A 57,171-nucleotide genomic window follows, 5' to 3' on the forward strand; every position below is an offset into this window, starting at 1 on the left:
ACGGGCGGGCGTCCGCTCGCGCGTGGTCAGTGACAGAATCATCTCCGTGGCAGCGCTGATGTTCTGGACCGGCACGATGGACGCCGGCAAGTCGACCCTCGCGCTGCAGACCAACCACAACCACGCCGCCCGCGGTCGCGCCGGCATCATCTTCGTCAGCAACGACCGCACGGGCACGGCAGTGCTGACCAGCCGCCTCGGCCTGTCGCACAGCGCGGTCGAGGTCGACGACGACTTCAGCTTCTGGACGTACGTCGTCGACGCCCTCACGCGGGGCACCAAGGTCGACTACCTGATCTGCGACGAGGCCCAGTTCTACTCCCCCGCACAGGTGGAGCAGCTCGCGATGATCGTCGACGAGCTGCGCATCGACGTGTTCTGCTTCGGCATCCTCACCGACTTCCGCACCCGCCTGTTCCCCGGTGCCGCACGTCTGGTCGAGCTGGCCGACCGCACCGAGGTGCTGCAGGTGCAGGCGCTGTGCTGGTGCGGCCAGCGCGCCACGCACAACGCCCGCACCGAGAACGGCGTCATGGTGACCGAGGGCGAGGTCGTCGTGGTCGGCGACGTCGAGGAGGCCGACTCGGTCGACGAGCCGCCCGAGGTCGCGTACGAGGTGCTGTGCCGTCAGCACCACCGCCACGCGCTCACCGTGGCCCGGGCCCGCGCGACCGGTCGTCTGACCGAGCCCGAGCTGCTCCCCTTCGACTGACGCGTGCCCGCCGGGCCCGACGTCCCGGCAGACACGCGGCCGGCGTGTCGGCGAGGACGTCGGGCCCGGCGGCGTCGCTCAGTCCTCGCTGATCTGCTGGCGGAAGGTGTCGCGCTTGTCGTGCAGGTTCCACAGGTGCTCGGCCAGGACGTCGGGGCCCTTCTCGTCGTCGCCCTCGATGATCTGCCCGCCGATGATGAGCTGCGAGACGTGGATGCCCTCCTCGGCCAGCACCTCGTGCAGCAGCTCGACGTAGGCGGCCTGCCCCGCGAACGCGATCGACGTGCCCGTGACGTTGCGCCCCGGCTTGACCGCCGAGCCGCCGTTCACGAACAGGATCGTGCCCTTGTCCTCGCCGAGGAACCGCATGCCCGGCAGCACCTGGTGCACCGCGGCGACGGGACCGTAGACCGAGAACTCGATGGGCCCGACCAGGTCGGCGGGCGTCGTCTCGAGCACGGGACGCATGAAGTCCTTCTGCGGCAGCGGGCTGTACTGCAGCACCTCGATGGGGCCGAGCGTCTCGGTCACCTGCTCGAGGGCCGCGGCGATCGAGGCCGGGTCGCGGACGTCGGCCGCGAAGCCCTGTGCCTGGACGCCCTCGGCCGACAGCTCGGCGGCGAGCGCGTCGAGCCGTCCCTGGTGTCGTGAGATGAGTCCGACGGCGAATCCCTCTGCGCCGAATCGACGGGCGACAGCCGCGCCCAGTCCCTTGCCTGCTCCGATGATCGCGATGGTTGTCATGGGCGTGGAGTACCCGATCGGACGGCGGGCATGCACGCTCAGGAGCCGACGAGCACCGGGATGCGCAGCTCGGGCTCGGTGATCGAGCCGTGGAAGCCCGTCATCTTCAGCTCGATCGCGAACTCGCGCGACGAGAACACCGCGAAGTCACCGAGCGAGGCCACCACGACGTCGCCGATGCGTCCGCCGACCCGCGGCGAGATCGGGCCGAACCAGTCCTCGAGGCCGTCGCGCGTGCGCACCTCGACCCGGTCGCCCAGCATCGTCCGCCAGCGGTCGGCGACCTCGTCGGCGGCACCGGGACGGGTGTAGAGATGACGGAAGCGCGCCTCGCCGGCCAGCAGGTCGACGTCGTCGAGCAGGCGCGGCTCGGTGTCGACGTCGAAGCGGTTCTCGAACGGCAGGTCGATCATGCCGTGGTCGGCTGTGACGACGAGCACCGTGTCGCGCGGCAGCTCGTCGCGCAGCTCGGCGAGCTCGGTGTCGATCGTCGTCAGCATCTCGCGCCACTCGCGCGACGTGCAGCCCTTGCCGTGGCCCGTGTGGTCGAGGCGCGACTCGTAGGCGTACGTGACCGAGCGCGGTGCCGACTCGATGACGTCGACGACGACGTCGAGGCGCTCGTAGACCGAGTTGATGCCGTGGAACGGCACGCCGCGCTGGCTGCAGACCGTGAGCCCCGTGCCCTCGAACTTCGCGTCGTTGACCGACGATGCCGAGATGCCCGCCTGCTGCAGGCGCTGCAGGACCGTCGGGATCGGTTGCCAGACGGCGGGGTCGAGCGGCTGGTCCCACTTGAGGGAGTTGAGCCGTCGGCCCGTCTCGGGCACGCGCGACGTGTAGCCGACGACGCCGTGCTGTCCGCCGCGGACGCCGGTGCCGAGCGAGGTCAGGCTCGTGACGGTCGTCGACGGCACGCCGCACACGACGTCGTCGACGTTGTGCAGCGACGACAGGAACGGTGCGGCGTCGGCGTGCTCGCGCAGCAGGTCGAGCCCCAGCCCGTCGACCAGGAACACGACGTAGCGGGGCGCGTCGGGCAGGCCCAGCGTGTTGTCGAAGCCGGTGGCTCCGAGGGCCGCGCCGACCGACGGCATGATCTGGTCGATCGTGCGGCGTCCGGCGAGGCCGGGCCCCGTCACCCGATCCGTCCGCTCGTGGCCGCCGACAGGGTGCGGGCGAACGCGAGCAGACGCTCGACCGCGGTGCCGCCGTCGCCCGCGGCCGCCAGGCGCAGCGAGAAGTCGTCGCCCGTGACGCTGCCCGAGTAGCCGTGGTCGGCCTCGCACTCGGGGTCGGAGCAGCGGGCCGGCTCGAGCTCGACGCGCGACACGGCTCCCCAGCCGATCGTCAGGAGCGCCTCCTCGAGATTCTTCGACGTCGAGGTGACCATGCGCGTCACGACGACCGACCGCACCTGGCTGAGGGCGACGGCCTCGGACGTCGTCGACGTGTACGGCTTGGGCAGCAGGTCGTCGCCGGGGTGCTCGTCGGTGTGCACGAGGATCAGGCGGCTGGGCGTCAGGGCCAGCACCGTCATGTGCCGGCGGATCTCGTCGCGGTCGAACGTGGGCTCGTGGTGCAGCACGTACCCGTCGACGACCTCGTCGGCGAGCGCGTCGCGGAGGCCCGCCGCCACGATCTCGGGGTAGTAGCCGCTGCGGGAGACCTCGTCGAACAGCGAGGCCGTGTGGTCGGCAGTCATCACGCGAGCGTATCCCCCGTGGCCGCGGGCTGGCTGAGGCGGCGCACGTACCACTCGCCGCGACGGTCGGCCGAGGGGATGACCTTGGCCCGGGCGCTCAGCACCGTGAAGCCGTCGGCGTGCACCGTGACGGGCTCGAGGTCGAGCTCGGCGATCTCGGGCAGGTCGTCCTTCATGGCCGCGAGGCGCACGATGATGTCCTGCAGCGCGTCGACGTCGACGCGTTCGGAGCCGCGGTAGCCGTAGAGCAGCGGCGCCGAGCGCAGGTTCTTGATCATGGCCTCGGCGTCGAGGTCGGTCAGCGGCGGGATGCCGTAGGCGCGGTCGTCGAGCAGCTCGCTCGGGGCGCCCGCGAGGCCGAAGGAGACGAGCGGGCCGAACAGCGGGTCCTCGCTGACGCTGAACGATACCGCGACGCCCTCGGGGGCCACGCGCTGCACGAAGAACTTGGTGTCCTTGCGCATGCCCGTCCAGCCGGTCAGCTGGTCCCACGCGTCGCCCATCTCCTGGGCGTTCTGGATGCCGCGCCAGATGTGCGCGATGTCGGGCCGGCTGCGCAGGTGCTCGCTGCCGGCCTTCAGGACGACGTCCCAGCCGAGGGTCTCGCCGGCCGCGATCGCCTCGTCGCGGTCGTGCACGTTGATCCACGTCCAGATGTCGATGCCGTAGCAGGCCAGCAGGGCGTGCACCTGCTCGGTCGACAGGATCGCGCCGCGCGGCGCCTGGCGCAGCACGTCGCGCACCAGCGCGCGGGCGTCGCCCGTGCGGTGGTCGAGCGCGAGGTGGAACTCGCCGTGGTCGCGGGCGGCCCACTCGGAGTAGTTGACGACGCGGGCCAGCGCGCGGACGGCCGACTCGGGGGCGGCGTACGACGGCACCGAGCCGCGTCCGGCCGAGCCGCCGAGCAGGTCGGGCACCCGCAGCAGCACCGGCACGCCCTCGGTGCCGAGGAAGGTCGAGACGATCGGCTTGTCGGACTGCTCGCCGATCGCGGCGAGCACGTTGGCGACGTCCTCGCCGGACGTGTTGAGCGGCGGGATGTAGACCGCGACGAGCGCATCGGTGTCGGGGCGCGCGATCGCGGCCTCGATGGCCTCCTCGAAGTCGTCGGCGTTGGCGTTGGCGCCGAGCGAGACGGGCTCGGTGACCTGCAGGCCGGCGGCCGACGCGGCGTCGGCGACGATCAGCGCCACGGCGTCGGAGTTGCCGACGATCGCGATGCGGTTGCCGCGCGGCAGCGGCTGGTGGGCCAGCAGCTGCGCGACGTCGAACATCTCGTCGAGGGTGTCGACCTGGATCACCCCGGCCTGGCGGAACATCGCGTCGACCGCCGACTGGGGCGCCGAGGTGCGCGCGACGGTGTGCCCGACCGGGACGCCCTGCGTCGAGCGCCCCGACTTGACCGCGACGATCGGCTTGGTGGCGGACACGCGGCGCGCGATGCGCGAGAACTTGCGGGGGTTTCCGATCGACTCCAGGTACAGCAGGATGACCTCGGTCGAGTCGTCCTCCTGCCAGTACTGCAGCAGGTCGTTGCCCGACACGTCGGCGCGGTTGCCGGCCGACACGAACGTCGAGAGGCCCAGCCCGCGTCGCGACACCGACTCGAGGATCGCGGTGCCGAGCGCCCCGGACTGGCAGAAGAAGCCGACGCGACCCTGCGGGGGCATGCTCGGCGACAGCGAGGCGTTGAGCTGCAGGTCGGGCGCGGTGTTGATGATGCCGAGGCAGTTGGGGCCGATGAGGCGCAGGCCGTACGACCGGCTGAGCCCGAGCAGTGCGCGCTGCCGCTGGCGCCCCTCGGGGCCCTCCTCGGCGAAGCCCGCCGAGATCACGACGAGACCGTGGACGCCCTTGGCGGCGCAGTCGAGCACGACGTCGTTGACCGACTCGGCCGGCACGACGACGATCGCGACGTCGACCTCGCCGGGGATGTCCTGCACCCGTTTGTAGGCCGGGAGCCCCGAGACCGCCTCGGCGTTGGAGTTGACGGCGTAGACGCTGCCGCCGAAGTCGCCCAGCACGAGGTTGCGCACCATGGCCTGGCCGATCGAGTCCTGACGCCGGCTCGCGCCGATCACGGCGATGCTGCGGGCCTTGAAGATGCGCTCGATCGAGGCGGCCTCGGCACGCTGCTCGCGGGCCTGCATCACGCCGATCGCGACGTCGGTCGACTCGATCTGGAACGTCAGGCGCTGCACGCCGTCCTCGATCGCGCCCTCGATCTGGTAGCCCATCTCGCGGAACACCTGCTGCATGCGGGCGTTGGACGGCAGGACGTCGGCGACGAAACGCCGGATGCCGCGCTCGCGCCCGGCCTGGGCGAGGTGCTCGAGCAGCAGCTGGCCGACCCCGCGCCCCTGCTGCGCGTCCTCGACGAGGAAGGCGACCTCGGCCTCGTCGTCGCTGACGGCGTCGTAGCGCCCGACGCCGATGATCGTGGCGTGGAGCGTCACGACGAACGCGACGCGACGGTCGTGGTCGACCGTCGTGAACCGCTTGACGTCGCGGTCGGACAGCGTCGGGTACGGCGCGAAGAAGCGGAAGTACTTGGACTCGTCGGAGACGCGGGCGTAGAACTCGATGAACCGGTCGGCGTCGTCCTCGTGGATGGGCCGCAGCTGGGCGACCCGGCCGTCCTTGAGCAGGACGTCGGCCTCCCAGTGCTCGAACGAGCTCGCCTGACTGGTCACGTCCCCAACCTATCGGGTCCGGCCCCGGCGTGGCGGTGGTGCCCGGCGCGCGCCGACCCGTCAAAATGGGTCGGCGGCACCCGCACGCCCACGCCCCTGGCACGACTGGAGAGGACGGCATGGCCCGCAGCAGCAAGCCGGCACCCGAGGAGGACTTCGAGGAGCACATCCTCGACACCGACGTCGGCGACGAGATGCGATCGAGCTTCCTCGAGTACGCGTACTCCGTCATCTACTCGCGCGCCCTGCCCGACGCCCGCGACGGGCTCAAGCCCGTCCAGCGCCGCCTCCTGCACACCATGGACGACATGGGGCTGCGGTCCGACCGCGGGCACGTCAAGAGCGCCCGCCCCGTCGGCGAGACCATGGGCCGCTTCCACCCCCACGGCGACAGCTCGATCTACGACGCGCTCGTGCGGCTCGTCCAGCCCTGGTCGCTGCGCCTGCCGCTGGCCGACGGGCACGGCAACTTCGGCTCGCAGGACGACCCTCCCGCCGCGATGCGATACACCGAGATCCGCATGGACGCCGCCGCCGAGGCGATGACGGCCTCGATCACCGAGGACACCGTCGACTTCCGGCCCAACTACGACGGTCGCGAGCTCGAGCCCGTCGTGCTGCCGGCGGCGCTGCCGAACCTGCTGGTCAACGGGGCCAGCGGCATCGCGGTCGGCATGGCGACCAACATCGCGCCGCACAACCTCGTCGAGGTCGTGCAGGCCCTGCGTCACCTGATCGCGTTCCCGAAGGCCGATCTCGACGACCTGATGCGCTTCGTGCCGGGCCCCGACCTGCCGACCGGCGGCAAGATCGTGGGCCTCGACGGCATCCGCGACGCGTACGCGACCGGCAACGGCTCGTTCCGCATGCGCGCCTCGACCCGCATCGAGAACGTGACGCCCCGCAAGAAGGGCATCGTCGTCACCGAGCTGCCCTACAACGTCGGCCCCGAGAAGGTCATCGAGGCGATCAAGAAGCTCGTGCAGGCCAAGAAGCTGCAGGGCATCTCCGACATCACCAACCTGACCGACCGCCACAAGGGCCTGCACCTGGTCATCGAGGTCAAGAACGGCTTCATCCCCGAGACCGTCCTCGCGCAGCTGTTCAAGAGCACCCCGATGGAGAGCTCGTTCGGCATCAACGCCGTCGCGCTGGTCGACGGCCAGCCCCGCACCCTGGGCCTCAAGCAGATGCTCGAGGTCTACCTCGAGCACCGCATCGTGGTGGTCCGTCGACGCACGGCGTTCCGTCGCGGCAAGGCCGCCGACCGGCTGCACCTGCTCGACGGCCTGCTGCTCGCCCTGGTCGACATCGACGAGGTCATCCAGCTGATCCGCAGCAGCGACGACCGGGCCGCCGCGCAGGAGCGGCTGATGTCGGTGTTCGACCTCAGCGAGGCGCAGTCCGACTACATCCTCAACCGGACCCTCGGCAGCCTGACCCGGCTGTCGCGCATCGACATCGAGAAGGAGGCCGAGGACCTGCGCCGGACGATCGAGCAGCTCGACGCGATCCTCGGCGACGAGCAGGTGCTGCGCGGGGTCGTCGGCGACGAGCTCGGCGAGATGGCCCGGACGTTCGGCACGCCGCGGCGCACCGTGCTGCTGGAGTCGTCGGGGCAGACCGCGACGTCCGCAGCTCCCCTCGAGGTGCCCGACGACCCGTGCTGGGTGCTGATGTCGGCCACGGGCCTGCTGGCCCGCACCTCCGACGACTCGCCGATCGGCGCGGTCGACCGCCGCGTCAAGCACGACACGATCGTCTCGGCGGTCCGCAGCACGGCCCGCGGCGAGGTGGGCATCGTGACGGCCGACGGCAGCGTCCGCCGCATCAGCGTGCTGGAGCTGCCCGCGCTGCCGCCGGGGGCCCACTCGCCGCACCTGCAGGGCGGTCTGCCGATCACCGAGATCGTCCCGCTCGACTCCCCCGCCCTGGCGCTCATGACGTTCGACGAGGACGGCCCCGGCATCGCGCTGGGCACCCGGCAGGGCGTCGTCAAGCGGGTGCGGCCCGATCACCTCGGCCGCGACCGCTGGGAGCTGATCTCGCTCGCCGACGGCGACGCGCTGGTCGGCGCGGTTCCCCTGGCCACCGGCGACGAGCAGCTCGTCTTCGTCACGTCCGACGCCCAGCTGCTGTACTTCTCCGCCTCCCTCGTGCGGCCCCAGGGCCGCTCCGGCGGCGGCGTCGCGGGCATCAAGCTCGCGGCGGGCCAGTCCGCCGTGTTCTTCGGTGCCGTCGCCGACGTCGACGCCGCCCACGTCGTGACGGTCGCGGGCTCCAGCAGCGCGCTGCCCGGCACGCAGACGGGTGCCGTCAAGGTCAGCCCGATGTCGATCTACCCGCCCAAGGGTCGTGCCACGGGCGGCGTCCGCTGCCAGCGGCTGCTCAAGGGCGAGGACGGCCTGCTGCTGGCCTGGGTCGGCGACGGGGTCCCGATGGCGTCGGCCACCAGCGGCACCGCGGTCGACCTGCCCGCCGTCAGCGACCGACGCGACGGCTCGGGCGTCCCCGTGGCCCAGCCGATCGCCGCCGTCGCGGGCCCCCCGTCGGCCCATCTCGGAGTCGACGCCGCACCCGCCGACGTCGTGGGAGACTGAGCCCGTGCGCACCCGACACCTGCTCCCCGCCCTGCTCGCCGCCGGTCTGCTGCTCAGCGGCTGCACCGGCTCGTCCGACTCCTCGGACGGCTCCGACGGAGGCGGGGGCGGCGACCTCGCGACCCGCCTCGCCGACGCCAAGACGACGCTCGACACCGCCGAGACCATCGACATCTCGCTGTCGACCAAGAGCGTGCCCGACGGCGTCACGGGCCTGCTCTCGGCCACGGGCAAGGGCAACCACTCCCCCGCGTTCGAGGGCAAGGTCACGGTCGTGACGGGCGGCGCCAGCCTCGGCGCCGACGTCGTCGCGACGGGTGGCACGGTCTACGCCAAGACCGGCTTCACGCCCGACTTCGCGCCGATCGACCCGGCCGACCTTAAGGCGCCCGACCCGGCCGCGCTGCTGCAGGTCGACGGCGGCATCACCTCGATCCTCACGAGCACCGAGGACCTCGCCGAGGACGGCCAGTCCCGCGACGGCCAGGACGTGCTGACGTCGATCAAGGGCACCCTGCCCGGCAGCGTCGTCGCGACGATCATCCCGTCGGCCGCGGCCGACCAGGACTTCGCCGTGACGTACCGCCTCGACGACGACGACCAGCTGCGCGACGCGACGATCAGCGGACCGTTCTACCCCGGCGGCGACAAGGTCACCTACACCGTGTCGCTCGAGACGTCCGACACCCCCGTGACGATTACCGCTCCCTGACCGCGACATGACGACGTCCGGGCGCACCGTCACGCCGGCGTCCAGGACGCTCCTGGCGCTCGCGGCCGTCGCCATCTCGTTCGCCGCCGCCGACACGTACGTCGTGGTGCTGGCGCTGCCCGAGATGATGACGTCGGTCGGCCTCGGCACCGAGGAGCTGCAGCGGGCCGCCCCGATCGTCTCGGGCTTCCTGCTCGGCTACGTCGCGATCCTGCCGCTGATCGGCCGCATCTCCGACCTGCGCGGCCGCGTGCCGGTGCTGATCGGCTCGCTGGTGGTGTTCGCGGTCGGCTCGCTCGTGACGGCTGCGGCGTACGACCTCGAGACCGTCGTGGCGGGCCGGCTGATCCAGGGCATCGGCGGCGGCGGGCTCATCCCGCCCACCCTGGCGCTCGTCGCGGACCTCTGGCCGCCGCACCGTCGCGGCATGCCGCTGGGCGTGGTCGGGGCGGTGCAGGAGCTCGGCAGCGTGCTGGGGCCCCTCTACGGCGCGGTCGTCCTCGCGGTGGGCGACTGGCGGGCCATCTTCTGGCTCAACTGCGCGATCGGCCTCGTGCTGGTCGCCGCGATCCTGCCGCTGCGTCGCGCCTCCTCGATCGACGTCGCCGGCCGTCCCGACCCGTCGACGGGCCGCTTCGACTGGCCCGGGGCGACCCTCGCCGTCCTGGCCCTCGCGGGCGTCGCGCTCGTCATGGCCGCGCCGACCCGGCTCGTCCAGGATGTCGAGATCGGACGCGCCTACCTGCCGGTCACGGGTGACTCCCGGTGGCTGACGCCGCTCGCACTCGTCACGTTCGGCCTGGTCGTGCTGCTCGTGCTGCGGCTCGCGACGGCCCGCCGTCCACTGGTCGACTGGCGTGCCTGGCCGGCCCTGGCCCGCGAGACCGATTTGTGGGGAGCCGCGCTGCTGACGGTCGCCCTCGGCGCCGTGATCCTCACCTTCGCCTCGGCCGAGCCCGAGAGCGGCGCGGTCTCCCCCGACGCCCCGTGGCTCGTCCCGGTCGCGGTCGTGGCCGCAGCCGGCTTCGTGCTGCGCCAGCGCCGCGCGGCTCGTCCGCTCGTGCCGCGCGGCGCCCTGCGGGCACGTCCGGCGTGGGGGGCGATCGTCGTGTCGTTCTTCGTCGGCGCCGCGCTGATCGCCGCCCTGGTCGACATCCCGTTCTTCGCCCGCCTGACGGTGTACCGCGACTCGCAGCTCGACGCGGCGCTGGTGCTGGTGCGCTTCCTGGTGGCGCTGCCGGTCGGCGCCCTGCTCGGGGGGTGGCTGCTGCGCAAGGTGCCGGCGCACGTCCTGACCGCGGTCGCGATGGTGCTCAGCGCCATCGCGTTCTGGCACATGTCGACGTGGGACGCCACGTCGCTCGCGAGCCAGGTCGAGACCTGGTCGCTCGTGCTCGCGGGCCTCGGCTTCGGGCTCGCCATCGCACCCGTCAACGCGGTCCTGCTGGCCCACACGGCCGACGCCGTCCACGGCGTCTCGTCGGCCCTGCTGATCGTGGCCCGCATGGTCGGGATGCTGCTGGGCATCTCGGCCCTCACGACGATCGGCCTGCGCGCGTTCTACGACGCCTCGGACCGCATACCGTCGGTCGACCGGCTGTGCGGGGCGGGCGGCACCCTGTGCCAGGCCTACCGCGACGCGGTGCGCGACGCCGGCATCGCGCAGCTCCACGCCGTGTTCGTCGGAGCGGCCGCCTGCGCCGTCATCGCCGCGGTGCTGGCCCTCGTGCTGCTGCGACCGACGCACGACACGTCCCGGGCTGAGGCGTGACGACGCGGCGCCGCTGGTTACGCTGGTGCCATGGCTGACTTCGACGACCTGCTCGCCGCCAACCGGTCCTTCTCCGACTCGTTCTCGCTCGCCGGCTTCGACGGCATCGCCCGCGCGGGCGTCGCGATGGTCACGTGCATGGACTCGCGCATCGACCCGCTCAACATGATCGGCCTGAAGGCCGGCGACGCCAAGATCCTGCGCAACCCCGGCGGCCGCGTGACCGACCAGGCCCTCGTCGCACTGGTGCTGGGCGTCAACCTGCTCAACGTCGACCGCGTGCTCGTGGTCGAGCACACCCGCTGCGCCATGGCGTCGTCGTCCGAGGACGAGCTCAAGCAGCGGCTCACCGAGAGCGCGGGCCGCGACGCCGAGTGGATGACGCTGGGCGCGATCGACGACCAGCGCCGCACGATCGAGGCCGACGTGATCCGCGTCAAGACCCACCCGCTGATCGGTGACGCGGTGTCGGTCGGAGGCTTCCTGTACGACGTCGACAGCGGACTGCTCGAGCCCATCGTCTGATGCCGGTGACCCCCACGTCACCCGCGACGACCACGGGGCCGCCGGCTCGCACCCCGCGACCGCTGCGGCCCGAGATCCAGGCACTGCGCGCCGGCGCGGCGCTGCTGGTCGTCCTGTACCACCTGTGGCCCGGCCGCCTGCCCGGCGGCTTCATGGGCGTCGACGTCTTCTTCGTCATCTCGGGCTTCCTGATCACGTCGCACCTGGCCCGCGAGGCCGCGTCGACGGGTCGGGTCCGCCTCGGACGGTTCTGGGCCCGCCGCGCCCGCCGCCTGCTGCCCGCGGCGTACCTGGTGCTCGCGACGTCGGCGGTCGCGGTGTTCGTGTGGGTGCCGCAGCTCAACTGGGCGCAGAACTTCCGCGAGATCATGTCGTCCGCGTTGTACGTCCAGAACTGGCGGCTCGCCGCCGACGCGGTCGACTACCTCGCCGCCGAGAACGCGCCCAGCGTCGCCCAGCACTACTGGACCCTCTCGGTCGAGGAGCAGTTCTACGTCGCGTGGCCGCTGCTGGTGCTGGCGGCCGTCCTGCTCGCCGCCCGGCTGCGCCTGCGCCAGCTGCCGACCGTCACCGCCGTGGTCGCGGTCGCGACCGTCGCCAGCTTCGCGTACTCGTGGTGGCTGACGTACGAGAACGTCTCCTACGCCTACTTCTCGACCTTCACCCGCGCCTGGGAGTTCGGCGCCGGCGCCCTGCTGGCCCTGCTGACGCTGCGCGCGTCGGAGGGACGCCGGGCCTCGACCGCCCCCCTGCTGCCCGCGCCGGTCGCCGCCCTCGTGTCGTGGGCCGGCCTGCTCGTCCTGCTCGGTTGCGGACTGTTCCTGACGGGCTCGACCCCCTTCCCGGGGCTCGCGGCGCTGCTGCCGGTGCTCGCGACCGTCGCAGTCATCGTCGTGGGGATGCCCGCCTCGCGGTTCTCCCCTCGCCGTCTGATCGAGACCCGCTTCGTGCAGTGGACCGGCGACATCTCGTACCCCCTGTACCTGTGGCACTGGCCGCCGATCGTCCTGCTGCCGGTCGTGCTCGGGCACGACCTGGGATTCTGGCCGCGCGTCGCGATCCTGGTCGCGACCTTCGGCGCGGCGGCGCTGACGAAGCGGTTCGTCGAGGACCCGGTGCGCACCGGGCGACGTCTCGGCATCCAGCGCAGCACCGTCACGTTCGCGTTCACCGCGGTGGGCGCGGCGGCGATCGCCGCCGCCTGCCTGGGCGGCATCCGCAGCGCCGACGCCGCCGCCGACCGGGCCGAGCAGCTGACCGCCGAGGTCGCCTCCGACGCGCCCCGGTGCTTCGGTGCCGCGTCGATGGCGCCCGGCCCCGCCTGCGACAACCCCGCACTCGACGGGCTCCTGGTGCCCGACACCACCGCGATCAAGCGCGACGACGCCAACTACCCGGGGTGCGCGTCGACCGACCGGGCCACCGACACGTGCACGTTCGGCGACAAGGGCGACGCGTCGCTGCCGCACGTCCTGGTCATCGGCGACTCGCACGCCCGCTCCCTCCTGCCGCCGTTCGTGACGATGGCCGAGCAGGGGCGCATCTACCTGGCCGCACAGGTCAAGGGCGGGTGCACGTGGTCGACCAACCCGCACCCCAACGACGACCGCGCGATCGCCGACGACTGCTACACGTGGCGCGACAGCGTCGCGACCTGGCTCGACGCGAATGCCGACGACATCGACGTGATCGTCACGGGTGCACTGGCCCACCCGCGCCCCGCCACCGGGCCCGACGACCAGGTCGCGGGCTTCGCCGAGACCTGGCGCACCATGACCGGGCGCGGCATCCCCGTCGTCGCGGTCCGCGACAACCCCTACCAACCGGCCAACACCAACGAGTGCCTGGCGCGTCAGAGCGAGATCACGTCGTCGAGCTGCGCGCTGCCGCGCGACGAGGCGTTCCCGAACTACGACCCGCTGATCAAGGCCACCGAGCAGGTGGAGGGCAGCACGCTGCTCGACCTGACCAGCTACTACTGCACCGACTCGTCATGCCCCGCCGTGATCGGCGGCGTCAACGTGTACCGCGACCGCAGCCACATCAGCAAGACCTACATGACGACGATGACGCCCTACATCGAGCGACTGCTCGACCAGGACGACCTGCTCACGCCCCGCAGCCGCTAGCCGAGCTCGCGGGGCAGGTGCGGCACCGATGACGCACGGGTCACGTCGCCGTCGTGCGGGTGGCGCGCGGACGAGGTGTGGCTCTCGGCGAGGTGCGGCGTGACCGAACGACGGTCCGCGAGCAGAGCGGCACGGTGCGCCCGAGACCGGCGTCGACGTCGGAGGACGACGTCAGCGTCACGCGTCGATCATGTCGGCGTCGATCTCGTAGGCGCCCTGCACGATGAACTCCTTGCGGGGCGGCACCTCGTTGCCCATCAGCAGCTCGAACACGTCGCCCGCGGCCTCGGCGTCGTCGACGGTCAGCCGTCGCAGCGTGCGGTGCCGCGGGTCCATCGTGGTCTCGGCCAGCTGGGAGGCATCCATCTCGCCCAGGCCCTTGTAGCGCTGGACCGGCTCCTTCCAGCGCACGCCCTTGCGCTTGAGCTCGGCCATCGTGCGTTGCAGCTCGGGGTCGGAGTACGTGTACAGGTACTTGTCCTGCCCCTTCTTGGGGTTGGTGAGCTCGATGCGGTGCAGGGGCGGCACGGCGGTGTACACGCGGCCCGCCTCGACGAGGTCGCGCATGTAGCGGAAGAACAGCGTCGCCAGCAGGCAGCGGATGTGCGCGCCGTCGGAGTCGGCGTCGGCCATGAAGATGATGCGGCCGTAGCGGGCGGCGTCGACGTCGAACGTGCGACCCGACCCCGCCCCGACGACCTGGATGATCGAGGAGCACTCCGCGTTCTTGAGCATGTCTCCGATGCTGGCCTTCTGGACGTTCAGGATCTTGCCGCGGATCGGCAGCAGCGCCTGGAACTCGGAGTCGCGAGCCGACTTGGCGGTGCCGAGGGCCGAGTCGCCCTCGACGATGAACAGCTCGGACCGGTCGACGTCGTTGCTGCGGCAGTCGGCCAGCTTGGCCGGCAGCGCGCTCGACTCGAGGGCGTTCTTGCGGCGCTGCGTGTCACGCTGCTGGCGGGCGGCCAGGCGGGTGCGCGACGCGTCGACGACCTTCTGCATCACCAGGCGAGCGCGGGCCTTGTCGGCGGCCTTCGTGGCGTTGAGGAACGCCTTGAGCTCGCGCGCGACGACCTGGTTGACGATCTTGGTCACCGCGGGCGTGCCCAGCACCTCCTTGGTCTGCCCCTCGAACTGGGGCTCGGCCAGACGCACCGTGACGACCGCCGTGACCCCCTCGAGGACGTCGTCCTTGATGACGTCGGGGTCGCCGGCCTTCAGCAGGCGCGTGGTCTTGAGCGTCTCGTTGAACGTCTTGGTGACGGCCCGCTCGAAGCCGTTGACGTGCGTGCCACCCTTGGGCGTCGCGATGATGTTGACGAACGACTTCACGTGCGTGTCGTACCCCGTGCCCCATCGCACCGCGACGTCGACGCCCAGGGTGCGCTCGATGTCCTGGGGCGTCATCTGGCCCTTGGCGTCGAGCAGCGGGACGGTCTCGGTGAACACGTCCTCGCCCTGCAGCCGCAGCACGTCGGAGACCGGCTCGTCGGGTGCCAGGAACTCGCAGAACTCGGCGATGCCGCCGTCGTGCCGGAACGACTCCTCGTGGGGCTCGTCGCCCCGCTCGTCGCGAATGACGAGTTCGAGGCCCGGCACCAGGAACGAGGTCTGCCGCGCCCGTGACACCAGCTCGTCGTAGGCGAACTTCGCGCCCTTGATGAAGATCTGCGGATCGGCCCAGTAGCGCACCCGGGTGCCGGTGCGGGCCTTGGCGACCTTGCCGACCTTGCGCAGCTCGTTGCCCGGCGTGAACGGAGCGTCGGGTCCGTCCCCGTCGAAGACGCCGGGCTCGCCGCGGCGGAACGACATCGCCCAGGTGGCACCGCCCTTGTCGACCTCGACGTCGAGCCGCGACGACAGCGCGTTGACGACCGAGGCGCCGACGCCGTGCAGACCGCCCGTCGCGACGTAGGAGCCGCCGCCGAACTTTCCGCCGGCGTGCAGCTTGGTGTAGACGACCTCGACGCCCGTCAGCCCGGTCTTCTTCTCGACGTCGACCGGCACGCCACGCCCCTGGTCGTGCACCTCGACCGAGCCGTCGGCGTGCAGTGCCACCAGGATGTGCGAGCCGTGCCCGCCCAGCGCCTCGTCGACCGAGTTGTCGATGATCTCCCAGAGGCAGTGCATGAGGCCCCTGGTGTCGGTCGAGCCGACGTACATGCCGGGACGCTTGCGGACGGCCTCGAGACCTTCGAGGACCAGGAGGTTGCGGGCGTCGTACGTGCTGTCGATGATGGGTTCCTTCTCGAGACGATGACCGTGCCCAGCCTAGTCAGCGGGGCCGACGTGACGTCGTCTGACACGCTCCGCAGCCCGCGCGCCTGCCCCGGTTTGCACCCGCCGGGGAGTATCTATGTCATAGGTCACGAACGACCACACGGAATACGACCCCGTGGTTGGATGTTGACTTCTGTACACCCCCGCCGATGGCTCAGAGAGAAGGTCACCGTGACAACACTGACAGCCCCCAAGCTGAGCTCCCTCGACCGCTGCGACCGCTGCGGCGCTCAGGCGTACGTCCGCGTGACGCTCGGCGGAGGTGGCGAGCTGCTGTTCTGCGCTCACCACGCCCGCCAGCACGAGGAGAAGCTGCGCGAGATGTCCGCGCTCATCCACGACGAGAGCGAGCGCCTCTCCGGATCGACCACCCCGGTGGCCGACGAGGTCTGAGCAGCCAGCACGACCCACCCCACCCCCGAACCCAGAAGAGCCGGCCAGATGATCTGGCCGGCTCTTCTCGTGGTCCCGTGGCGGGTGCCTAGTAGGCGTACGCCTTGTACTCGTGCGACTTGAGGATCGCCTTCCAGTGCTCGAGGTAGTCCTCGTAGATCGACGGGTCGGTCGTCTCGGTCGTGATCTCGTCGCTCGCGACGAGGTTCGAGCCGGTCAGCGAGGCCGAACCGGCCTGGACCATCTTCATCCGCACGCCACCGGCGGGCCAGTTGCCCGTGCCGTCGGGTGCGACCTCCTCGGGGTTGAGGCGGTTGGGGCCGAGCTTGGCGTCGACGAGCATCGTCTTGTCGTGCGGCTTGGCCCACGCGACGTCGATGCGCTGGCTCGACGTCTTGAGGACGTCGAGGATGGGCCGGCAGATGCGGATCAGCTGCTGGCAGTGCAGCTTGCGGTTGACCTTCAGGTCGTCCTCGTAGGCCACGGCGCTGATCTTGCACCCGCCGTTGGACAGCTCGACGAGCTTCTCGGCCACCGCGATGCGGCGGTACTTGAAACGGTTGTGCTGCAGGCGGATGCGGCACTGGCTGTCGGGCTGCACCCGGTTCAGCAGGTTGAGGACGGGGTCCTTGCCGTTGGTCGGCGTCGCGCGGATCGGCGTGGCGTAGATCGTGGCGTTGGCGAGGTTGGAGTAGAACATGCCGTACTTGGCATAGCCCTCGGTGTAGCCCGCCGCCCGGGCGTCCGCCGTCGGGTAGCCGTAGCGGGTCGAGTTCTTCCGGACGTAGTTCAGGTAGTCGTTGCCGATGTTGCGCTCGGCCCACATGTCCTTCCAGAGCTGCGACGTCTGCTGCCACATCTTGGTGTCGTTGTAGATCGTCAGACCGTTGTTGTAGGTCTGCTCGGCGCTGCGGCCGCCCAGGTTGGCCGAGCCCGACCAGATCGCACCCTTGGCGGGCTTGTTGTCGCGCGTGAAGGTGTTGTTGACCAGCAGCAGCTTGGAGTGCATGATCGCGCCGTTGAGGCTCGACAGGCACGCGAGGCTCTTGCCCTTGGCGCAGATCTTGAACGACGAGTCGCGCAGGTTGCTCTTGTTGAGCGCCTTGCGGAGAGCCCGCGAGGCCGACGACTGCGTGGCGCGGCCGTGGATGACACGCACGCGGACACCGGCCTTGGCGGCCTGGATCAGGGTGCGTCCGACGCGCTTGGACTCGGGCATCTGCGAGATCGACAGGTAGACCGTGTTGGCCCGGCGGGTGGCCTTGGGCAGGTACTTGCCGGAGCGAGGGTCGATGAACGATCCGCGGATGATGCGCTCGAGGTCGTCGAGCAGGGTGAAGTCACCGTTGCGCGAGCTCGTCACGGCGCGGTACGGCCTGGAGAAGTTGGACTCCAGCGTGACCGGGTAGTCCGGACCCCACGGCGCGGCGGCGGCCTTGACGGACGCGGCCGGCGTGCCGACGGTGACGCCGTCGCCGCTGGCCGGGGTCGTCTCGGTCGCGGAGGTGTCGGTGGGGACGTCCTCAGCGCTCGAGGCGATCGACGTCATGCCGAGCACGACGCTTCCCGCCAGGAGGGCCACCCCGAGAGCGCGGGCTACGCGCCGTGATCCGCCGAATGTGTGCACAGGTTTGCTCTCCGAGACGCTCGTGGATGGTCGCGACAGTCTAACTCAATAGGACGCGGCTCACGGGCACCCTGACCAGGGTGCCCGTGCGCGCCTTGAGCGACCGTCAGTCGAGGTAGTCGCGCAGGACCTGCGAACGCGACGGGTGACGCAGCTTGCTCATGGTCTTGGACTCGATCTGACGGATGCGCTCACGCGTCACGCCGTAGACCTTGCCGATCTCGTCGAGCGTCTTGGGCTGACCGTCGGTCAGGCCGAAGCGCATCGACACGACGCCCGACTCACGCTCGGACAGCGTGTCGAGCACGGCGTGCAGCTGCTCCTGCAGGAGCGTGAACGACACCGCGTCGGCCGGGACGATCGCCTCGGAGTCCTCGATCAGGTCGCCGAACTCCGAGTCGCCGTCCTCGCCGAGGGGGGTGTGGAGGCTGATCGGCTCGCGGCCGTACTTCTGCACCTCGACGACCTTCTCGGGCGTCATGTCGAGCTCGATCGCGAGCTCCTCGGGCGTGGGCTCGCGGCCGAGGTCCTGCAGCATCTGGCGCTGGACGCGGGCGAGCTTGTTGATGACCTCGACCATGTGGACCGGGATGCGGATCGTGCGGGCCTGGTCGGCCATCGCGCGGGTGATCGCCTGGCGGATCCACCACGTCGCGTAGGTCGAGAACTTGAAGCCCTTGGTGTAGTCGAACTTCTCGACCGCGCGGATCAGGCCGAGGTTGCCCTCCTGGATCAGGTCGAGGAACAGCATGCCGCGACCCGTGTAGCGCTTGGCCAGCGAGACGACGAGGCGCAGGTTGGCCTCGAGCAGGTGGTTCTTGGCCCGGCGACCGTCGATGACGATCCACTCGAGCTCCTCGGTCATCTTGGGCGAGATGCGTCCGCCCTTGCCGAGCTTCTCCTCCGAGAACAGACCGGCCTCGATGCGCTTGGCCAGCTCGACCTCCTGGCCGGCGGTCAGCAGCGAGACCTTGCCGATCTGCTTGAGGTAGTCCTTGACCGGATCGGCCGTCGCGCCCGCGACCATGACCTGCTGGACGGGCTCGTCGGACTCGTCGGCCGCCGACAGCGTGTAGGACGACTTCTCGTCCTCCTTCAGCGTCGGATCGGTCGCGAGGTCCTTCTCGAACTCCTCGTCGGGGATGTCGGGCAGGATCTTCTTGCCCTGCGCGTCCACCGCCGCGGCGTCACCGACGGCCGGGGTCTCGAGCGCGTCCGCGAGGTCGACGGCAGCTGGCACGCTGCCCTCCTCCTCGGGGGCCGCCGCCTTCTTGGCGGCGGTCTTCTTCGCCGCCGCCTTCTTGGCGGGAGCCTTGACGGCGGGAGTCTTCTTGGCGGTGGTGGCTGAAGTCTTCGTCACGGTCGTTTCTGTTTTCGCAGGGGCTGGGACGGGTGTCGCTGAGGTCTTCTTGGCAGCGGTCTTCTTGGCTGCCGGCGCCTTCTCGGCGGGGGCCTGATCGCTCTCAGGGTTCTCTGAGGAATGGTCGTCGGACGAGCCCGGGAGGAGCTTCGTGACGGCCCGGAGTCGTGATGAAGAAGCGGGATTCACCGGCACGTCAACCTCACAAACGGTAGAAGGGCGCAACAAAGAGGCCTGTGGTCAACCTCTCCGTCCAGTGTGTCACGCCCGGCCAAGGGCCGGCATCTCAGGGTCCTCTCAGGACCGGGTCGGCCACTCGTGCACCGGAGCACCGTCGTGCATGTGGCGCTCGTACTCCACCGTCGTCAGGCGCATCGCCTCGGCGCGGCCGTCCACCGACGCGCTGTGGTGGGCGAACTCCTCGATCAGCCACGTGGCGCCGTTGCGGCCCGTGATGCAGCGCTGCTCGATGACCCCCAGCAGGTGCGTGCGGACGTCGTCGTCCACGCCGAGCTGGGTCAGCCCCGTGTGGGCCAGCGGCAGCAGCTGACGCAGCACGAGCTCGCGGACGGCGACGTGCCCCACGCCGGGCCAGTAGATCTCGGCGTCGATGCCGTCGCGGGCGGCCTGGTGGAAGTTGTCCTCGGCCGCGCGGAACGACAGCTGCGACCACACGGGCCGCTCGCTCGCGCCGAGCACCTTGACGAGCCCGTAGAACAGCGCCGCGTTGGCCATCGTGTCGACGACCGTCGGGCCGGCCGGCAGCAGGCGGTTCTCGATGCGCAGGTGCGGGCGTCCGTCGGCGACGTCGTAGATCGGCCGGTTCCAGCGGTAGACCGTGCCGTTGTGGAGCCGCAGCTCGGCGAGGTTGGGGACGCGACCCGCCTCGAGCTCGGCGACGGGGTCCTCGTCGTCGACGATCGGCAGCAGGGCCGGGAAGTAGCGGCTGTTCTCCTCGAACAGGTCGAACACCGACGTGATCCACCGCTCGCCGAAGAACACGCGCGGACGGACGCCCTGAGCCTTCAGCTCCTCGCTGCGGGTGTCGGTGGCCTGCTCGAACAGGGCGATGCGCGTCTCGTGCCACAGCTGCCGTCCGAGCAGGAACGGGGAGTTGGCGCCCACGGCAACCTGCACGGCCGCGATGGCCTGCGCGGCGTTCCACGTCGTGGCGAAGTCCTCCGGCTCGACCTGAAGGTGCAGCTGCGTGCTGGTGCAGGCCGCCTCGGGGATGATCGTGTCGGCCGTCGTGTCGAGGCGGTCGACCCCGTCGATCAGGATCTCGATGTCCTCGCCGCGCGCGGCCAGGATCTGCTCGGACAGCAGGTGGTAGCGCGGGTTGGCCGAGATCGCCTCGCGGCTGAAGTGCCCGTCCTGGAGCGTCGGCAGGATGCCGATCATGAGCAGGTGCGCGTCGACGCCCGCGGCCTTCTGCTGCGCCGCGTTGAGGTCGTCGCGCAGGGCCGCCTGCAGCGTCTCGAGCCCCGTGCCGTCGATCCGCGACGGCGGCACGTTGATCTCGACGTTGAACAGCCCCAGCTCGGTCTGGAAGTCGGGATCGGCGATGGCCTCGAGCGCCTCGGCGTTCTTCATCGCCGGCTCGCCGCGGCCGTCCACGAGGTTGAACTCGATCTCGATGCCGACCTGCGGGTGCCCGACGCTGAAGTCGTGCTCGCCCAGCATGCGGGCGAACACGTCGAGGCACCTGCGGACCTTGGCCCGATAGAGGGTGCGGTCCTCGCGACTGAACTCACGTGCGTCGACGTCCTGTCCCATGACGACAGCCTAGGGCTGCGGGGACCACCGCGCCGAGGGCCGCGGACGACAGCGGCTACTTGTCGTCGGACCCGCGTCCGACGCCCTCGCCGAAGCCGGTCCAGTGCACGGGCGACACCCCCTGCTCGAGGACGTCGAGGACGATGCGCGCCATCGGGTAGCAGGGGTCGGCGTCCAGGGCCCGCTCGACCGCGATCAGCGCCTGGGCCCCGTCGCCGGTCAGCCACGCCGCGAACGGCGTCGTCGTCGCCAGCCCGTACCGCCGGGAAGGACGGGCAACCATGAGCACGCCCAATCAGAACAGCCAGCCCGCAATGCACGCGACGAACATCGCCGCGGCGAAAAACCAGGTCTGGCCCACGAACGTCCGCCAGAAGACAGCGCCTCGGCCCGGCGAGTCCTTGACCCTCCACCACACGGCACCGAAGACGACCGCGTACAGCAGCGACCCGACGGCAACCACGACTAGCAGCATGCACCCGAGTGTGTCAGGCGGTGAGTATCTCGCCGTAGAGCAGCACCGTGATGATGGCCATGAGCACAGCAGCCACCATCATGAAGCGGTCGTTGCGAGGTGTGCGTCCGCGCGCCAGTCGATGGAACTGAACCCCAGCCATGACGAAGAGCAGCAACGCGGCAGGCACCCAGAGCCACAGCACGCAGACCTCCGTCCCAGCGACGCCCACCGCGCGCTCTCGTGCGACGACCGTACCGGCTCCGCAGGTCAGGCAGGCGGTGTCAGCGATGCCTGACGACGACCAGCTGTTCCCTGACGAGCCCGGCAAGTGCAACGGCAAGCTCTCTAAGGGCAAGCCCGGGAAGTGCCGCCGGCCCGCCGGCTGGGGCACAGGCCACGCCGGCCACGGCCGCTGCAAGCTCCACGGCGGCAAGACCCCCTCGCACAACAAGTCCGCCCAGGTCGCCATCGCGAAACAGGAAGCCGCGAAGTACGGCACGCCCATCGAGATGGGCCCCGCGGAGTCCCTGCTCGCCGAGCTGGCCCGCACACACGGGTGGATCGCGTTCTTCGAGTCCCAGGTCGGCGACCTCAAGGTCAACGAGCTCGGCTGGGGCCAGACCCGCCGCAAGATCGGCGGCGAGGACCGCAGCGCGACGTACGAGGCGAAGCCGTCGATCTGGTACCAGCTGCTGCGCGACGAGCGGAAGCATTTGATCGCCGTCATTGACTCGTGCACCAAGTCCGGTGTCGCCGAGCACATGATGCGCCCGGCGGAAGACCAGGGCCGCCTGGTCGCTGGTGTCATCCAGCGGTCGTTCGCCAGCATGCTCGAGGCGGTACTGGCCGCGCTGACCGGCGAGTTCGGTGCCGACTCCCGGGTGCAGACCGTGGTGGTCGAGGCGTGGGCGGAGAACACGCGGCCGATCGTGAAGCGCGACCTGACCGCGGTGCTCGCGTCGAACCCGGACGCGGTCGGGGTGATGGCCTCGTGAGCGCAAGCTACACGTCGGCAGCGCTAACTTCTTCTGGCGTCTGGAACGCCTCGAACTTCGGATCGCTCAGCCAGAGGATGAGCGCTGCAGTTGCGTCAACCGCCAGCGCCGAAGTCGCATCTGTGATGGCTTCTCGAGCGTCTGGGTCGTTCTCGTTCGCGAGGTTTGTGGCGCTTGTACCCAGCGAATCGCGAACCGATATTGCCCACCTTGCGACCTTGAAGTGTTCGCGCATCTCGCGAGCTGCGAACAGGATAAACGCATCCGCGAGGGCGTCGATCTCCTTCACGCGTTGCAGTGACGCGTTTCGGTCAGGCTTGGCGAGGGGGCGTGCAAGCGCGGCCGACGCCTTGAGCACTCCTACGACTGACTCAGACCGACGGATCTCTGAGGCGCGCTGGCGCTCCGATCTCTGCGTGAGGCGGTATACGCCAAACAGCCCGCCCAGTGCGATCACTGACCCGAGCGTGCCGGAGAGCGCGGCAATCAACCAGTCCTGCCATGACGGATCCGATGCACATCCCATGGACACGAAGCATCGCACAGGCAAGAGCACGAAGAAGACTACGCAATGAGCAACCTGATCCACTGCGACGGCGCCAACTGCGCCAAGACGAAGGCCGTCCGCGACGAGCCGCGCCTATGCGCCCCTGGCTGGCTGATGCTCGAGCAGCCCAGTCACGCCGATCTCGATCTTGAACGCGACCCCCACCTGATCCGAGGAGAACACTGACCATGACTAACGACGATCTCTGCTCCTGGTCCGACCTCCCCCGCAGCATGTGCGCGTGCCCGACCTGCACCCAACGCCGCGCTTTGGCCGGCCTTGTCTCCCGCCATCTCGGTGACACCGGGACGCCGACCACCGCGGCCCCGCAGCTTCCGCGCGCGCGAACCATGCGCGTTGTGCACCCTGTCGCCCACCAGGCCCCCTCCGAGATCGTTGGCGCGCGGCGAGGCCGTCGACCCCCTTACAGACCTCATCGACTACGTCTCAGCTCTCTGCGACGCCACCCGCCACGGCGAGGCCTACCTGTCCTCGCAGCGCAACCCCGACGGCAGCACCACGTTCGTCACCCAGCGGCATCGCACCACGTCGCCCCCGTTGCTCGAACAGCTCTGGGCCACCGTCGAGGCCAGCGGATCGACCGAGGGCGGACAGCGGTCGTTCGCCTCCAAGCCGTCGGCCCGCCTCGACGCGATCGACGCCGCTACTGACATCGAGCACGGCGTCTTCGCCTAGCTCACCCGCCTCGGCGACCGGCCCGACACCCAACGCGACACCATCGCCGCACTGCGCCACCTCGGCGCCCTCGCAGCCGGGACCGACCATCACACCCACCAAGTCATCGAGTCCGACGTCCGCGGCTGGTGGGTCCGCGCCCGCGTGCTGACCGGGTGGGACTCCCCCGCCTGGCGGCCCAACAACACCTGCCCGCTGTGCGGCGTCAAGGGTGGCCTGCGGATCCGCCTCGACCACCACACCGGGACGTGCATGGACTGCCGGCAGACGTGGGACCCGTCTACAATCGGGCTGCTCGCCGACCACATCCGGGTCGAGAACCACGAAGACGAGGAAACATCGGCGACAGGCTGACCCCCGCCGTCGGTAGGCTCCCCTGCCATGACTGACCTCGAGACCATCGGCTTCGCCAACGTCCGCCCTCAGATCGGACGCCTTTCCTGGGTGGACGTAGACATCCACCTCAGCCGCAACCTCGACCCATTCGACGTCGAAGCTGCACACAGGAGGGGCCTCGAGCTCGACCTCGAGGAAGGTAGCGGCTCGATCACCATCTCGGTGCCGGTCGAATCCTTCAAGGACAACGTCGTCGAGCTCGACCAGTGGTTGGGCGAGATCAGCGTCGACGCTGCCAACTTGCGGAAGCTTCATCAGAGCGCGATCGACCGCGTCAACGAGCAGGCCAAGAGCATTACGTTTGGTAGGGACGCGACCTCCTGACCGAAACCGCTTGAACGAAGGGGGTTCGATACTCCAAGATTGGCCATGGCGGGAGAAGTGTCTCTAACGCCAGAAGCCCCCGACCACCAGGTCAGGGGCTTCCGTCGTTCAGGATCTACTTCGAGCTGACGTGTGCCGAACCGCCGTGAGACTGGTGCGGATCAGCGGCATAGGCGTAAGCCTCCGCCAGTCGGAGCACACCCAACGTCTGTTCCGTCTTCGGCGCCATCCGCACGATCGCGTCCAAGATTGCCTGCTGTGCCTCGTCCTTCGTAGCCATGCTCTGTACCTTCCCTCGTGGATCCCCCGATTACGGTCAAACTAACCGCCATTCCGGACGAGTCAACAGATTTGCCTATGCGGAACGTCTACGCCTTTGGTTGACGCGATGCTTTCGCAGCCACCGATCGCGAGCCGCTCTTCTTCGGCACCTGAGACAGCGCCGCGGCCGCCGACGTCTTCGATCCGCCCTTCTTGACTACGTGCTTGTGGGTCGAGCGGACGTTCCCCCGCGTCTTCTTCGTTACCGACCGGTTCATTGCCCGAGTCGCGGCATCGCCTGCCTCCTTGATCGTCATCGGGCGCGGGGTCAACAGTTGTGCCACACGTTGGTGTGAGACGCCCAGCACCACGCCGATGTCGCGCATTGAGTACCCGAGACCCGTTAAATCCAGCGCCGTCTGTCGCACGATCGTCGACGCCTCGACGTTCAGAGCCTCGGCTTCTTCTCGGTGCTGCTTAGCCAGCATTAGAGCTGCCGCTACCGCGTCAGGAACCACTGGGACAACCTGCACTTCGACGGCGGAAGGGGCCACGTCCTCGAGCAGGGCGACCGCGTCAGCTACAACCTCCGGGACCTGGTCGAGGCGCTTAGCCTGGGTGAACACGCCGTCGACCTCGGGGACCTCGACGGCCCACCAGTCGCCCGTGCGCCGGGCCTGGGCGGTGACCTTCATGGTGTGACTCCGATCTGCTTGAGGATCTGCTTGGCGGTGATCTCGTTGACTTCGTTGTGGCGGGGGACGACGGTACGGCGATCACCGACGACGACCTTGGTGTGCTGGCCACCTTCGGTGAGAACGACGTCAAGGCCCTCGACCTTCGCATGTTCGGCGATCTTCTTCATGAGGTCCCTACGCTTCATAAGATTAGTCTAGGTCCACTAGACACTTCAAGTCAAGTCGCTCTAGACAATTCGGGGCCACTGAACTCGATTGTCCTCGCGGGACGTGCGTGAAGTGTCGGCAGACATGAGACCCGTCGACAATCGGACTGCTCGCCGACCACATCCGCGTTGAGAACGACGAAGACGAACAACCTGACGCCGAGGTCGGGTAGCGTCCTCGCATGCCGCCCGAAGCCCCGCCCCCCGAAATCCTGGGGCTGACCAACGACACCTGGGACGTCGTCGGCGTGCTTGCGACTTCGGGAGCGCTGGTCATCACCGCTATCGCCGCCGGCATTGCCGCGTGGCAGCTATTCATCTCGCGCGGGACACGCCTGGATCAGAGCCGGCCGTACGTCATGGTCACTCTCGAGCCCAGCCCGACAATCTTCAACGCAATCGAGATTCTGGTGCGCAACGCAGGTGCCGGACCAGCCCATGACGTTCGGATATCGGTTGATCCTCCCCTGGCACGTGCAAGAGAAGTTGAGGGCCACGAGCTCGAGAATTCGAGATTCTTCAACGAGGCGACTCCTCTCATGCCTCCGAAGTGGGAACTCCGCACGTGGTTCGACATGATGAACGAACGGCAGGGCACCGACCTTCCGAAAAAGTTCACGTTCACTGTCTCGTACAGCGACGGCCACGGGCACAAGTGGATCGAGAAATCTGTACAGGATCTCGATGTCTTTAGCAGTCTGATGTTCTCCGAGACCTACAACATCCATCACGCCGCGAAGGCACTTCGTGAGATCAGCAAGACCCTCAAGGGATCGGCCGCGATGAGTAGCGGGCCGTTGCACGTCGCAACAGAGCCGGTGGAAGAGATCCGCGCACGTCGCCGATCCGCTCAGGAGGCGCACGAGGCGATGATTCAGAAGGTCGAGGAAGCGCGATCTAAAGACGCGGCGATAGGCGAAGACAGTGACTGATCACCAGGTTGCATTGCTCGAAGCGTGGTCGACGTTCGCCGCGATGATCTTTGCCGCCACTGCAGCAATCCTGGCTTACCGCGCCTACCTCAAGGAGTCGCGGATCGAGAAGCGGCTACGCGACAGCGACGAACGCGCTCAGGCGTCCCTCGTCGCTGCCTGGATCGGCACCAATCCGGCCCAGGCAGGCTCCGGTCGAGCGAAGCAACAGTTCGTCATCATCCGCAACGCATCAGAGGTCCCTGTGAACGATGTGACGTGCTGGATCGAGGCGGAGCAAGGAATCGTCTCAGTTGCCGACCGTCCCGTCGTTCCGCCCTCTGAAATCGGAGTCTTCTCAGCGATCACGATGGCGGTGCATGAGGTCGCGGGAAAGAGTGACAGACGCGCTTCCGACCTCCCTGTTGGCATTGAATTTACAGATGCGTCTGGAACAAGATGGCGTCGTAACCCCGACGGCCGGCTCTACCATCTCGGCGAGACGCTTCCGTAGCCCCGGACACCCATGTACCACCACCGCTTGCCGCAACGCCTAGCCATGGTGCACACTAGCCCCGGCGGGAGAAGTGTCTCCACAGCCAGAAGCCCCAGCCGATCCGGCCGGGGCTTCCGTCGTTCCAGGGGCTACTGCGGTACGGCCTGAGTGAAGGACCAGCCGCTCACATCGCTGATCCGCCCACGCCAGAGGAACCCGTCCCCAGCCGACGCGCTTCCGCCGCTCACGTAGTGGGCATTCTGCAGGTGCAGGAAGTTCGGCTTCGCGTCCGCCGGCGGCTTCAGCTCCTCGAACGCCTCACCGAACGCCTTGCCGGTCTGCGCGTCGGCCGCCATCATCGCTGCCTGGATCTGCTCTACCCACCGGTGTCGCGCGATGAGCTGACCGCTGATGACTCCACCCGGCACGTTGATCGTCAAAGACATCGACGAGGTCGGGCCGTCACCAGTGTCCAGCTTTTCCATCATGCGCACGGTGAACGACAGCAGTACGTCAGCGTCGCGAACGACGCTGACGTACTCGAGCTCCTCGTTAGGGTCGACCTCGTCCTCCGGGGCATCGACCTCAGCGGCCTCGGCTTTCGCCGCTGCATCGGCCCTGTCCGCAGTTCCCTGCCCGGGCGCGATGTCGCCGCCCCGAATAATCTCGCCAGCCATCTGATTCCCCTTCGTCGTCGCCGGCCGATGTGACCGGGCTCACCCATCCAGAGTGGCAGCCGGGTACGACATGACGCCCTGTCACCGAACCGAGGTAGTGGACCATGACGCTGGCCACCGACACCGACGCCATCATCAACTCGGCGCTGCGCTACTTCGACGACCCGACCGGCAACTGGGAGACCCCCGGCCAGATGGCCGCCTCCCTCGACCCCACAACCGTGCAGACCCCCGCGCTCGACGCCATCGACGCCGCCCTCGTCGACGTCGCCAACGGCGACTGCGAACGCCTGATCCTGTCGATGCCACCCCAGGAGGGCAAGAGCCAGCGGACGTCACGCTAGTTGCCGCTGTGGATGCTGCACCGCAACCCGAACCTGCGCATCGCGATCGTCTCGTTCGAGCACGGCATCGCCACTAGGTGGGGTCGGCTCATCCGCGAAGGCGTCATGTCGCACCTCGAGCTCGGCCTGACCCTCGACCCCTCCACCCGCGCCAAACACGACTGGGCCCTCCTCGGCGCCGGCGGCTCGGTCTACTGCTGCGGCATCAACGGCTCCCTCACCTCACGCCCCGTCGACCTGCTGATCATCGACGACCCGTACAAGAACGCCGAGCAGGCCGACTCCTCCGCCTGGCAGACCACCGTCCGCGACTTCTGGACCGAGGTCGCCCTACCCCGACTCGGCGCCGGCGCCGGCGCCCCAGTCGTCATCATCCAGACCCGGTGGCGCGACGACGACATGGCCGGTTGGCTCGCCGAAGAAGGCGATGGGTGGCGGGTCATCAACATCCCCGCCCAGGCCGACCACGACCCCGAGAAGTGCGAGACCGACATCCTCGGCCGCCAGCCCGGCGAGTACATGCTGTCCGCGCGCGGCCGCAAGCTGGCCGACTGGGAAAAGAAGAAGCGCGAGGTCGGCTCACGCTCCTGGAACGCCCTCTACCAGGGCCGTCCGGCACCCGACTCCGGCAACATCCTGCAGCGCTCCTGGTGGCAGTTCTACGACGAGCCGCTGCATCTCTCCCAGAATGACACCCTGTATGCATTATCGTCGGGGCATGACTTGGGCCACACCGCAGCACACAAAAGGCGAGGTCAATCGAGCGGCAAAAGCGTTCATGAACAAGAACGCATCCGCTTCGGATCGAGACGAAGCGTTACTCGTCATCAATAACTGGCGTGCCTCGCACAGCTTCCCGCTCAACACGATGCAGGTGAGTCTTCGCCGGAAAGTCGCCCTAGTTGAGGAGGGACCTCTGGTAGCTCAGAGACTGAAGCGCTTGACGTCCATCGTTGCAAAGCTCGAGGACAAGCCAGCGATGGACTTTGCCCGCATGCACGACATCGGTGGATGCCGAGGCGTCCTCACGAACATAGCGGCCGTAGATCAGGTCGTCGATCTTTTCAAGACCAGCAAGCACAAGCACAGACTCCACCGGGAAGACGACTACATCTTGCGGCCGCAGTCGAGCGGGTATCGAAGTCATCATCTTGTCTACCGATATTTCAGCGACCGGATGACGACGTACAACGGCCTCTCAATCGAGGTGCAGATCAGAACCCGTCTTCAGCATGCCTGGGCCACGGCCGTCGAGACAGTGGGAATGTTCACTAGGCAGTCGCTCAAGTCCAGCAAGGGCGAGGCCGAGTGGCTCCGCTTCTTCGCATTGATGAGCTCCAGAATCGCGTATGTCGAAGGAACACCCCCCGTGCCCGGCACTCCTGCATCTCAGAGGGAGTTGCGAGCCGAGGTCCGGAGACTGGGCCGCGAACTGGACGTCGATAACAAGCTGTGGGCGTACAACGACACGCTCCAGTCGATCGACAGCGAAACGTCCTCTACTGGGGCTGGAAAGTTCTACATGCTGCAGCTCGACGTAACTGAAGACGAGGCCTACCTGACCACCACCTCGTTCGCTAACCTCGAAGAAGCAACGGATGCCTACGCGCGCAAGGAGCTCGACAGCACCAGCACCCCCGGAGCCGACGTCGTTCTTGTATCCGTCGAAGCCGCGTCGTCACTGCGACGAGCGTTTCCTAACTACTACGCAGATACCGAGGTTTTCAGGCGCCTCGTCCGGCAGACCATCGGCACCTGAGTGACGCGCAGCAAAGCTCCCGCCCTATCGGGCGGGGGCGTTCTGTCGTCCCGCCAACCTAGCCTCTGTCCTTTGCAGCTCACCGCCACCATCCGCACCCGCCCCGCCGACGGCGCGAAGAACGTCGACGACCTCGAGCACCGCGACATCATCGGCACCGGCCCCACCCACGACGACGCCCGCGCCGACCTCGACGGCCAGATCCCCGACGGCTGGCAGCTCCTGTACGTCCGAGCCGTCTGATGGGATTACGCAACGGCCGCGCCCTCGACCCCGTGGTCGCGCTCGAGGTCGCCCTGCAGGGCACCGCCGGCCGCCTCGCCTCCGACGACACCCCAGTCGTCGACGCCATCGCAACGCTGCGCGACCTCGCCGGCGAACACACCGACCTGCTCGCCAAGACCGCCGGCACCCTGCTCGGCGGCTACCTCGGCAGCCCCATGGCCAACCCCAAGAACCTCGCGGCCGCGCATCTGCTCGTCCTGGCCAGCAACGGCGCCCACCACGACGTCCTAGTGACCGAAGCCGACCAGGTCTGGCGCAACGCCGGCGGCGCCGCATACTCGCTGCGCTGAGCCGAATGTCGTTGGCAGGGAAACACGTTGGTGAGATCGGAGGGGTCGTGCGCGACGAACGTCGACGGTGTCTGTGTCATGACGTCCACACTCGTCGCCTCGGGCGGCCCGCGACAGCGTCACGGCGCGGGCTGTGGACCGTCCGATCCAGGCCGCTTCGGTGTGGACGGTCGCGGTGTCGGACGCTCGCGCGACAATGGACGCATGCGGTCCACGGCGTCGATCATGCACCTCGACCTCGACGCCTTCTTCGCGTCGGTCGAGCAGCGCGACAAGCCGTCGTTGCGCGGCCGGCCGGTCATCGTGGGCGGCATCGGGCCCCGCGGCGTCGTCGCGACCGCGTCGTACGAGGCCCGCGTCCACGGCGTCCGGTCGGCGATGCGCACCGCCGAGGCCCGGGCCCGCTGTCCGCACGCGGCCTTCCTGGGCGGGCGCTTCGACGCGTACCGCGAGGCCAGCCGCCTGGTCATGGAGCGGCTGCGCCAGGAGTCCGAGCTGATCGAGCCCCTCTCGCTCGACGAGGCCTTCGTCGACCTGGCCGCCGGTGACCCGTCGTCCGGCCGCGCGTTCGACCCGGCGCGCGTCGAGGAGGTCGTCGAGCGCATCCGCACCGACATCACCGAGATCACCGGCGGCCTCACGGCGTCGGTGGGCGTCGCGTCGTCCAAGCTCATGGCCAAGATCGCCAGCGAGGTCAACAAGCCCGACGGGGTCTTCGTCATCGCCCCCGGCACCGAGGCCGACGTCCTCGGCCCCATGCAGGCGACCGCGATACCCGGCGTGGGCCCGGCGACCGCCGAGCGCCTGCGGCGCATGGGCATCCTGACGGTCGACGAGCTGCGCCGCCAGAGCGAGGACGAGCTCGTCCGCCTCTTGGGCCAGGCGTCCGGACGGTCGCTGCACCGGCTGGCCCGCGCCGACGACGACCGCCCCGTCGTCGCCTCGCGCGAGGCCAAGTCGGTCAGCGTCGAGGACACCTTCGAGCAGGACATCTCCGACCGGCTCCAGCTCGAGACGATCATCGAGCGCATGGCCCGCACCGTGTCGGCGCGCCTGCGCAAGAGCGGGCTGTCGGGACGCACCGTGACGATCAAGCTGCGTCACCACGACTTCGAGACCCACACGCGCTCGTCGACGCTGGCGCACCCCACCGACAACGCACGCGTCCTGGCCGAGAAGGCGCGGGGGCTCCTCGCGGGCGAGGACGTCAGCAACGGCCTGCGCCTGATCGGCGTCGGCGTCAGCGGGCTCGCCGACTGGGTGCAGGACGACCTGTTCGCCGCCGACGACGACGCGCAGGAGGTCGCCGAGCGCGAGCTGCAGGAGATCGACCAGCGGCCCGACGCCGGCCCCGTGCGCTGGTACCCCGGCATGGACGTGCACCACGAGACCCACGGCGACGGCTGGGTCTGGGGCGCTGGGCTCGGTCGCGTCACGGTGCGCTTCGAGACCCGCTGGACGCCGCCGGGGCCGGTGCACACGTTCCGCGCCGACGACCCGGCACTCGCCACGGGGCACACGGGTACGTTTCAGTCATGACCGCGACCGACCCGACCGTTCCCGCACCGATCGCGGAGCGACGCCCCGTCACCCGCACGCACCACGGCGACGCCTTCGTCGACGACTACGAGTGGCTGCGCGACAAGGACGATCCCGCGACGCTGGCGTACCTCGAGGCCGAGAACGCCCACACCGACGCCGCGACCGCGCACCTCGAGCCGCTGCGCCAGCAGATCTTCGACGAGATCAAGTCGCGCACCCTCGAGACCGACCTCTCGGTGCCCACCCGTCACGGCGCGTGGTGGTACTACGCGCGGACGCTCGAGGGCCAGCAGTACGCGATCCGCTGTCGCTGCGCCGTCACCGACCCCGACGACTGGACGCCCCCCACGCTCACGGCCGACAGCGCGATCCCCGGCGAGGAGGTCCTGCTCGACTCCAACGTCGAGGCCGAGGGGCACGAGTTCTTCTCGCTCGGCGCCTTCAGCGTCAGCGACGACGAGAACTTCCTGGCCTGGTCGGTCGACACGCAGGGCGACGAGCGCTACACGATCCGCGTCAAGGACCTGCGCACCGGCGAGGTGCTGGCCGACGAGATCGCGGGCGCCAGCGGCGGAGCCACCTGGTCGGCCGACGGCACGCACCTGTTCTACACGACGGTCGACGACGCGTGGCGTCCGTTCCGCGTGTGGCGGCACGCGGTCGGGTCGGGAGCCGACGACGTGCTGGTGCACGAGGAGACCGACGAGCGCTACTTCGTCGGCGTCGGGCGCACGCACTCCGAGAAGTACCTCGTGATCGGCATGTCGTCCAAGATCACCAGCGAGTACCGGGTGCTCGAGGCCGACGACCCCGAGGGCGAGTTCCGGGTCGTCCTCCCCCGTCGCGACGGCGTCGAGTACTCGCTCGAGCACGCCGTCGTGGGCGGTGAGGACCGCTTCGTCGTCCTGCACAACGAGGGCGCGCTCAACTTCGAGCTCGTCACCGTCCCCGTGCAGGACGAGCCCCTGGCCGACCTGAGCGGCTGCACCGTCGTGATCCCCGGCAGCGACACCACCCGGCTCGAGGACGTCGACGTGTTCGCGCACCACATCGTGCTGTCGTACCGGCGCGACGCGCTGGCCCGCATCGGCGTGCTGCCCCTCGGCCCCGACGGCATCGGCGCGCTCGAGGAGGTCGACTTCGGCGAGGAGCTGTTCACCAGCGGGGTCGGCGGCAACGCCGAGTGGGACCCGCCGCTCATCCGCGTCGGCGTCGGCTCGTTCGTCACCCCGTCGTCGGTCCTCGACTACGACCCCTCGACCAAGGAGCTCATCCTGCGCAAGCAGGCCCCGGTGCTCGGCGGCTACGACAGCGACGAGTACGAGCAGCACCGCAGCTGGGCCGTCGCCGACGACGGCACCCGTGTGCCGGTGTCGATCGTGTGCCGCAAGGACACGCCGCGCGACGGCACGGCACCGGCGCTGATCTACGGCTACGGGTCGTACGAGGCGAGCATGGACCCCGGCTTCTCGGTCATGCGGCTGTCGCTGCTCGACCGCGGCTTCGTGTTCGCGATCGCGCACGTGCGAGGGGGCGGCGAGCTGGGCCGGCACTGGTACGACGACGGCAAGACGCTGAGCAAGAAGAACACGTTCACCGACTTCGTCGCCGCCGCCCGCCACCTTGTCGACGAGGGCTGGACGTCGTCCGACCGTCTGGTCGCCGAGGGCGGCAGCGCCGGCGGCCTCCTGATGGGTGCCGTCGCGAACCTCGCGCCCGAGGCCTTCGCCGGCATCGTCGCGGCCGTCCCGTTCGTCGACGCGCTGACGACGATCCTCGACCCCTCGCTGCCGCTGACCGTCATCGAGTGGGACGAGTGGGGCAACCCCCTCGACGACCCCGAGGTGTACGCCTACATGAAGTCGTACACGCCGTACGAGAACGTCGGCGCCCACGACTACCCCGCGATCCTGGCCGTCACGAGCCTCAACGACACCCGCGTCATGTACGTCGAGCCGGCCAAGTGGGTCGCACGCCTGCGCGCGACCGCCACGGGCGACGCCCCGATCCTGCTGAAGACCGAGATGCACGCGGGTCACGGCGGCGTCAGCGGACGGTACGCGTCGTGGAAGGAGCGGGCCTGGGAGCTCGCCTGGATCATCGACACGGTCGGCGCCAAGGCCTGATCCCGAGGCGGCGGGGCGGCGTCCGGACGGTCAGCCGACGGCGACCTCGACGAGGTACCCCGACGCGCCACCGAGTGGTGGGACCTGCGACTCGGCGTGGGTCCGTTCGGCGCCGCTCCACGTGCGCGTGCCGGGGGTGGCCACCCAGCTCCGTTCCTCGTCCTCGTGCCACCGGTCGTGCGCAACCCGGATCGTGACGACGCGGCCGGTCACCTCGACGAACACGTCGTCGTGGCCGGTCATGTAGTCGGCGTCCTCGATCAGCAGCGTGTGTCGCGAGACGTCAAGCGGCAGCTCGACCTCCACGTCCGTGTCGTCGCGACAGCTCCACTCGACCACGTCACCGACCGCGAACGAGTCGAGCGCGACGACCTCCGCGCTCGTCCAGATCCAGACCCGGACGACGTCGGTCGAGCTCGGCAGCACCGACGGATCGGGAGCCGTCGTCACGTCGGCGCCTCGCCGTTGCAGCACCGGCCACGACGCACGTGCAGCGGCGCACCGCCGACGGCGGTGACGTCCAGGCCCGCCATGGTGCGGAACGTCGACTCGTGCACGCGCACAGTCTGTCGCATCGCGGTGTCGCCTCACCGTGGGGCAGGATGACGGCGTGACCACCGGGCACCCCCGTCCCAGCACCGTCGTCGCCGAGGCGGACGCCGCGCAGCGCGAGGCGATCTACCGCATCCGGCACGACGTGTACGCCGTCGAGCTCGGCCAGCACCCCGTCAACACGGCAGGGCGACTGACCGACCGCCTCGACGACGTCAACCGCTACCTCGTCGCGCTGCGCGACGGCGAGGTAGCGGCCTTCGTGAGCATCACGCCGCCGGGCCCCCTCGGCTACTCCGTCGACAAGTACTTCGAGCGCCCCGAGATGCCGCTCGACCTCGACGGCGGGACGTACGAGATCCGCCTGCTCACGGTGCTGGAGCAGCATCGCGACACCGACCTCGCCGCGACCCTCATGGTCGCGGCCTACCGGTGGATCGAGGCGCGCGGCGGGCGCACCGTCGTGGCGATCGGCCGCGACGAGGTCACGCCGATGTACGTCCGCGGCGGCATGCGTCGCACGGGGCTGACCACGACGTCCGGCGCCGTCACGTTCGAGCTCATGCACGCCGACGTCGCCGAGGTGCGGGCCGCCTTCGACGCGCTCGAGCCCGTCGTCGCCGCGATCGAGCGCGCCGTCGACTGGCGGCTGCACGTGCCGCTGCGCAAGCCCGCCGCGTGCTTCCACGGCGGCGTCTCGTTCGAGGCGGTCGGCGTGGGCCTGGACGACCTCGGGCGACACCGCGACGTCGTCAACGCCGACGTGCTCGACGCCTGGTTCCCACCCGCACCGGCCGTGCTCGACGCGCTGCACGACGAGCTGCCGTGGCTCCTGCGCACGTCGCCGCCCGTCGACTGCGCCGGGCTCGTCGCAGCGGTGGCCACCGCGCGCGGTCTCGACCCCGCCTGCGTCCTGCCCGGCGCGGGATCGTCCGACCTGATCTTCCGGGCTCTGCCGCGGTGGCTGGACCGGTCGTCGCGCGTCGTGCTGCTCGACCCCACGTACGGCGAGTACGCCCACGTGCTCGAGAAGGTCGTCGGCTGCCGGGTCGAGCGGCTGCCGCTCGAGCGCTCGGACGACTACCGTCCCGATCTCGCGGCGCTGGTCGACCTGGTCGCGTCCGGCCCCGACCTCGTGGTGCTGGTCAACCCGAACAGCCCCACGGGCCAGGTGCTCACGGTCGACGAGGTCGACCTGCTCCTGCGCGCGGCGCCGCCGTCGACACGGGTGTGGGTCGACGAGACGTACGTCGACTTCGTCGGCCAGACCGTCGAGCCGCTGATCCGCCGCCACGACCACCTGGTCGTGTGCAAGTCGATGTCGAAGGCCTACGCCCTCAGCGGTGCCCGCGTCGCCTACCTCGCCGCGGCGGCGCATTAGCTCGAGGAGGTGCGCTCGATCACGCCGCCGTGGGTCGTGGGCCTCGTGTCGCAGGTCGCGGCCGTCCGCGCGCTGCAGTCGCCCGGCTACTACCGCGACCGCTGGGACGAGACGCACGGGCTGCGCCGGCAGCTGACGGCCGACCTGCGGGGCCTGGGGTGGGACGTCGTCGACGGCTGCGCCGGCTTCGTCCTGGCGCACCTGCCGGACGAGGGACCGACGGCGGCCCAGCTGGTCGCGGGTGCGCGCGAGCACGGGGTCTTCCTGCGCGACGCGGCCGGGATGGGCCGGACGCTCGGCGATCGCGCCGTGCGGATCGCGGTCAAGGACGCCGACTCCCAGCGCCGGATCGTGCAGGTCGTCGACTCCGTGCAGAGGTCGTGGCCCCTAGCACGCACACCCTAAGACTTGACTGAGAGCGGAATCCTCGGGGACACTCGCGCGTTCCACTCAGTACAGACACTGATGGGAGTCGCACCGTGAGCACCAGAACCGGCAACACCACCGCCGAGGGCAAGGACAGCGTGGGCATGTACCTCGCCGAGATCGCCCGCACTCCCCTGCTCGACGCTGCACGCGAGGTCGAGCTGAGCAAGACCGTCGAGGCCGGGCTCTTCGCCCGTCACCTCCTCGAGGAGGGCCGCATCGGCCGCCGCAAGGGCGGCGCGCCGAAGTCCGCGACCGAGGAGGAGCTGACCTGGCTCGCCGAGGAGGGCGACCGGGCCGTGCAGGAGTTCATCCAGGCCAACCTGCGCCTCGTCGTGTCGATCGCCCGCAAGTACGGCCGCTCGGCCATGCCGATGCTCGACCTCGTGCAGGAGGGCAACACGGGCCTGATCCGCGCCGTCGAGAAGTTCGACTACTCCAAGGGCTTCAAGTTCTCGACGTACGCCACGTGGTGGGTGCGTCAGGCCATCACCCGCGGCATCGCCCAGCAGGCGCGCGTCGTCCGGCTCCCGGTCCACGTCGTCGAGGAGCTCAACCAGGTCACGGCCGCGCGCCGCAACCTCGAGCGCCAGCTCGGCTACGACCCCGAGCCCGCCGAGATCGCCCTCGAGCTCGGCATGGACGTCGAGCGCGTCATCGACCTCATGTCGTGGGGTCGCGACCACGTCAGCCTCGACTCCCCCGTCGACGACGACGGCGACACCTCGTTGGGCGACCTGATCGCCCGCGAGACCGCACCCGGTCCTGACTTCGCGGTGCTCGACGACGAGTCGCGCCACCTCGTGGCGAGCCTCGTCGACAACCTGGGCGAGCGCGAGGCCGATATCGTCCGCGCCCGCTACGGCCTGCTCGACGGTCGCCAGCAGAAGCTCGCCGACATCGGCAAGCGGCACGGCATCTCGGCCGAGCGGGTCCGCCAGCTCGAGCGCGAGGCGCTCGCGACGCTGCGGCGCATCGCGGACCCCGACCTGGCCGCCTAGATCAGTCGCCGTCCGGCTCGCGCCGGGCGGCGGCCACGGACGCGAGCTCGTCCCACACACCCCCGACGATGCGGGCGAGCTCGCCCTCCGGACCGGTGTTGTCGATCACCAGATCGGCGGCACCGGTCCTCGTGTCCCTGGGCGCCTGCGCGGCGATGCGCGCCCTCGCGTCGTCGGCCGACATGCCGCGGATCGTGACCAGGCGATCGACCTGCACCTCGACCGGGACGTCGACGACCACGACGACGTCGCAGAGCGCAGCGGCACCCATCTCGACCAGCAGCGGGTTGTCGTGCACCACGATCGCGTCCGGGCCCGCCGATGCCTCGCGCTCGGCGGCCAGGTCGCGGATCGCCGGGTGCGTGATGCCGTTGAGGTCCGCGAGGGCCTCGGGGTCGCCGAACACGATCGACCCGAGGGCGGGACGGACGAGCGTCCCGTCGGCGCCGATGACGCCATCGCCGAACCGTGCGGCGATCTCGGCGAGCGCCGGACGTCCGGGCTCGACGATCTCGCGGGCCAGCCGGTCGTAGTCGATCACGACGGCGCCGTGGGCGGCCAGCAGGGCGCTCACCGTGCTCTTGCCGGCACCGATGCCCCCGGTCAGGCCCACCCGCAGCACGCGAGACCTAGCGGGTCGCGGCGTCGCCGTAGACCGTGACGTGCACGTGGTCCATGTGGTTGGCGGTCGCGCCGCCGCGGTCGCTCATGCCGCGCCACGCGCCCGATGTTGCCGGACGCCAGATGCGCTGACGCCAGATCAGGTACTCGACGCCCAGCTCGGCGCGGTTCTCCTGCAGGTAGGAGGCGATCTCGTTGCCGAGGTCGCTGGAGACCATGATGTCGAGCGAGTGACCCGTGGCGTGCTCGCCGCGACCGGCGATGCCGCCGTAGCTGACGATCGACGGGAACTTGGCGCACACGGCGCGGTGGACCTTGATCGTGTCGGGCAGCAGCCCGTTCTCGACGCCCGAGCCCGAGGCGCAGGGGGCCGTGCCGAGGGGCTCCTCGGCCGAGATCTTGTCGGCCTCGACCCACCGCGGCAGGTCGTTGTGCATGATCTGGGCCCACTTGCCGTTCGTCTCGCCCGTGATGTCGACCGAGTCGCCGTACCCGACCGTGGCGAGGACCGGCGAGCCGGACTTCGCGTCGGCGTGCACCTCGATGTCGGTCGTGGCGTACCGCAGGCCGGCGATCTTCTCCTCGACGGCCGCCACGTTCGGGACGGGAGGACGCTCGGCGCTGCGGCTGACCGCCGCAGGCGCCTGGCCACGGCTCGCCGACGCGGCGAAGAGATCCTTCGACGGGGCCGCCTGGGCCTTCGCCGTCGCGAGGGTCTCGGACGTCACCGGCGTTCCGTCGTGGAAGACCGCGGCTCCCGCGGCACCGGCGACGGTCAGCATCCCGACCGTCGGGAGGACGGCCCATGCAGAGAGGGTGCGGCGCTTGCGCCGGATGGTGCGCGGTGCAGCGTGCTTGCTGTGGCGTTGGTCTGCCACGAAGTACCACCTAGTGCGTCGACGACAATCGGCTCAGCGTCCGAGTCAACCATACTGGGACGAATCGTTCACCCCGAATGCCGTCCCCGCCGCGGGACGATGTGACCCATCTCCCACCATCACGAGGTTCCAGCGTGCCCGACGTCCTGACAGCAGCCCGCAGCGAGCACCAGCAGCGGCGCGTCGCCGGTGCCCTGCGGGCCCACGGGCTCGTCGCCGGCGACCGGGTCGTCCTCGCGGTGCCGGGCAGCGCGTCGTACGTCAGCGTCGTGCTCGGAGCGGCCCGCAGCGGCATCGTGCCGGTGCCGCTCGACCCGCGTCTGACGGCGCACGAGCGCGACGCGATCGTCGCCGACGTCTCACCCCGCCTCGTCGTCACCGACGACGCCGACCTGCTGGCCCTGCTCGACGGGCCGGAGGCGGAGCTCGACGCCGCCCCGCGATGCCGTCCGATGCACTTCACGTCGGGGACCACCGGACGTCCCAAGGGCGTCTGGTCGGGGATGCTGTCACCGGACGACGCCGCCGCCCTGGTCGCCGAGGAGCGCGACCTGTGGGGTTTCGCCCCGGACGACCTCGACCTCGTCGTGTCGCCGATCTACCACTCCGCACCGCTGCGCTTCGCGACCGGGACGATCCTGGCGGGCGGGTCCGTCGCGGTGCTGCCCCGCTTCGATCCCGCGCCGTTCGTGGCGGCCGTCGCCGAGCTGCGCCCGACCTCGATGTTCTGCGTCCCCGCCCACCTGCAGCGCCTGTTCGCGCACGTCGACGACCACGGTCTGCGACCCGACGTGAGCTCGTTCCGGCTCGTCGCCCACGCGGGCGCCCCGTGCCCCGAGCCCGTGCGGCGTCGCGCGCACGACCTGTTCGGCGAGGACGTGGTCTGGGAGTTCTACGGCTCGACGGAGGGACAGTTCACCGCGTGCCCCGCCCCTGAGTGGATCGCCCGCCCGGGCACCCTCGGGCACGCACGTCCCGGCCGGGTCGTCACGGCGGACGCCGACGGGCAGCTGTGGTGCACCGTGCCCTCGTGGGCCGAGTTCACGTACTGGGAGGCCCCCGACAAGACGGCTCGCGCGTGGCGCGACACCCCCGACGGCAGGGCGTTCAGCGTCGGTGACCTGGGCCGCGTCGACGACGACGGGCACGTCTTCCTCGACTCGCGCCGCGAGGACCTCATCATCACCGGCGGGGTGAACGTCTACCCCGCCGAGGTGGAGGCGGTGCTCGAGACCGTCGAGGGGCTCGTCGACGTCGCGGTGCACGGCCGGGACGACGAGCGCTGGGGCCAGCGCGTGTGCGCCGCCTACGTCGGCGACGTCGACGAGGCGACGCTGCGTGCCGTCGCCGAGGAGCGGCTGGCTCCGCCCAAGCGACCCAAGACGTACGTGCGTCACGACGCGCTCCCCCGCACGGCGACCGGCAAGGTCAGGCGCACCGAGCTCTGACCGTCGCATCCGTGCCGTCGGCCACGAACGACAGAACCCCCGGTCCGTGCGGACCGGGGGTTCTGAGGTGGAGCGGAAGGCTTACGCCTCGCCGCCCGTGAGCTTCTCGCGCAGCGCCTGCAGCGCCTCGTCGGAGGCCAGCGAGCCCTCCTGCGCGGGAGCGTCGGCACCGGCGGACGAGTCCGACGAGTAGTTCGACGCCTCGGCAGCCTCGAGGCCGGCCTTCTCGGCCTCCTCGATCTGCTTCTTGTGGGCTTCCCAGCGCTCGTGAGCCTCGGCGTACTGCTTCTCCCACGTGGCGCGGGCCTCGTCGAAGCCCTCCTGCCACTCGCCGGTCTCGGGGTCGAAACCTTCGGGGTAGATGTAGTTGCCCTGCTCGTCGTACGACGAGGTCATGCCGTACAGCGTCGGGTCGAAGTCGTCGCTGACGGCGGCCTCGGTCTCGTTGGCCTGCTTGAGCGACAGCGAGATGCGGCGACGCTCGAGGTCGATGTCGATGATCTTGACCATGACCGAGTCGCCGATCTGGACGACCTGCTCGGGGATCTCGACGTGACGCTCGGCGAGCTCGGAGATGTGCACCAGGCCCTCGATGCCCTCCTCGACGCGGACGAACGCACCGAAGGGGACCAGCTTGGTCGCCTTGCCCGGCACGATCTGGCCGATCTGGTGCGTGCGCGCGAAGTGCTGCCACGGGTCTTCCTGCGTGGCCTTGAGCGACAGCGAGACGCGCTCGCGGTCCATGTCGACGTCGAGCACCTCGACGGTGACCTCGTCGCCGACCTGCACGACCTCGTTCGGGTGGTCGATGTGCTTCCACGACAGCTCGGAGACGTGGACGAGACCGTCGACGCCGCCGAGGTCGACGAACGCACCGAAGTTGACGATCGACGAGATGACGCCCTTGCGCACCTGCCCCTTCTGGAGCTCGGTGAGGAAGTTCTGGCGGACGGCCGACTGCGTCTGCTCGAGCCAGGCACGGCGCGACAGGACCACGTTGTTGCGGTTCTTGTCGAGCTCGATGATCTTGGCCTCGATCTTCTGACCGATGTACGGGTCGAGGTCGCGCACGCGGCGCATCTCGACCAGCGACGCGGGCAGGAAGCCGCGGAGACCGATGTCCATGATGAGGCCGCCCTTGACGACCTCGATGACGGTGCCCTCGACGACGCCGTCCTCGGCCTTGATCTTCTCGATGTCGCCCCACGCGCGCTCGTACTGCGCACGCTTCTTGGACAGGATCAGACGGCCTTCCTTGTCCTCCTTCTGGAGGACGAGGGCCTCGACGCTGTCGCCGACGGAAACGACCTCGTTGGGGTCGACGTCGTGCTTGATCGACAGCTCGCGCGACGGGATGACGCCCTCGGTCTTGTAGCCGATGTCGAGGAGGACCTCGTCACGGTCGACCTTGACGATGATGCCCTCGACGATGTCGCCGTCGTTGAAGTACTTGATGGTGAGGTCGATCGCGGCGAGGAAGTCTGCCTCAGAGCCGATGTCGTTGACCGCTACCTGGGGTGCCACGTGGGCGATGCTGCTTGTCATAAAGGAGTTGCTCCGATGGATGGGTGGAATTGTCGGGCACGCATGACAGCCCTTGGATCGTGGAGATGCCGGGGAGATTCGCCCGGCGAGGCACGAGCACGGGCCTGCTCTGTCCGAGGTGCGTACAGGCCATCTGCGCAGAGTCAAGCGTACGCGACACCGCCGTCAGCGAGACAGGTGGGTCACGCGGGCGACAGGAAGGCCGACAGCGCTCGGGCATAGGGCTCGACGTCCGCCGCCCCCATCGTCTCGCGCGCCGAGTGCATCGCCAGCTGCGGCGCCCCGACGTCGACCGTCAGCATGCCCGTGCGGGCGGCGCTGAGGGGGCCGATCGTCGAGCCGCACGGCAGGTCGGCGCGGTGCTCGTACCGCTGGAGCGGGACGCCCGCCTGCTCGCACGCCCGGACGAAGTGCGCCGTTCCCGGAGCGTCGCTGGCGTAGCGCAGGTTGGGGTGCAGCTTCAGCACGGGTCCCCCGCCGATCGCGATGTGGTGCAGGGGCTCGTGCCGCTCGGCGTGGTTGGGGTGGGTCGCGTGCGCCATGTCGCCCGACGCGCACACCGATGCCGCGACCGCGCGGTGGTAGTCGTCGCGCGTGCCGCCCGCCGCGATCACGACGCGCTCCAGCACCGTGGCCAGCAGGTCGGACTGGGCGCCGCGCTCGGACGTGCTGCCGACCTCCTCGTGGTCGAACAGCGCCAGCACCGGGCGGACGCCGGGGGTCGGCGTCGCCGACAGCAGCGCACGGGTGCCCGCGAAGCACGTGACCTGGTTGTCGAGGCGCGGCGCGCTGACGAGCTCGGCGTCGACGCCGATCAGCGCGCTCGGCTGGGCGTCGTGGGTCATGAGCTCGAAGCCCAGCACGTCGGCGGCGTCGACCCCGGCCCGCTCGGCGACGACCTCGAGGAAGGTGCCCCGGCGCGTCGACCAGATGCCGTTGAGGTGACGCTGGGGGTCGACCTCGAGCGGCTTGCGGTCGGACAGGTGGATCGCGAGCTGCGGCACCCGCAGCACCGGCTCGCCGACGTGCACCAGCACGTCGCGACCGTCGCGCAGCGACAGACGTCCGGCGATGCCGAGGTCTCGGTCGAGCCACGAGTGCAACCACGCCCCGCCGTACGGTTCGAGCGCGACGACGCCGAGTCCCTCCGGCGCCAGGTCGTGGTGCTGCTTGAGGCGCAGGTTGGGGCTGTCGGTGTGGCCGCCGACGACGCGGAAGGCGTCGGCCGGCGACCCGCTCGACTCGGACGACCACGCGACGAGCGAGCCGCCGCGGACGACGTAGAAGCGGCCCGGCTCGGACGGCCACGACTCACGCTCGTCGAGGCGGCGGTACCCCGCGGCGTCCAGCTCGGCGGCCACCGTCGCGCAGACGTGGAACGGGGTCGGCGAGCGGTCGATGAAGGCGCACAGGTCTGCGGCGGCGGAGGAGGCGATCGTCATGCCGCCACTCTAGGCGGGCCGCCGCACCCCGGACGCACGCAGCGGGTGCCGCCCCGAAGGACGGCACCCGCTGTGTGGAGGTGGTGGTGCTAGCGCGACTCGACGAGCTCGGGGTCGTCGGACCGGCGCGTGCCGGCCGCGGTGCCGCTGCGGCGCGCGAGCAGGCCCACGCCGATCAGCACGATGCCGAGGACGGCGCCGCCGATCGGGACGTAGGTCTTGACCGCGGTCAGCAGCGTCGCCTTCGGCTTGTACTCGTCGACCGTGTCCTTGGTGTTGGACTCGGTGTACTGCAGCGTCGCCTTGGTCGTGGTCAGCACCCGCTCGCCGTCGAGCTCGAGGTAGCCGTCCTGGGCCTCGCCGCCGACGACGATGACGCCCGTGACGGGCTCGACGCTGAACGTGCGGACGTTGGAGTAGATGCGGTCGGCGGTGACGGTCCCCTCGTCGGGACGTCCGACCAGCGAGCCGGGCACGTCGATCGTGCCGGTCTTGACCGGGGCGATCGTCTGCTTGAACTTCAGCACCTTGAGGCCGTCGACGGTTCCCTCACCGTCGTACGTGGCCGGCGTCGCCTTGTTGAGCGTGCCGTCCCAGAACTGGTACGTCTTCTTCTGGGTGTCGAACGGGAACTTGAAGTACTGGCCCTTGAACGGGAAGTCCTTCTCGGTCTCGCCGTCGGACGACGACGTGTTGCCCTCCCAGGCCACGACCTCGCCCGTCTGACGGTCGAACGCGACGGTCTCGTCGCTGGCGCTCAGCGGCGTCTCGCCGCTCGAGCAGTCGAACGCGGCCGGCGCGGTGCACACGTAGGTGTCCCAGACCGCGACGTCCTTGCCCAGCTCGTCGCTGGCCTTCTTGCTGGCCTCGACGTCACCGCTGACGATGCGGGTCGACTTCAGCGGCGCCTCGGCGACGCGCAGGCCGCCGGCGATGTCGAGGTACGTCCCGTCCTGACCGGGCGCTGTCTCGGAGATGCTGGTGGTCTCGGTGTTCAACGGGACCACCGCCAGCCGGTCGTACATGTAGAACTTCGACAACACGGCCAAGGCGAGCACGAATGCTCCCAGGAACAGGGCGACTGTCCCCAATTTCTTACCCACTGTGGGCTCCCTCCACGGAATGATTACCGAACGGTAACACCGGGTGGGGGTCACATGAAGCGTGCGTCACATCGTGTCGTTTGGCGTCGCTGGTCGCGGGCTCGTCGGACGGCTCGAGGCGACGTCGTGCCCGGTGCTCCACCCCGTCGATGGCCCGTCCGTGTGGGATCATCGACCACTGTGACCTCGATCCTCGCGCCGACGCTCCGGACGATCGTGCCCGCCGACGTCACGACCCCCCAGCGGGTCCGGCTCGTGGCAGGCGTCATGGTCGTGGCCCACCTGGTCCTGAGGGCCTGGGCGCTCCTCCCCGCGTGGTTCTACAGCGACGACCTCCGGTTCATCGAGGACGGCACGTCGAACCCGCTGACGGCCGGCTTCCTCATGACGCCCCACGACAGCCAGCTGATGCCCGTCGGCGTCCTGGTCTCGTGGGTCGTGGCCCACGCGGGACCCTACGCCTGGGGCACCGCCGCCCTGCTGACGTTGACCCTGCAGGCCGTCGCCGTCGGGTGCTGCTGGCTCATGCTCCGCACGGCCTTCGGCGAACGGTGGGCGATCCTCGTGCCCTTCGGTCTGTTCCTGTTCTCGGCCATGGGCATCGAGGGGATGGTCTGGTGGGCCGCGGCGCTCAACGCCCTGCCCATGCAGATCGGCTTCATGCTGACCGTCACCGCCGTCCTGCTCTGGTCGCGCGAGCGGAGGGCGCGCTGGGCCTGGCTCGCCGCCGCCGCGTTCGCCCTGACGGTCGCGAGCGGGCCCCGCGGACTCGTCACGGTCGTGCCCCTCGGCCTGCTGATGATGCTCTTCCTCACCTCCGGGCCGTGGTGGCGCCGACCGCTCGACACCCTGCGTCGCCACGCCCTGCTCGTCGTCCCCCTCGCCCTGCTCGGAGCGGGTTACCTGGCGCTCTACGCGACCACCACGACGTCACCGGTCGCGGCCAGCACGGACGCTCCCCTGCTGCGGCTCGCCGGCAACCTCGTGGGTCGCGCCTGGCTGCCGTCCGTCGTGGGGGGCCCGTGGCAGTGGGAGCTCGTCGCCGACCCCGTCTCCGTGCCCGACCCGTCCGACACCGTCGCCGTCGTCGCCGCGATCGTCGTCGTGGCGGCCGTCGTCGTGCTCCTGCGCCGCAACCCCGGGCCGACGGCCGCCGCCGCCGCCATCATGGTGGCCCAGCTCACCGCGACCTACGTGGCTCTCGTGTTCGGCCGCGCGCTGCAGCTCGGAGCGCTCGCGGGACTCAACATGCGCTACCTCGCGGACGCCCTGCCGGTCACGGTGCTCGTGATCGGCCTGATGACCATGCCCCTGCTCGACGACGTCGCGCCGGCGTTCCGCCGTCCACTCCCCTCTCCACGGGCGCTGGCCGGCCCCGCCCGCGCGGGGCTGTCCGTCGCGCTCGGCGTGGCGCTGATCGGCGGAGTCGTGAGCACGATCGGATACGCGCGGCCGTGGCACGACTCGTTCCCCGCCCGCGCGTACGTCGCGAACGCGGTCGCCAGCCTGCGCGCCGACCCCACTCCGGTGGCCGACCTCGAGGTGCCCGACCTCGTCCAGCTGTCGATCCACTACCCCAGCAACCTGCCGTCCCGGCTGCTCGCCCCGTACGGTGACGTCGTGCAGACGACGGACGCGGGCAACGACATCCGCGTCCTCGACTCGTCGGGCACGAGCCGTCAAGCCGTCGTCGAGGGTGGTGCCGAGGTCGAGCCCGCCGACGAGCCCGGGTGCGGTCTGAGGGTCACGACGCGACCGGCGTCCGTGACCTTCGACTTCACGACGATGAGCGTGGACCCGTGGACGGCGATCTCGTACGCCGGATCGGCAGCCGGGCGGGTGTCGATCACGGCCGACGGCCGCGCTCTTCCCGACCTCGACGTGGCCGCCGGTCCCCACACCTACTTCCTGCGCACCGACGGCGCGTACTCCCGGCTGACGCTGCGCGCGCGGACGCCTGACGTGCAGATGTGCGTTGACCGCGTGCGCGCCGGAGAGATCAAGGCACTGCCATGACGACCCCTGACACGATCGCCACCTCGACCACGACGGGCCCGAGAGCCCCCGTGTTCCCCGGCCTCGACTCCATCCGGGCCGTCGCCTCGATCGCCGTCGTCGCGACGCACGTGGGGTTCTGGGTGGGCTACTACGACGCCGGCCTGATCGGAGCGGTGGTCCAACGGCTCGAGGTCGGCGTCGCGATCTTCTTCGTCCTGTCGGGATTCCTGCTGGCCCACCCGTGGCTGCGCGAGCTGCGCACCGGCGCGCGGCGTGACTCGACCGGGCGGTACTTCGTCAAGCGCGCCCTGCGCATCCTGCCGGTGTACTGGGTCGTCGTGGTCGGCGCGATCCTGCTCGTCCAGGAGAACGCCGGCACCTCGCCCGCTCGGTGGGTCGACGCCCTGCTCATGATCGACCTGTACGTCGACGACACGCTGCTGCAGTCGCTGACGCAGATGTGGAGCCTGGCCACGGAGGTGGCCTTCTACGTCGTCCTGCCGGTCCTGATGGCCGTGCTCGTGCGAGTCGTGGCCCGCAGCCGCTGGCGGCCCGTCGCCATGCTGGCCGCACTGGCGGTCCTGTCGCTCGCCTCCCTGGTGTGGGTCGTGCTGGCGGCCGGACCTCTCACGGCCTGGGGCGCCTGGGTGACGCAGGCCCTGCCCGGCTACCTGGGCTGGTTCGGCGCGGGCATCGCGCTGGCGGTCCTCGACGTCGAGGGTCGGCACGCGGAGCCGGGCCGAGAGCTCGCGGCCGTCCGCTGGTGCCGCACGGCCGCCGCCGCGCCGTGGACCTGCTGGCTGGTGGCCGTCGCGGTGCTCCTCGTGGCCAGCACACCCCTCGGCGGACCCGTGCAGCTCGTCAGTCGTACCGCGGCCGAGGGCGTGTGCCGCACGGTCCTGTACGCCGTGGTCGCGGTCGCCGTCGTGCTGCCCAGCATCTTCGGCGACCCGTCCACGACGTACGCGCGCATCCTGGCGCTGCCGCCCCTGCGCCACCTCGGGCACATCTCCTACAGCCTCTTCTGCTGCCACCTGATCGTGATCGCGGTGGCGTTCGAGCGGCTCGACCTCGTGCTGTTCGGCGAGAACATGCTCGTGGTGCTGGTCGGGGTGCTGGCCGTCAGCCTCGTGCTCTCGGAGATCCTCTACCGGCTCGTCGAGCGGCCCTTCATGCGCCTGAAGGACGTGGGCCGGCGCACGCCCGCGACCACCGCCGCCGAGAGGCCGGCGAGCGCGAGCAGCTGAGGCACGGCGAGGGCTCCGCTCCAGCCGTCGGGGCCCGCCCACGGCCGGGCGACGGCGATGACCATCGCCAGACCGACGGCGGTCGGGCCGACCGCCTGCTGCGCCACCCGACCCCGCAGGGCCCACACCACGCCGACCCCCACCGCGGTCGCCACCAGCCCGGGCACCCCGCCGACGAGCGCGGCGGTGGCCACGACCGCAGCGACGACGCCCACTCCGGTGCGTGTCGTGTCGGCGTGCCCCCTCACCCACCGTCGTCCGTCGCGCCCGGGCACCAGGCAGATCAGCAGCAGGGCCAGCCACAGGATGGCACCGACGATCAGCGAGCTGCGGTAGATCGCACCGGGCCCGAACGACTCCGTGAGCGACGAGGCCTCGCTGCGCGGTGCCTGGTAGCCCTGCACCCAGCCGTCGAGCACGATCGGGGGCGCGGTGCCGTCGGCGACCCGTCCGCGCCAGCCGAGGTTGGCGTTGTGGCCCGTGGCCACGACGACGTCGCGCGACAGCACCGACGCGGTCGGCGCGGCCGCGGCCGGGACGGACGTCGAGCTCAGCAAGAGGTCGACGGGACGGACGGCGTCGGTGCCGGCCAGCACGACGCGGTGCGTGCCACGCGCCAGGTCGACGGTCCCGGTCCCGCACCAGACGGCGTCCAGGGTCGCCCCCCGGTAGAGCTGCAGCGGGGACGCGACGAGCCGCGTCCGCTCGGTCGTGCCGTCGACGTCGACGGTCGGGCCCGATCCGCACGGCAGGGTCCGGGGCGTGTCGTCGAGGCGGATCGGCAGCCCGCGGACACCGCCGACCCTGAGCTCGCTGACTCCCAGCGGGAGGCTGCTGACCGAGCCGTCGAAGCCGACGGACGCGCGGGGAGCGGACGCGTTCAGGTGCACCTCGACGTACGACGTCCGGACCGGGTCGAACGCCACCGTGCCGTCACGGACGACCGCCTCCTGCTGCGACCCGTCGGAGAACCGCAGGACCACCGCATCGGGCGTCGTGGCGGCCAGCGTGGACGACGTCGCGAGCCGCAACGAGCTGATCGTCCGCGCTCCCACCCACCGCGCCGTGATGGTCGGGTCGTCGTCGTCCGCGGACGCGACCCACCCCGTCCGGTCGTCGCCGTCCGCCGCCGCCACGGCCCCGGCGCGGCCCTCGTCGGTCTGCTGCGAGCTGACCTCGACCGTGGTGAGGCGTCCCTGCTGCACCAGGGCGTCGAGCGCCTGACCGCCGCGGGACGCGACCCGCAGCTGCGCCGAGTACGAGGCGTCCTGCGGCATCGTCAGCTCGCGGTCGAGCACGCGCTGGTCCTCGACCCGGTGGACGTGCGAGTCCGAGCACCGCATGGCACCGGCGATGTCGAGGCATCCCGGCTCGCGCCCGTCCGCGTCCTGCAGGAGGATGCGCGACGGGCTGCCCGATCCGTCGGGCAGCGACGGCAGCACCAGGGGGCGCGACAGCGAGACCGTCGGCAGGTCGACGTCCGCGATCGCGATCGGACGCGCCGGGGTCGATCGCGCCGACAGCGTGATCCGCGAGATCCGGCCGACGTCCACCCGGGCGGGGGTGCGCCCGCGCACGGTCACCGTCTGCCGGCCGCGGTCGGTCGTCACCGTGAGCTGACGGCTCTCCTCCGCGGGCATGTCCATCGAGATCGTGGCGGTCCCGACGTCCTGCGGACCGTCGAGCCGCAGCGTCAGCGACGACCGACGTCCGACCTCGGAGACATCGGGCCGCCACGCGGTGTAGAGGTCGTCGTCGAAGGCGGCGAACGGCTGCGACGAGCGGTCGGGCTCGGGTTGTGCTCCCGCGTCGGACAGCGACGAGCTGGCCTCCAGCGACCTGGCTCCCCGCAGCTGCGGCGTGCTCGTCCATCGCTCGATCGCGTCCTCGTCGTAGCGATGGACACGCCGCGACGCCCGGTAGGGCTCGTCGGTCGCGAGCGACGCCGACCGGTTGCGCGACACCCGGGCGAAGGCGACCTCCTGCCGGCGGTTGCCGTCGGTGAGGATCGTGCCGCCGCCCGGGACCACGCCGTCGGACAGGTCCTTGGCCATCACGGTCGAGCGTCCGCGGGTGACGCCCAGCTCGTCCAGCCGCAGCAGCGACCCCGACCCGCCCACCAGCACGTCGAGGTCGTCGAGCGCCGTGACCTTCCGGTCGACGAGACCGACGAAGGCGAAGACCTCGACCGCGGGCCGGCGCTCCTGCCACCCCTCGTCGACGAACACCTGCCGGCCGTCGGGGCTGGGGAGCAGAGGTCCGCCGCCCACCGTCGGCCCGAACGACGCGACGCGTCGCATGCCCGGCGTCGACGTCAACGTCGCGCGGACGAGCTCCGGCGACACCACGTCGTTGCCACGGACGACGTCGTTGCGGACGACGACCGTGCCGATGTCCGACCGCCGCAGGAAGGCGGCGAGCCCCTCGCTGCCCTGCCCGGTCGCCAGCGCGGCCGTGACGGTGTCGAGCATCTCGATGTCGGCCCCGGGCACGAGCGGGATGACGTTGCGCACCGCCCACGGGGAGGAGGCCAGAGGCTGCAGGGGCTCGTCACCCGTCCGCCCCCACACGTAGGTGCCGAACGCGGTGGCTGGTGTCACGAGCGTCGTGCCCACCGCGTTGTCGCCCAGCCAGTCGGCCGTCTCGTCCCAATACTGCGGCACGTCGGCGTAGGCGCCGTTCGGCGCGACGTGCGCCGTCCACGCGGGAACCGTCGCCCCCAGGACGCCGACGATCGCGAGCAGTCCCACCCCGAGTGCGAGCGGGTCGGGCCGACGCGTGCCGTCCTCGGCGACGGTGCGACCGCTCGTCAGGCTGCTCACGGCGTGGCAGAGCGCGATCACCAGGGGCAGGCGCACCAGGACGTCGAACTTGTGGGTGTTGCGCAGGGGTGCCAGGGCTCCGTCCAGCAGGTCGTTGAGCGTCCCCGAGCCGAGGCCGGACGTCGCGCCGACGTGCCCGAGCGTCACCAGCACCAGACCGCCCAGTAGTCCCGTCACCAGGAACCGTCGCCAGGGCAGGTCGACCCGCGCCAGGCCGATGACGCCGAGCACGACCACGACGCCCGTGTTGAGCAGGAGCAGCGGCTCGGTGATGAGCAGGCGGCCCGCATCGGCGTTGGGGTCGACGTACGGCACCCAGTTGGTCGTCCCACGCAGTGCATCGACCACCGTCGCCGCGACCGTCGTGTTCGAGGCGCTCTCGATGTAGTCGAGGAACGGTGGGCTGTAGCGCCCCAGCAGCACGAGCGGCAGGATCCACCACATCGTGCCCAGCAGCACGAACGGCGGCCACCAGAGCATCATCGACCGGCGACGTGGACCGGCCGGCGAGCACCAGATCCACCACGCCGCAAGCGGCACGACGGCGAAGGTCGCGACCGCGTTGACGCCACCCACCACGGCGACCGCGAGCGCACTCAACGCCGCGAGGCGTCGCGGGTCACCCCGACGGGCCCCGATCACCAGCGGCACCAGCACCCATGGCGCCAGGGCCGAGGGCCACATCTCGATCGACGACGCCCCGAGGACCGACAGCATCCTCGGCGAGAGCGCGAACACGAGCCCGGCGAGCACCCGGGCCCAGGGTGCGCCGATCCTCATGGCACCCAGCAGCTTGACGCAGCCGAGGAACGCCGTGACGAGCAGCAGCGACCACCACAGTCGCTGCACGACCCACGGCGACACGTCGCCCAGTCGGCCGAGCGCGAAGAACGGGCCCATCGGGAACAGGTAGCCGTAGGCCTGGTTCTGCACCTGGCCGAAGGCGCCCTGCGCGTCCCACAGCGTCAGGGCACGTCCGAGGAAGCCGACGGGATCGACCGTCAGGTCGAGCTTCGTGTCGGTCACGACGCGACCCGGCGCCTGGGCGAAGGCGACCGCCACCAGGGCGAGACACCACGCCGCCAGTCGGAAGCGCCAGAGGCCGGTACGCGGTGTCTCGAGCGCCGTCACTTCTTCCTCAGCACGATGGCCAGGTTCCACGTCACGAGCTCACGCAGCACCGGCACCCGCAGCACCCACCACGACCAGCGCGGCAGGTAGCGCGGGACGACCTCGACGACGTCGGCGGCCGTCTGCCGCGCGGCCCACGCGATGCCCTCCGCGGCGGTGACGGCGAACAGCGACGTGCCGAAGACGTTCTTGGGCGGGTGTCCCTGCTTCTTCTCGTACCGCCGGGCGGCGCGGTGACCGCCGACGAAGTGCCACGGCGACGTCTCGTGCCCTCCGTGCGGCCCGTACCAGAGCGTGTAGGAGATGAACACCAGCCCGCCGGGCTCGGTCACGCGCACCATCTCGTCGGCCATGAGCCACGGATCGGGCACGTGCTCGAGCACGTTGGACGAGTAGGTGACGCCGAAGCTGCCGTCGGCGAACGGCAGCTGCATTCCGCTGCCGAGCACGGTTCCCGGCAGGGGGTCGCCGATGCCCGACAGCTCTCCGAGGTCGGCGTCGAGCGGCGTGTAGGTCGCTCCGGCCGCCGCGAAGGCGTCGGCGAAGTAACCGGGCCCTCCCCCGACGTCGAGCACCCACCGGCCGTCGAGGTCGGCGTAGGTGCCGAGCTGCTCGACCGAGTCGGTCGCGAGCGTGCCGTAGAACAGGGCAGGATCGGTCTGCTCGACCCGGAACACCCGGAACAGTCGCCAGGACCGCCGCAGGGTCGGTCGAAAGGTCTGGCCGGGCACCCGGAGATCATACGTGAGACCTGGACCACAGAATGTTAGGGTGAGGGCAGCGGGACGAGGGACCCGCGCCGGACGTTGAGGGACGTGCGGCCGAGGGACTGCCGGATACCGATCCGGCGACAGGAGGCACCGGCCACGCGCCGGGCACCGCGATGAACATTCTTTTCTGCAACTGGCGCGACACCCGCAACCCCGAGGGCGGCGGGTCCGAGCGCTACGTCGAGAACATGGCCCGGGGGCTCGCCGAGCGCGGTCACCGCGTCACGATCGCGTGCGCCGCGCACGACGGCGCCCCCCGACGAGAGGTCGTCGACGGCGTCCGGTTCGTCCGGCGCGGCACCAAGATGGACATCTACCTGCGCACCTTCCTCGCCCTCCTGCTGGGTCGCTACGGCAAGGTCGACGTCGTCGTCGACGTGCAGAACGGCCTGCCGTTCTTCACGCGCCTGGCGACCCGCAAGCCCGTCGTCGTGCTGGTGCACCACGTGCACCGCGAGCAGTGGCCCGTCGTCTACCCCGGGCTGATGGGCCGGTTCGGCTGGTGGGTCGAGAGCCGCTTGTCTCCGCGTCTGTACCGGCGCAGCCAGTACGTGGCCGTCTCGCACGCGACGCGCCTCGAGCTGATCGACCTCGGCGTCGACCGCGACCGCATCACGGTCATCCACAACGGCAACGAGGCGGCTCCCCGCACGACGGCCACGCGGTCGCCCGAGCCGCGCATCTGCGTCGTCGGGCGGCTCGTGCCCCACAAGCAGGTCGAGCACGCCGTCGACGCGGTCGCGGCCCTGGTGCACGACCACCCCGGCGTCGTCCTGGACGTCATCGGGGCCGGCTGGTGGGAGGACGAGCTGCGGGCCTACGTCGCCGACCGCGGCCTGCAGGACCACGTCGTGCTGCACGGCTTCGTCGACGACGTCACGAAGCACGAGCTGCTGGCCCAGGCGTGGGTCATGGCGCTCCCGTCGATCAAGGAGGGCTGGGGACTGGTCGTCGGCGAGGCCGGGGGTCACGCGGTGCCCACCGTCGCGTACAGCACCGCGGGTGGCACGACCGAGTCGATCGACCACAAGGACTCCGGCCTGCTGGTCGACACCCCCGAGCAGCTCACGGCGGCGATCCGTCAGCTCGTCGACGACACCGAGCTGCGCTCGTTCCTCGGCGAGGGCGCGCTCGAGAAGTCGCGCACCTTCTCGTGGTCGGCCTCGCAGTCGGCCTTCGCCCAGGTCGTGCTGACGGCCTGAGTCCGCATCCGGCCTGCACTGCCCGCGCGGGCATGACGAAGGGCGGCTCCCGATCGGGAGCCGCCCTTCGTCATGCTGTGTGCGCTGGTGTCAGCCGTTCGATCCGTAGCTGACGCTGGTCGTCGAGACCGGCTTCTCGCCGGCGCTCTGCTGCGTCTGCACGACACCGACGACGGTGGCGCCGGCCAGTCCGAGACCGGCGATGAAGGCGATGAGTCCGCCTGTGATTGTTCCCACGTTAGTACCTCCCTCAAGGCGTGACGAGTCTAACAGGCCTCGGAGGTCATGACGGTCCCGAACGCGAACGAGTCCTCCCGCGCGTCGCGCCGGCCACCGATCGGGCCGCCCCACGGAGCGTCGCCAGCAGGGCGAGCAGCACCGTCGCGCCGGCGAGCGCCCAGGTGATCGTCATGGTCCGCCGGTCGTCGGGGTCGACCGCGCGCACCTCGGCGCCCGGCACGGTGAAGACCCGCAACCCCTCTCCGGCGACCGGGATCTCGCGCAGACCCCGCACCGCACGCCCGGCCGCATCCGCACCGGGGGCGTCGGTCTGCAGCACGACGATGCCGACGCCGGACCGCGCGAGGCCCTCGGCGACGTCGTCGCCCGACGCCAGCACGCGCCCGACGGCCGCCGCCCGCGGGTCCTCCCCCGCGATGACGCGGCCGGAGACCTCCAGCTCGTCGTTCGTCACGGTCGTGCGCCCGAAGTAGCGACCCGCCGGGTCGAGCACCGGACGGTCGCGGTTCCACGACGGCCTGCGGTAGGCCGAGAACGGCAGCGAGACCACGTCGCCGCGGACCGACGTCTTGTCGACGACGCGCCGGGCGTCGGCCCACGACGAGGGGTAGCTGACCGGCTCGAGCCGCCCGGCGACCCCCCACGCGAGGTCCGGGATGGCCGCGAGCGGCACCAGCACGCCCAGCACCATCGTCGGCACGGCCCACGACGTGTCCTTCGCGCGACCGATCAGCGCCGCGACGCCGTGGCCCAGCGCCGCCACCTCGAGCGGCAGCAGGAGCGCGAGCCAGCGCGTGCCGTCGCGCACCAGCCCGCCGCCGGGCACGTCCTCGACGACCCGGGCCACGAGGTCGGGGACCAGCCACCCGGCCAGCGCGACCGCCAGGCCGACGGCTCCCGCGACGGCCAGCCCGGCGGCGGCCGCCGACCGTCGTCGCGCGAGGCCGACCAGTCCGATGACCATGACGGTGCCGATGACCAGCGCGATGACCATCGTCAGCGGCAGCGTGCGGGACGTCGGCACGACCTCGGTGTTCCAGATGCCGCCCAGCGTCAGCGCCGATCCGAGGCGCCCGAGGAATCCCTCGCCCTGCAGCTCGAACAACCGGACCGACGCCGGGTCGGTGCGGGCGATCGAGGCGTGCAGCAGTCCCGACACGACCCACGGACCGTTGACGAGGGCCGCGACCAGCACGATGCCGACGAGCCCGGAACGCACCCCCAGGGCCACCGCGAGCACCAGGCCCATGACGCCCGTCGCGGGGGTCATGGCCGTCGCCGCGAGGGCCAGCACCACGACGGGCCAGCGAAGCCCGTCCGGACCGGCCAGGGTCGCGGCGAGCCACATGAGCCCGGCGGCGGCCACCACGACGGGCCACTGCCCCAGCACGAGGCGCTCCGCGACGTACGGGTTCCAGACCGCGAACGTGGCGGCCGCGAGCTGCGGCGCCGTGCCGCGCTCCCTCAGCAGCCGGGCGCCTCCGAGGGCGAGCAGCAGCAGCGCACCCATCACGACCACCCGCTGCACCAAGGCCATCGGCAGCACCGCGCCGAGCAGGGCGATCACGGCGTCGGACGGCACGGCCCTCGGCAGTCCCGTGCCGAGGCCCCACAGCTCGGCCCGGTCGAGGTCGAGGTGCGGGACCCACACCATGTCGTAGGACAGCACGTAGCCGCCGTGCAGCCACGGCAGCGCGATGGCCAGCACCAGCACCACCGACCACACCGGCACCACGAGGGCACTCCACCGTGACCCTTCAGTCCACCCGTGCCGCATCGTCGCCCCTGATCGTCGTCGGACCCTCCGCGGGCTATTGTGCCGTGGTGAAGTCCTTGCGCGCGGCGTTGACCGGCGGCGGGCTGGTCGCGGCGGGCATGATGGGCATGAACATCGCGGTGTACGGGTTCAACGTCGTCGCCGCCCGCCTGCTCGTCCCTCGCGACTTCGGCGCCCTCACGGCCCTGTTCGGCATCATCCTCGTCGGCACCGTCTGGGCCCTGGGCCTGCAGGCCGTCACGGCCCGTCGCATCGCGGTCGACCACGACAACCGCTCGGCGATCATCAGCGCGACGGTCCGCACGACGCTGCTCGTCGCGACGACCGTCGGCACCGTCGTGGCGGTCTCGACCGTCGTCCTCACCCCCGCGCTCAAGCTCGACTCGTACCTGCCGGTCGTCCTGTGCGGTCTCGCGCTGGTCCCCCTCACGATCATGGGCGCCCAGTGCGGCATCGCCCAGGGCCAGGAGCAGTGGGGCTCGCTGACCGCGGTGTACCTGGCCAACGGCTTCGGACGGCTGATCGGCGGCGCCGCCGGCCTGCTGGTCTCGGCGACGCCGACCGCGGCCATGGTGGGCCTGGCGATCGGCTCGTGGCTGCCCGTGCTCGTGGGTGCCCGGCTGCTCGTGGGGCACGGTGACGTTGGCGAGCGGCTCAGCCGTCGCTCCCTGCTGCGCGAGGCGGTGTTCTCGACCCACGCCCTGCTCGCCTACCTGGTGCTCAGCAACATGGACTCGCTCATCGCCCGCAACCAGTTCGACCAGCACGACAGCGGGCTCTACGCGTCCGGACTGATCCTGGCCAAGGCCGCCCTGTTCTTCCCGCAGTTCGTCAGCGTCGTGGTGTTCCCGAACCTGGCTCGCGCGACGACGCACCACGCCCGGCTGAGGGCGGTCACGCTGGTCGCCGGCTTCGGCGTGCTGGCCGTCGCGGCGACGGCGGCGCTCCCCCGCGTCGCGTTGATCCTCGTCGGCGGCGAGCAGTACTCCGAGATCACCGGACGCCTGTGGCTGTTCGCCCTCGCGGGGTCGACGCTGGCCGTCGTCCACCTGCTGGTGTTCGAGGCGCTGGCCCGCAACGCCCACGGCGTCGTCGTCCTCGTGTGGTGCGCCGTCGTCGCCGTGCTGGCGTCGGCCTACGGCATCGGCGTCGGGATCACCGGACTCGCCCTGACGATGGCCGGCGTCGCGGTCGTGCTCGCGACCGCCGTGTATGTCGTGCCGATGCGTTCGCGCGAGCCCGTCAGCGCGTCGTAGCGTCGCCTCGCGCCGCGTCCGACCAGCGCACACCGGCCCGCAGCCGCTCGCGGCGCGCGACGACCAGGACGACGTACGACACGACCGTCCAGGCGACCAGCACCGCGACGGGACGCAGGGCCCCGGCCCCGCCGAAGTACGCGACGTCGCGGACGGCGTCGAGCGCCGCCCCGTGCGGCAGCCACGGCGTCACCGTGCGCCACGGCTCGGCCAGCAGCAGGGCGTGGTCGACCCGCACGAGGGGCGCCGCCGTGGCCAGCGCGGCGGTCACCGACAGGCCGACCCCCGCGACCC

The 57,171-nt window shown here is 70.5% G+C and carries 55 protein-coding genes (1 of these 55 cut by a window edge); 29 read left to right on the forward strand and 26 right to left on the reverse strand.

All coding sequences use genetic code 11. The annotated features are described in order from the left end of the window. Positions 1-46: 46 nt before the first annotated feature. Positions 47-712, forward strand: coding sequence for a thymidine kinase (locus tag ASD10_RS13105; RefSeq protein ID WP_056609115.1), 666 nt, complete (start codon positions 47-49; stop codon positions 710-712). 78 nt (positions 713-790) lie between these two features. Here the strand turns inward: ASD10_RS13105 and ASD10_RS13110 are convergent, their stop codons facing one another. Genes ASD10_RS13110 through ASD10_RS13125 form a run of 4 tightly spaced genes read right to left on the reverse strand, consistent with a single transcriptional unit; the run spans position 791 to position 5,854 of the window. Continuing rightward, complete coding sequence (locus ASD10_RS13110; protein ID WP_056610544.1) at positions 791-1,456, reverse strand: SDR family NAD(P)-dependent oxidoreductase; 666 nt, start codon at positions 1,454-1,456, stop codon at positions 791-793. Positions 1,457-1,494: 38 nt separating this feature from the next. Further along, on the reverse strand, positions 1,495-2,598 hold the full coding sequence (locus ASD10_RS13115; RefSeq protein ID WP_235501871.1) for an alkaline phosphatase family protein: 1,104 nt from the start codon (positions 2,596-2,598) through the stop codon (positions 1,495-1,497). Further along, the gene (locus tag ASD10_RS13120; RefSeq protein ID WP_056609117.1) at positions 2,595-3,161 is read right to left on the reverse strand and encodes a DUF5998 family protein; all 567 of its coding nucleotides are present in this window, start codon (positions 3,159-3,161) and stop codon (positions 2,595-2,597) included. The genes ASD10_RS13115 and ASD10_RS13120 overlap by 4 nt, the downstream gene beginning before the upstream one ends. Then, the gene (locus ASD10_RS13125; protein ID WP_056609119.1) at positions 3,161-5,854 is read right to left on the reverse strand and encodes a bifunctional GNAT family N-acetyltransferase/acetate--CoA ligase family protein; all 2,694 of its coding nucleotides are present in this window, start codon (positions 5,852-5,854) and stop codon (positions 3,161-3,163) included. Before ASD10_RS13125 ends, ASD10_RS13120 begins: the two co-directional genes overlap by 1 nt. Before the next feature lie 119 nt (positions 5,855-5,973). Between ASD10_RS13125 and ASD10_RS13130 the strand changes: the two genes are divergently transcribed. From ASD10_RS13130 to ASD10_RS13150, 5 genes are read left to right on the forward strand one after another with little or no spacing between them, the layout of a single operon-like run. After that, positions 5,974-8,454 carry a DNA topoisomerase (ATP-hydrolyzing) subunit A gene (locus ASD10_RS13130; RefSeq protein WP_056609122.1) on the forward strand — a complete coding sequence of 827 codons (2,481 nt, stop codon included), beginning with the start codon at positions 5,974-5,976 and terminating at the stop codon, positions 8,452-8,454. 4 nt (positions 8,455-8,458) lie between these two features. Beyond that, positions 8,459-9,166: an LppX_LprAFG lipoprotein gene (locus ASD10_RS13135; protein WP_056609124.1), complete on the forward strand. Its 708-nt coding sequence runs from the start codon at positions 8,459-8,461 to the stop codon at positions 9,164-9,166. 7 nt (positions 9,167-9,173) lie between these two features. Next, positions 9,174-10,937 (forward strand): MFS transporter, encoded by a 1,764-nt coding sequence (locus ASD10_RS13140; protein ID WP_056609126.1) that lies wholly within the window; start codon positions 9,174-9,176, stop codon positions 10,935-10,937. 30 nt (positions 10,938-10,967) lie between these two features. Further along, entirely contained in the window at positions 10,968-11,462 is a 495-nt protein-coding gene (locus tag ASD10_RS13145) for a carbonic anhydrase (protein WP_056609128.1), read from the forward strand. Beyond that, positions 11,462-13,591, forward strand: a complete 2,130-nt coding sequence (locus ASD10_RS13150) for an acyltransferase family protein (RefSeq protein ID WP_056609130.1) — start codon at positions 11,462-11,464, stop codon at positions 13,589-13,591. The genes ASD10_RS13145 and ASD10_RS13150 overlap by 1 nt, the downstream gene beginning before the upstream one ends. A gap of 177 nt (positions 13,592-13,768) precedes the next feature. Here ASD10_RS13150 and ASD10_RS13155 read toward each other — a convergent pair whose 3' ends face one another. Then, positions 13,769-15,829 (reverse strand): type IIA DNA topoisomerase subunit B, encoded by a 2,061-nt coding sequence (locus ASD10_RS13155; RefSeq protein WP_056609131.1) that lies wholly within the window; start codon positions 15,827-15,829, stop codon positions 13,769-13,771. 165 nt (positions 15,830-15,994) lie between these two features. Between ASD10_RS13155 and ASD10_RS13160 the strand changes: the two genes are divergently transcribed. Beyond that, positions 15,995-16,264 (forward strand): hypothetical protein, encoded by a 270-nt coding sequence (locus tag ASD10_RS13160; protein WP_082556194.1) that lies wholly within the window; start codon positions 15,995-15,997, stop codon positions 16,262-16,264. A gap of 88 nt (positions 16,265-16,352) precedes the next feature. On the opposite strand, the gene ASD10_RS13165 is transcribed toward ASD10_RS13160, so the two are convergent. The 6 genes from ASD10_RS13165 to ASD10_RS13190 form a co-directional block, all read right to left on the reverse strand. Continuing rightward, positions 16,353-17,846 carry a phospholipase D-like domain-containing protein gene (locus ASD10_RS13165; RefSeq protein ID WP_056609135.1) on the reverse strand — a complete coding sequence of 498 codons (1,494 nt, stop codon included), beginning with the start codon at positions 17,844-17,846 and terminating at the stop codon, positions 16,353-16,355. 151 nt (positions 17,847-17,997) lie between these two features. Continuing rightward, the gene (locus tag ASD10_RS13170; RefSeq protein ID WP_082556195.1) at positions 17,998-19,446 is read right to left on the reverse strand and encodes an RNA polymerase sigma factor; all 1,449 of its coding nucleotides are present in this window, start codon (positions 19,444-19,446) and stop codon (positions 17,998-18,000) included. Between the two features lie 102 nt (positions 19,447-19,548). Further along, on the reverse strand, positions 19,549-21,027 hold the full coding sequence (locus ASD10_RS13175) for a glutamate-cysteine ligase family protein (protein ID WP_056609140.1): 1,479 nt from the start codon (positions 21,025-21,027) through the stop codon (positions 19,549-19,551). A 55-nt stretch (positions 21,028-21,082) separates the two neighbouring features. Then, positions 21,083-21,310, reverse strand: a complete 228-nt coding sequence (locus tag ASD10_RS13180) for a DUF4192 family protein (RefSeq protein WP_157432589.1) — start codon at positions 21,308-21,310, stop codon at positions 21,083-21,085. Positions 21,311-21,322: 12 nt separating this feature from the next. Further along, positions 21,323-21,502, reverse strand: a complete 180-nt coding sequence (locus tag ASD10_RS13185; protein ID WP_056609143.1) for a hypothetical protein — start codon at positions 21,500-21,502, stop codon at positions 21,323-21,325. Between the two features lie 13 nt (positions 21,503-21,515). Next, the gene (locus ASD10_RS13190; RefSeq protein ID WP_157432590.1) at positions 21,516-21,686 is read right to left on the reverse strand and encodes a hypothetical protein; all 171 of its coding nucleotides are present in this window, start codon (positions 21,684-21,686) and stop codon (positions 21,516-21,518) included. A gap of 85 nt (positions 21,687-21,771) precedes the next feature. Here ASD10_RS13190 and ASD10_RS13195 point away from each other — a divergent pair, with 85 nt between their 5' ends. Next, positions 21,772-22,479: a hypothetical protein gene (locus ASD10_RS13195; RefSeq protein ID WP_056609148.1), complete on the forward strand. Its 708-nt coding sequence runs from the start codon at positions 21,772-21,774 to the stop codon at positions 22,477-22,479. Positions 22,480-22,486: 7 nt separating this feature from the next. On the opposite strand, the gene ASD10_RS18840 is transcribed toward ASD10_RS13195, so the two are convergent. After that, positions 22,487-22,936, reverse strand: a complete 450-nt coding sequence (locus tag ASD10_RS18840; RefSeq protein WP_157432591.1) for a hypothetical protein — start codon at positions 22,934-22,936, stop codon at positions 22,487-22,489. A gap of 114 nt (positions 22,937-23,050) precedes the next feature. Between ASD10_RS18840 and ASD10_RS18845 the strand changes: the two genes are divergently transcribed. From ASD10_RS18845 to ASD10_RS13215, 4 genes are all read left to right on the forward strand, one after another. Continuing rightward, a complete protein-coding gene (locus ASD10_RS18845) occupies positions 23,051-23,212 on the forward strand; it encodes a hypothetical protein (RefSeq protein ID WP_157432592.1) in 162 nt (53 codons plus the stop codon). A gap of 210 nt (positions 23,213-23,422) precedes the next feature. Then, complete coding sequence (locus ASD10_RS13205; protein WP_056609153.1) at positions 23,423-23,722, forward strand: hypothetical protein; 300 nt, start codon at positions 23,423-23,425, stop codon at positions 23,720-23,722. A 144-nt stretch (positions 23,723-23,866) separates the two neighbouring features. After that, entirely contained in the window at positions 23,867-24,076 is a 210-nt protein-coding gene (locus ASD10_RS18850) for a hypothetical protein (RefSeq protein WP_157432593.1), read from the forward strand. Between the two features lie 27 nt (positions 24,077-24,103). Next, a complete protein-coding gene (locus tag ASD10_RS13215) occupies positions 24,104-24,442 on the forward strand; it encodes a hypothetical protein (RefSeq protein WP_056609156.1) in 339 nt (112 codons plus the stop codon). A gap of 368 nt (positions 24,443-24,810) precedes the next feature. On the opposite strand, the gene ASD10_RS19225 is transcribed toward ASD10_RS13215, so the two are convergent. Together ASD10_RS19225 and ASD10_RS13225 are read right to left on the reverse strand one after the other, a co-directional pair. Next, positions 24,811-25,398 carry a hypothetical protein gene (locus ASD10_RS19225; RefSeq protein WP_200938269.1) on the reverse strand — a complete coding sequence of 196 codons (588 nt, stop codon included), beginning with the start codon at positions 25,396-25,398 and terminating at the stop codon, positions 24,811-24,813. After that, positions 25,395-25,568: a hypothetical protein gene (locus ASD10_RS13225; RefSeq protein WP_200938270.1), complete on the reverse strand. Its 174-nt coding sequence runs from the start codon at positions 25,566-25,568 to the stop codon at positions 25,395-25,397. Before ASD10_RS13225 ends, ASD10_RS19225 begins: the two co-directional genes overlap by 4 nt. A 221-nt stretch (positions 25,569-25,789) precedes the next feature. Between ASD10_RS13225 and ASD10_RS13230 the strand changes: the two genes are divergently transcribed. Next, positions 25,790-26,539, forward strand: a complete 750-nt coding sequence (locus tag ASD10_RS13230; protein ID WP_056609160.1) for a hypothetical protein — start codon at positions 25,790-25,792, stop codon at positions 26,537-26,539. Continuing rightward, positions 26,532-27,032 carry a hypothetical protein gene (locus ASD10_RS18855; RefSeq protein WP_157432594.1) on the forward strand — a complete coding sequence of 167 codons (501 nt, stop codon included), beginning with the start codon at positions 26,532-26,534 and terminating at the stop codon, positions 27,030-27,032. The genes ASD10_RS13230 and ASD10_RS18855 overlap by 8 nt, the downstream gene beginning before the upstream one ends. Positions 27,033-27,163: 131 nt before the next feature. Here ASD10_RS18855 and ASD10_RS13235 read toward each other — a convergent pair whose 3' ends face one another. Next, positions 27,164-27,691, reverse strand: a complete 528-nt coding sequence (locus ASD10_RS13235; RefSeq protein ID WP_056609162.1) for a hypothetical protein — start codon at positions 27,689-27,691, stop codon at positions 27,164-27,166. Between the two features lie 104 nt (positions 27,692-27,795). On the opposite strand from ASD10_RS13235, the gene ASD10_RS13240 reads away from it, so the two are divergent. The 7 genes from ASD10_RS13240 (at position 27,796) to ASD10_RS13265 (ending at position 34,037) form a co-directional block, all read left to right on the forward strand. Next, positions 27,796-28,035, forward strand: coding sequence for a hypothetical protein (locus ASD10_RS13240; protein ID WP_056609164.1), 240 nt, complete (start codon positions 27,796-27,798; stop codon positions 28,033-28,035). A 12-nt stretch (positions 28,036-28,047) separates the two neighbouring features. Beyond that, complete coding sequence (locus ASD10_RS19075; protein WP_162248856.1) at positions 28,048-28,869, forward strand: hypothetical protein; 822 nt, start codon at positions 28,048-28,050, stop codon at positions 28,867-28,869. Further along, entirely contained in the window at positions 28,814-29,794 is a 981-nt protein-coding gene (locus ASD10_RS13250) for a RelA/SpoT domain-containing protein (protein WP_162248857.1), read from the forward strand. The genes ASD10_RS19075 and ASD10_RS13250 overlap by 56 nt, the downstream gene beginning before the upstream one ends. Before the next feature lie 72 nt (positions 29,795-29,866). Beyond that, positions 29,867-30,037: a hypothetical protein gene (locus ASD10_RS18860; protein WP_157432595.1), complete on the forward strand. Its 171-nt coding sequence runs from the start codon at positions 29,867-29,869 to the stop codon at positions 30,035-30,037. Then, positions 30,037-30,369 carry a hypothetical protein gene (locus ASD10_RS13255; protein ID WP_157432596.1) on the forward strand — a complete coding sequence of 111 codons (333 nt, stop codon included), beginning with the start codon at positions 30,037-30,039 and terminating at the stop codon, positions 30,367-30,369. Before ASD10_RS18860 ends, ASD10_RS13255 begins: the two co-directional genes overlap by 1 nt. Before the next feature lie 204 nt (positions 30,370-30,573). Beyond that, on the forward strand, positions 30,574-31,908 hold the full coding sequence (locus ASD10_RS13260) for a DNA polymerase IV (RefSeq protein ID WP_056610550.1): 1,335 nt from the start codon (positions 30,574-30,576) through the stop codon (positions 31,906-31,908). Further along, entirely contained in the window at positions 31,905-34,037 is a 2,133-nt protein-coding gene (locus ASD10_RS13265) for a S9 family peptidase (RefSeq protein ID WP_056609171.1), read from the forward strand. Before ASD10_RS13260 ends, ASD10_RS13265 begins: the two co-directional genes overlap by 4 nt. Before the next feature lie 30 nt (positions 34,038-34,067). On the opposite strand, the gene ASD10_RS13270 is transcribed toward ASD10_RS13265, so the two are convergent. Continuing rightward, positions 34,068-34,487: a DUF6578 domain-containing protein gene (locus tag ASD10_RS13270; RefSeq protein WP_056609173.1), complete on the reverse strand. Its 420-nt coding sequence runs from the start codon at positions 34,485-34,487 to the stop codon at positions 34,068-34,070. 160 nt (positions 34,488-34,647) lie between these two features. Between ASD10_RS13270 and ASD10_RS13275 the strand changes: the two genes are divergently transcribed. The 3 genes from ASD10_RS13275 to ASD10_RS13285 all read left to right on the forward strand — a co-directional run bounded on the left by ASD10_RS13275 (position 34,648) and on the right by ASD10_RS13285 (position 37,397). Continuing rightward, entirely contained in the window at positions 34,648-35,970 is a 1,323-nt protein-coding gene (locus tag ASD10_RS13275) for an aminotransferase class I/II-fold pyridoxal phosphate-dependent enzyme (protein ID WP_056609174.1), read from the forward strand. A 9-nt stretch (positions 35,971-35,979) separates the two neighbouring features. Further along, on the forward strand, positions 35,980-36,375 hold the full coding sequence (locus tag ASD10_RS13280; RefSeq protein WP_056609176.1) for a hypothetical protein: 396 nt from the start codon (positions 35,980-35,982) through the stop codon (positions 36,373-36,375). A gap of 125 nt (positions 36,376-36,500) precedes the next feature. After that, positions 36,501-37,397: an RNA polymerase sigma factor RpoD/SigA gene (locus ASD10_RS13285; protein ID WP_056609178.1), complete on the forward strand. Its 897-nt coding sequence runs from the start codon at positions 36,501-36,503 to the stop codon at positions 37,395-37,397. A gap of 1 nt (position 37,398) precedes the next feature. On the opposite strand, the gene coaE is transcribed toward ASD10_RS13285, so the two are convergent. Then, a complete protein-coding gene (coaE, locus tag ASD10_RS13290) occupies positions 37,399-38,019 on the reverse strand; it encodes a dephospho-CoA kinase (protein ID WP_056609180.1) in 621 nt (206 codons plus the stop codon). Between the two features lie 7 nt (positions 38,020-38,026). Then, positions 38,027-38,896 carry an SH3 domain-containing protein gene (locus ASD10_RS13295; RefSeq protein ID WP_157432598.1) on the reverse strand — a complete coding sequence of 290 codons (870 nt, stop codon included), beginning with the start codon at positions 38,894-38,896 and terminating at the stop codon, positions 38,027-38,029. A 134-nt stretch (positions 38,897-39,030) separates the two neighbouring features. Between ASD10_RS13295 and ASD10_RS13300 the strand changes: the two genes are divergently transcribed. Further along, the gene (locus ASD10_RS13300) at positions 39,031-40,344 is read left to right on the forward strand and encodes a class I adenylate-forming enzyme family protein (protein ID WP_235501874.1); all 1,314 of its coding nucleotides are present in this window, start codon (positions 39,031-39,033) and stop codon (positions 40,342-40,344) included. An 81-nt stretch (positions 40,345-40,425) separates the two neighbouring features. On the opposite strand, the gene rpsA is transcribed toward ASD10_RS13300, so the two are convergent. The 3 genes from rpsA to ASD10_RS13315 form a co-directional block, all read right to left on the reverse strand. Further along, positions 40,426-41,889, reverse strand: a complete 1,464-nt coding sequence (gene rpsA / locus ASD10_RS13305; protein ID WP_056609184.1) for a 30S ribosomal protein S1 — start codon at positions 41,887-41,889, stop codon at positions 40,426-40,428. Positions 41,890-42,071: 182 nt separating this feature from the next. Next, a complete protein-coding gene (locus ASD10_RS13310) occupies positions 42,072-43,331 on the reverse strand; it encodes a M18 family aminopeptidase (RefSeq protein WP_056609186.1) in 1,260 nt (419 codons plus the stop codon). A gap of 89 nt (positions 43,332-43,420) precedes the next feature. Then, a complete protein-coding gene (locus ASD10_RS13315) occupies positions 43,421-44,422 on the reverse strand; it encodes a DUF3068 domain-containing protein (RefSeq protein ID WP_162248858.1) in 1,002 nt (333 codons plus the stop codon). A gap of 192 nt (positions 44,423-44,614) precedes the next feature. On the opposite strand from ASD10_RS13315, the gene ASD10_RS13320 reads away from it, so the two are divergent. Both ASD10_RS13320 and ASD10_RS13325 read left to right on the forward strand, forming a co-directional pair. After that, positions 44,615-46,450 (forward strand): hypothetical protein, encoded by a 1,836-nt coding sequence (locus ASD10_RS13320; protein WP_056609190.1) that lies wholly within the window; start codon positions 44,615-44,617, stop codon positions 46,448-46,450. Next, positions 46,447-47,679 carry an acyltransferase gene (locus ASD10_RS13325; protein ID WP_056609192.1) on the forward strand — a complete coding sequence of 411 codons (1,233 nt, stop codon included), beginning with the start codon at positions 46,447-46,449 and terminating at the stop codon, positions 47,677-47,679. Before ASD10_RS13320 ends, ASD10_RS13325 begins: the two co-directional genes overlap by 4 nt. On the opposite strand, the gene ASD10_RS13330 is transcribed toward ASD10_RS13325, so the two are convergent. Together ASD10_RS13330 and ASD10_RS13335 are read right to left on the reverse strand one after the other, a co-directional pair. Further along, positions 47,580-51,662, reverse strand: a complete 4,083-nt coding sequence (locus ASD10_RS13330; RefSeq protein WP_082556199.1) for an alpha-(1->3)-arabinofuranosyltransferase family protein — start codon at positions 51,660-51,662, stop codon at positions 47,580-47,582. The genes ASD10_RS13325 and ASD10_RS13330 overlap by 100 nt on opposite strands. Continuing rightward, on the reverse strand, positions 51,629-52,363 hold the full coding sequence (locus ASD10_RS13335; protein ID WP_056609195.1) for a class I SAM-dependent methyltransferase: 735 nt from the start codon (positions 52,361-52,363) through the stop codon (positions 51,629-51,631). Before ASD10_RS13335 ends, ASD10_RS13330 begins: the two co-directional genes overlap by 34 nt. Positions 52,364-52,515: 152 nt before the next feature. Between ASD10_RS13335 and ASD10_RS13340 the strand changes: the two genes are divergently transcribed. Beyond that, a complete protein-coding gene (locus ASD10_RS13340) occupies positions 52,516-53,604 on the forward strand; it encodes a glycosyltransferase family 4 protein (RefSeq protein WP_056609196.1) in 1,089 nt (362 codons plus the stop codon). A gap of 90 nt (positions 53,605-53,694) precedes the next feature. Here ASD10_RS13340 and ASD10_RS18865 read toward each other — a convergent pair whose 3' ends face one another. Together ASD10_RS18865 and ASD10_RS13345 are read right to left on the reverse strand one after the other, a co-directional pair. Further along, positions 53,695-53,841 carry a hypothetical protein gene (locus tag ASD10_RS18865; protein ID WP_157432599.1) on the reverse strand — a complete coding sequence of 49 codons (147 nt, stop codon included), beginning with the start codon at positions 53,839-53,841 and terminating at the stop codon, positions 53,695-53,697. Between the two features lie 46 nt (positions 53,842-53,887). Continuing rightward, on the reverse strand, positions 53,888-55,579 hold the full coding sequence (locus tag ASD10_RS13345) for a hypothetical protein (RefSeq protein WP_056609199.1): 1,692 nt from the start codon (positions 55,577-55,579) through the stop codon (positions 53,888-53,890). Between the two features lie 89 nt (positions 55,580-55,668). Here ASD10_RS13345 and ASD10_RS13350 point away from each other — a divergent pair, with 89 nt between their 5' ends. Next, entirely contained in the window at positions 55,669-56,877 is a 1,209-nt protein-coding gene (locus ASD10_RS13350; protein WP_157432600.1) for a polysaccharide biosynthesis protein, read from the forward strand. Here the strand turns inward: ASD10_RS13350 and ASD10_RS13355 are convergent. Then, positions 56,864-57,171: the final stretch of a hypothetical protein gene (locus ASD10_RS13355; protein WP_056609202.1), read on the reverse strand. The gene runs 706 nt beyond the window's last position; only the last 308 of its 1,014 coding nucleotides appear in the window; its start codon lies beyond the right edge, outside the window; its stop codon occupies positions 56,864-56,866. The genes ASD10_RS13350 and ASD10_RS13355 overlap by 14 nt on opposite strands.

Origin of the sequence: Aeromicrobium sp. Root472D3 (genome assembly GCF_001426485.1) — a bacterium.
Taxonomy (GTDB): domain Bacteria; phylum Actinomycetota; class Actinomycetes; order Propionibacteriales; family Nocardioidaceae; genus Aeromicrobium.

Excerpts from the sequence above, each read along its gene's own strand:
- ASD10_RS13225 (WP_200938270.1), bottom strand. The coding sequence starts at position 25,568 with ATGAAGAAGATCGCCGAACATGCGAAGGTCGAGGGCCTTGACGTCGTT.
- ASD10_RS13240 (WP_056609164.1), top strand. The coding sequence starts at position 27,796 with ATGACGCTGGCCACCGACACCGACGCCATCATCAACTCGGCGCTGCGC.
- ASD10_RS19225 (WP_200938269.1), bottom strand. The coding sequence starts at position 25,398 with ATGAAGGTCACCGCCCAGGCCCGGCGCACGGGCGACTGGTGGGCCGTC.
- ASD10_RS13235 (WP_056609162.1), bottom strand. The coding sequence starts at position 27,691 with ATGGCTGGCGAGATTATTCGGGGCGGCGACATCGCGCCCGGGCAGGGA.
- ASD10_RS13260 (WP_056610550.1), top strand. The coding sequence starts at position 30,574 with ATGCGGTCCACGGCGTCGATCATGCACCTCGACCTCGACGCCTTCTTC.
- ASD10_RS13150 (WP_056609130.1), top strand. The coding sequence starts at position 11,462 with ATGCCGGTGACCCCCACGTCACCCGCGACGACCACGGGGCCGCCGGCT.
- ASD10_RS13310 (WP_056609186.1), bottom strand. The coding sequence starts at position 43,331 with ATGACGATCGCCTCCTCCGCCGCCGCAGACCTGTGCGCCTTCATCGAC.
- ASD10_RS19075 (WP_162248856.1), top strand. The coding sequence starts at position 28,048 with ATGCTGCACCGCAACCCGAACCTGCGCATCGCGATCGTCTCGTTCGAG.
- ASD10_RS13160 (WP_082556194.1), top strand. The coding sequence starts at position 15,995 with ATGTTGACTTCTGTACACCCCCGCCGATGGCTCAGAGAGAAGGTCACC.
- ASD10_RS13145 (WP_056609128.1), top strand. The coding sequence starts at position 10,968 with ATGGCTGACTTCGACGACCTGCTCGCCGCCAACCGGTCCTTCTCCGAC.
- ASD10_RS13265 (WP_056609171.1), top strand. The coding sequence starts at position 31,905 with ATGACCGCGACCGACCCGACCGTTCCCGCACCGATCGCGGAGCGACGC.
- ASD10_RS13130 (WP_056609122.1), top strand. The coding sequence starts at position 5,974 with ATGGCCCGCAGCAGCAAGCCGGCACCCGAGGAGGACTTCGAGGAGCAC.
- ASD10_RS13325 (WP_056609192.1), top strand. The coding sequence starts at position 46,447 with ATGACGACCCCTGACACGATCGCCACCTCGACCACGACGGGCCCGAGA.
- rpsA (WP_056609184.1), bottom strand. The coding sequence starts at position 41,889 with ATGACAAGCAGCATCGCCCACGTGGCACCCCAGGTAGCGGTCAACGAC.
- ASD10_RS13175 (WP_056609140.1), bottom strand. The coding sequence starts at position 21,027 with ATGGGACAGGACGTCGACGCACGTGAGTTCAGTCGCGAGGACCGCACC.
- ASD10_RS13255 (WP_157432596.1), top strand. The coding sequence starts at position 30,037 with ATGGGATTACGCAACGGCCGCGCCCTCGACCCCGTGGTCGCGCTCGAG.
- ASD10_RS13180 (WP_157432589.1), bottom strand. The coding sequence starts at position 21,310 with ATGGTTGCCCGTCCTTCCCGGCGGTACGGGCTGGCGACGACGACGCCG.
- ASD10_RS13215 (WP_056609156.1), top strand. The coding sequence starts at position 24,104 with ATGACTGACCTCGAGACCATCGGCTTCGCCAACGTCCGCCCTCAGATC.
- ASD10_RS13285 (WP_056609178.1), top strand. The coding sequence starts at position 36,501 with ATGTACCTCGCCGAGATCGCCCGCACTCCCCTGCTCGACGCTGCACGC.
- ASD10_RS18845 (WP_157432592.1), top strand. The coding sequence starts at position 23,051 with ATGAGCAACCTGATCCACTGCGACGGCGCCAACTGCGCCAAGACGAAG.
- ASD10_RS13230 (WP_056609160.1), top strand. The coding sequence starts at position 25,790 with ATGCCGCCCGAAGCCCCGCCCCCCGAAATCCTGGGGCTGACCAACGAC.
- ASD10_RS13195 (WP_056609148.1), top strand. The coding sequence starts at position 21,772 with ATGCCTGACGACGACCAGCTGTTCCCTGACGAGCCCGGCAAGTGCAAC.
- ASD10_RS13340 (WP_056609196.1), top strand. The coding sequence starts at position 52,516 with ATGAACATTCTTTTCTGCAACTGGCGCGACACCCGCAACCCCGAGGGC.
- ASD10_RS13140 (WP_056609126.1), top strand. The coding sequence starts at position 9,174 with ATGACGACGTCCGGGCGCACCGTCACGCCGGCGTCCAGGACGCTCCTG.
- ASD10_RS13250 (WP_162248857.1), top strand. The coding sequence starts at position 28,814 with ATGAACAAGAACGCATCCGCTTCGGATCGAGACGAAGCGTTACTCGTC.
- ASD10_RS13185 (WP_056609143.1), bottom strand. The coding sequence starts at position 21,502 with ATGCTGCTAGTCGTGGTTGCCGTCGGGTCGCTGCTGTACGCGGTCGTC.
- ASD10_RS13120 (WP_056609117.1), bottom strand. The coding sequence starts at position 3,161 with ATGACTGCCGACCACACGGCCTCGCTGTTCGACGAGGTCTCCCGCAGC.
- ASD10_RS13110 (WP_056610544.1), bottom strand. The coding sequence starts at position 1,456 with ATGACAACCATCGCGATCATCGGAGCAGGCAAGGGACTGGGCGCGGCT.